Below are 56,413 nucleotides of genomic sequence, written 5' to 3'. Positions count from 1 at the left end.
GGGTTCTGCTACCGGTGGCGCAGGCGCGCAAACGGCCCTCCGTACCGCGGCTTCGCAGGGGGAACCGGGGGTTGCGTCGGCAGAGGGAACCAGCGGCCTGGGCCTGTCCATCGTGCAGTCCATCGTGGAGGCTCACGGCGGCACGGTGGAGGTCACGTCCAGGCCGGGACGGACAGAATTTGCCGTCCGGCTGCCCAAGCAAGGCGCCGCGCCGTCGTCGTGATGTCCGTTACCTAAATGTGACTTAATCAAAAGCCTCCTGTACCGTCGATTGGGTGCAGCCGCCACTAGAGCTGCATGTCCGGATTGACGCCCAGCTCTGCCGCTTCCCGGATTCCGCTAGTTCAGGCAGAGGCGGGGGAACCAGAGTCCCGGGCTTTCCGCATCAGCCCTTGGGGTGAAGCCGACACGTGAATTTCCGTGCGGCCGGATGACCTCATCCGAACCCGACAGCTAACTCCGCAGGTGTTGAGAGGCAATCAACCATGTCTGAATTCAAGGCACAGGCGCGCCCTGATCGCGCCTCCCAGCAGTCTGACCACAAGATTTCCCGTCACCGTGCAGAGCCGGCCCGGCCTGCGACGGCCTGGGGCCGCTTGACCGCAAGCCTTCCGTCCTTCGGGCGCCGGGCAGCGGTCCTAACCACTGCCGCAGCCGTGCTCGTTGGCGTCGGCGCCGCAGGCCAGGCAGCCGAGCAGGCTACGCCTTCCGCCGCTCAAACGACCGCCACCACCGCTGACGCCGGGCAGACCCTGAGCTTCGACAAGACGCTCATCTCCGCCCTGCCCGCGCCCTCCGCGGCGTCCATCGCTCCGCAGTCGGCAACTAAGGCGACCGCCAAAGCCACGCCGAAGGCTGCCGCCAAGACCGCGGCGCCCAAGGTTGCCGCTCCGAAGGCGGCCACCAAGGCTGCCACGCCCAAGGCTGCTCCCGTCGCCAAGGCTGCCCCGGCTCCCGCCGCCAAGGTTGCCCCCGCGAAGGTTGCCCCCGCGAAGGCCGCTGCGCCTGTGGCCCTGAACGATCCCGCCGGCGCGCAGGCCTACGCGGCCAGCAAGCTGGGGTCCTTCGGCTGGTCGGCAGACCAGATGCAGTGCCTGAAGCGGCTCTGGACCAAGGAATCGGAATGGCGCACGACGGCCACCAACGCGAGCAGCGGCGCCTACGGCATCGTCCAGTCACTGCCCGCCGAGAAGATGGCTACCGCCGGGGCGGACTACCGCACCAACTACCGCACCCAGATCAACTGGGGCCTGGACTACATCCAGGAGCGCTACGACTCCCCGTGCGGTGCGCTGAACTGGCACCTCGCCCACAACTGGTACTGAGCGTTCCCGCGGCCAATCGGGCTGACGACGAACATTTTTGCACCGCTTTAGGCTGACCGCCTAGGTGCCGAGGGCCCCTGATCCGCACGGATCCGGGGCCCTTCTGCGTCGCTGATCTTCCTGCCGCAGGCAAAGTGGTGCAGAAATGCAAGCCTCGGCGTCCACCACACCGGCGGCAACCATGCAGGGTGGCGCAGAAAAACGGCAATCACAGCTGATGCTGACGGCCGGCGGAGCGTCGAAGTCACTTCCACAGCCCCCGCACAGCTCGGCCCTAAAACCCTCATAACAGCGGCGGCCACTGTTGAGCCATGACCATCACTGACCGGGCCTCCGGAACCCCGCCGCACCCACCGCTGCGCACCCAGCCGCATGCGCTCCAGGGAGCCGGCGCGGCCGGACCTGCCCCGGCGCAGACCCGGCACACGCGGCGGTCGCCCATCGACACCGCCACCACGGAACCGGTCCTGGACGTGACCATCCCGGTCTACAACGAGGAACGCGACCTGGAGGAGTGCCTGCGCCGGCTCCACGCCTACCTGCGCGGCACGTTCCCGCACTCGTTCCGCATTACCGTTGCAGACAACGCGAGCACGGACGGCACGCTCAAGGCTGCCGAACGGGTGGCCCGGGAACTCCGCGAGGTCACCGTGGTGCACCTCGACGAGAAGGGCCGCGGCAACGCCCTGCGGAAAGTCTGGCTGGCTTCGCCGTCACCTGTCCTGGCCTACATGGACGTGGACCTTTCCACCGATCTGGCCGCCATGGGTCCGCTGCTGGCCCCGCTGCTCTCCGGCCACTCCGACCTGGCCATCGGCACGCGGCTGACCCGCAACTCCCGGGTGGTCCGCGGGCCGAAGCGCGAATTCATTTCCCGCGGCTACAACTTCATGCTGCAGTCCCTCATGGGCGCCCACTTCAGCGATGCGCAGTGTGGCTTCAAGGCCATCCGGGCCGATATTGCCCAGCAGATCCTGCCGCACACCGTGGACACCGCCTGGTTCTTCGACACCGAACTCCTGGTCCTCGCCGAACGGTGCGGCCTCCGCGTCCACGAGGTGCCGGTGGACTGGACCGACGGCCCCAACTCCAGCGTGGACATCGTCCAGACGGCTCTTGCGGACATGCGTGGCATGGCCCGGCTCAGCAAGGACATGGTCACCGGCCGTATCCCCGTCGCCGAACTCCGCGCGGCCCTGGCCCGCGGCCCTCTCCCCGCCGGATCCCGCAGCCAGGAGCAATGCCCTGGCGGAAGCCTGTTCGGCCAACTGGTGCGGTTCGGCACCATTGGCGTGGCGTCCACCCTGGCCTACCTGGTCCTCTTCTACCTCTGCCGCAACCTGATGGACCCGCAGCTGGCCAACCTGCTGGCCCTGCTCACCACGGCCGTGGCCAACACCGCCGCGAACAGGCGTTTCACGTTCGGCATCGCCGGCAACAGTGATGTTGCCCGCCACCACTTTGAAGGGCTGCTGGTTTTTGGGATCGGGCTCGCCCTCACCTCCGGCGCGCTCGCACTGGTCCACAGCGGCGCACTGCCGGGAAGCACGACGCCGGACCGCTGGCTTGAACTGGCGACCGTCACCGCCGCGAACCTCGCGGCCACCGCGGTGAAGTTCCTGTTGTTCCGGCTGTGGGTCTTCCGACGGCGGCCAGTCCCCACCAACGCTCCCGCAGATCCTGCCGCTTCCGAGCCATCCCTCCCGCAGGCATCCGCCCCGAACACAGAAATGGCACAGTCATGAGCACCACCGTCACTCCCCCAAACCAGGCGACAGACCCGACGACAGAGCACAAGTCGGTGGGCGCCGTGCAGCCCGCGCCGGCTATGTCGGAAGATCAGGCCACCAAAGACGCCAACCCGGAGCGAACCCGCCGGCCGGCAAGGCCTCCCGGCTGCTGGTGGGAAACCAGCCGCGCTGGGTCCGGCCCTCGGCCGCAGCGCTGCTGGCGTTCACCGCCGTGCTGTACCTGTGGAACCTCGAAGCCACGGGATACGCCAATTCCTTCTACGCCGCAGCCATCCAGGCGGGCACCAAGGACTGGACGGCGCTGCTGTTCGGCTCCCTCGACGCCGGAAACGCCATCACCGTGGACAAGCCACCGGCGGCCCTGTGGATTCCCGCCCTCGTGGGCCGGGTTTTCGGCTTCTCGCCGCTGAGCATGCTGGTGCCGCAGGCGCTCATGGGGGTGGCCGCCGTCGGACTCCTTTACCTGACGGTCAAGCGCATATCCGGACCCGCGGCGGGACTACTCGCCGGCGGCGTGCTGGCACTGACTCCGGTGGCCGCGCTGATGTTCCGGTTCAACAACCCCGACGCGATGCTCACCCTGTGCCTGGTGCTGGCCGCCTACCTGACTACCCGTGCCATTGAAAAGGCCGGCTGGAAGTGGCTGGCCGCCGCCGGTGCCGTGATCGGCCTGGCCTTTCTGACCAAGATGCTCCAGGGCTTCCTGATCGTTCCCGGCCTCGCACTGGCCTACGTCTGGGCTGCCCCCACGAGCCTCGGACGGCGGCTTCTGCATCTGCTCGCCGCTGCAGGCGGCATCCTGCTGGTGGCCGGCAGCTACATCGCCCTGTTCCAGCTCACTCCCGCTTCGACCAGGCCCTACATGGCCGGGTCCGAAACCAACAGCTTCCTGGAACTGACCTTCGGCTACAACGGCCTGGGCCGCATCACCGGCTCCGAAGGCGGCGGTGGCGGCATGCCCGGCGGTGGCGGCGGCATGGGCGGAAATGTCGGCTTCGGCGGCGCAGCGGGGATCACCCGGATGTTCGGGACCAGCTTCGGCGGTGAGGTGTCCTGGCTGCTCCCTTCGGCCCTCATCCTGCTGGGTGCCGGGCTGTGGTTCACCCGCCGTGAAGCGCGCACATCCCGCACCCGGGCAGCCCTGGTCCTCTGGGGTGGCTGGCTCCTGGTCACCACCGGCATCCTGAGCTTCATGAGCGGCACTGTCCACCCGTACTACGCAGTTGCGCTGGCCCCGGCAATCGCCGCGCTGGTGGGCATGGGTGGCGTGGAACTGTGGCGTGGCCGTTCCCACTTGCCCGCCCGGATCACGCTGGCCGCCACAGTCCTTGCGGGGTCGGTCTGGTCCGCGGTGCTTCTGGGTCGCGACACCTGGCTGCCCTGGATCAGGGTGGCCGTGGTGATCCTCGGTGTCCTGGCCGCCGTCGCGCTGCTGCTCCGGATAGATTCGCTCCAGGCGATTCCCGCCCGGTTCCGCAGGACGGCGACGGCGACTGTCGTGGCGGTTTCGCTGCTGGCCGGCGGGCTGGGCAGCACTGCGTGGACCTTCGCCACGGCAGCCCAGCCCCACTCCGGATCGATTCCGACGTCAGGCCCCACCGCCTCTGCGATGGGCGGACCGGGCGGGCAGGGGGGACGCGCCGGCTTTGCCGGACCGGGCACGTCCGGCTCGGGGTTGCCGGACGGTTCCGGCCTGGCCCCCGACGGGTCCGGGTTGGCGCCCAACGGCTCAACCGACGGCGGCAGTGCTCCTAACGTTGCCATGGGTCCCGACGGCGCCGGTACGGCGAACTCCGAACTCACCGCGCTGCTCAAGGCCAGCACCGCCAAATGGTCCGGAATTGTTTCCGGCGCAAGCCAGGCGGCCAGCCTGGAACTTGCCACGGGCACCAATGTGATTGCCCTGGGCGGATGGAACGGCGGCGACCCCTACCCCACCCTCGCGCAGTTTCAGGAGATGGTGGCCAACGGTAAAATCGGCTACTTCATCTCCGGCGGCGGCATGGGCGGAGGCCGCGGACGCGGCGGAAACTCTGAGGTAGCCACTTGGGTTGCCGCAAACTTCGAGGGCCAGACCGTAGGCAACTCCACCGTGTACAAGCTGACCAACTAGGCAATCATGGCCAACACCATTCCACGGTCCTCATCCCCCGCTAAAGCCCAGGACTTTGCCCGGCAGGGCACCTGGCTGGGCTAGGCAATCTCGCAAATCCGGCACTCGGGCACAGGGCGGATTCACCGGCCGAGGGGGCGGCGGTGGCATGGGCGGCCGCCTGGGCACCAGCACCCCGCCGGACGCCCTGGTGACAGCGCTTCAGACTGACTCGGCAAACTACACCTGGGCCGCCGCCGTCGTGGGTTCCAACAACGCGGCTGGCTACCAGCTTGCCGCCGAACTGCCGGTCATGGCCGTCGGGAGCTTCAACGGGACGGATCCCGCACCCACGCGGGAGGAGTTCCAGCAGCTCGTCGCAAAGGGCAAGATCCACTACTTCAATTGGCGGAAGCATGATGCAGGGTAAAACCGGCTCCGACGCCGCGGCGCGCATCTCGGAGTGGGTGGCGGCCACTTCCAGGCCGAGACCATCGGAGGCGCCACGGTCTACGACCTGTCCTGACAGGTGCAGACTAGAGCCGCAGGAAGACCGCCGGGCGTCCGTCCTGGCCGGTTTCCACCGTGGCGGTAACGGCGGTGTAGTCCGGAATGTGCAGCACGCCGTCGGGAAGGACGCCGGTGTTCGGGCCCACCGCGACGGTCCGGATACCGGCGGCGACTCCTGCGGCGATGCCGGCGGGAGCGTCCTCAAAAACCACTGCCTCCGTGGGGTCTGCCCCGAGCAGGGACGCGCCGACCAGGTAGCCCTCGGGGTGCGGCTTGCCGCGGGACACGTCCTCGGACGTGACAATGGCTGCCGGCATCTCCACCCCTGCCGCCGCCATCCGGACGGTGGCGAGATCGCGCGACGCCGACGTCACCAGTGCCACGGCGTCGGCGGGCAGGGACTCGAGCAGCTGCAGCGCACCCGGCACTGCGACGATGCCGTCGGTCTCGGTCAGTTCCATCTGTCCCAGTTCGGCGGCCAGGGCATGGACGTCGGCCCCCTCCGGAGCGAAGCGGCGGACAGTATCCAGCGCCTGCACTCCGTGGGAGGTGCGGAGGATTTCCGCGATATCAAGGCCGTAGCGTCCGGCGAACTCGGTCCACACGCGCTCCACGATGGCAGTGGAATCTACCAGGGTGCCGTCCATGTCGAACAGGACGGCGCGGGCTGTCAGCGTGATGGTGGCGGATTCGGCAGGAAGGCTCATGGCTTCCATCCTGCCTCATCCGGTTCGCCGCCGCGTCCTTCGGAACTCAGCCGTTCGGCCGGTTTGGGAGGTACTGCACCGCCCACTTGTTGCCGTCGGGGTCGGCGAAGTAGACGAAGTGGCCCCAGTCCTGGATGTCCACGTCGCTGACGTCCACGCCGTTCGTTTTGAGCTGGTCATGGGCCGCGTTGATGTCGCTGACCACCAGCTGAAGGCTGGGCGCCGTGCCCGGAGGAGCATCGTTGAGGCCCTCGCCAATGGCGATCGAGCAGCCCGAACCGGGCGGGGTCAGCTGGACGAAGCGGAGCCCGTCCATGGGCCGCTCGTCGTAGTCGGCGTTGAAACCGACCTTGTTGACGTAGAAGTCCTTGGCGCGGTCCACATCGGACACGGGTACGAAGACGAGTTCAAGTTTCCAGTCCATGGTGCACAGGCTAGCCGGGGCGCCCCGCGCTCCGGAAGACCTCCGCCGGTGGACTTTGGTCGAGGCCCGCCGGTTCGAGCGATCCGGTCTACCCGGCGATGCCGTAGAGCCGGTCGCCGGCGTCGCCCAGGCCCGGCACGATGTAGGCCTTTTCGTTCAGCTTCTCGTCGATGGAGGCGAGGACGATGGTGACGTTGGCGTCCTTGAGTTCCTCCTCCAGCTTGGCCAGGCCCTCCGGAGCGGCCAGCAGGCAGATGCAGGTGACGTCGGCGGCGCCGCGCTTGAACAGGAACTTGATGGCCTCACGCAGCGTTCCGCCGGTGGCGAGCATGGGGTCCAGCACGAAGATCTGGCGGCCGGAAAGGTCATCCGGCAGGCGCTCCGCGTAGGTGATGATGTCCAGGGTTTCCTCGTCGCGGGCCATGCCCAGGAAACCCACTTCGGCCGTGGGGACCAGCTTGGTCATGCCCCCGAGCATGCCCAGCCCGGCGCGCAGGATGGGAACCACCAGCGGGGTGGGCTTGGTGAACGCGGTGCCGGTGGTGGTGGCGACCGGGGTTTCGATGGTGACCGGCTGGGTGCGGACGTCGCGTGTGGCCTCGTAGGCCAGGAGGGTGACCAGCTCCTCGGTGAGCTCGCGGAAGACCGGTGAGGGGGTGTTCTTATCCCGCAGGACGGTGAGCTTGTGGGCGACCAGCGGATGGTCCACGACGAGTGTGCGCATGGGTCAAAACTATCACCCGGGGCTTGGCTCCCCACCCCGGTTTCCGGCGCCGTCCCCGGCATCGGGAGTCCCCTGCAGGCGGTCCGCCCGGTCGGCTTTGTCGTCCTTCAGATGGGCCGGGTGCTCGAACGTGGGCGCGGGGCCCGCATGCTCCCGCCGGCGGATGACATGGAACAGCCGGTGGGCCAGGATCACCACGGCAACCCAGGCCGCCCCGATCAACCAGGCGGCCATCACGTCCGTCAGCCAGTGGTGGCCGAGGAACACCCGGCTCAGTCCCATGGCGATGATGAACGCCGCCCCCGAGACGATCACCCACGTCCGTGCCGAAGTCTTCCGGAACTGCAGGCACACCAGGTACACCACGATGCTGATCACCACGGTGGTGTTCAACGTGTGCCCGCTGGGAAACGACGGCGAGAATTCGAACGGCGGAACGGCGTCGAGATGGTCGGGACGGGTGCGGCCCAGAAGCGTCTTGCCCACGCTGGTGGCGGTCACCGAGACTGCCGCCGCGCCGCCCACCAGAATGAGCGGCCGCCAGCTGCGGCTGACATAGATCAGCCAGGCCACGAGGATGCTCGCCAGGATGGGCATGCCGATGCCGCCGCCGATGTTCGTGAAGGCCGTAACGGCCGAATCGAGTTCGGGGCTCCGGTACTCCTTGGCCAGCTGGAGGGCGGGTTTGTCCAGCCCCGAGACGCCGTCTTGGTCCACAACGCTGTTATATACCTCAGCGCTGAGGAGCGTCAGGACGATCACCAGGAAGCCGCCGACGACCAGGGTGATCCAAAGGGCCGCGTAGGGCCCAAGCCACCTGCCGTACCTCTCAGTCAGGGACTTCATCGTCACTCCCGGCGTTTGCTTTGTCCGATGCTAAGTATCCTTCGAAACTATCATTGACCCATGGCCCCGGCGGATCCGCAACACCTGGAATGGATGGGCCTTGCCCTCGAAGAAGCCCGGCGGGCCCTGGCTACCGAGGATGTGCCGATCGGCGCCGTCGTGATCGGTCCGGACGGAACTGTTTTGGGCGCCGGACGCAACGAGCGCGAGGCCCTCGGGGACCCCACCGCGCACGCCGAGGTGGTGGCCATCCGCGAGGCCGCAGCACGGCTGCGGGAACGCGCGGCTCTCGACGGTGGCAGCGGCGACGGCTGGCGGCTGGAGGACTGCACGCTGGTGGTGACCCTGGAACCGTGCGCCATGTGTGCCGGAGCGATCGTTCTGGCCCGGATCCACCGCGTGGTGTTCGGGGCCTGGGATGAGAAGGCCGGGGCGGCGGGCTCCGTGTTCGACATTCTGCGCGAGCGCCGCCTGAACCATTGGGTGGAGGTCTATGCCGGCGTGCAGGAGGAGGAATGCGGCGTGCTGCTGCGGGAGTTCTTCGCGGCGCACCGCACCGGCAGTTAACTGGCCTGCTAGCCGGCGGAATCCAGCGCGTCGATCCGCACCTGGCGGGACGCCGGTGAATCCAGGCTGAAGGAGCGGAAGTCACCCAGGTCCTCCCGGATCCACGCCTCAACCTCGGCGATGCGCTGTTCCACGGCGGGCGTCCGGCCAGCAAAGAGCCAGGCGGCGATCCTTTCCCTGCCGGGATCGTACTGCCAGAGCCCAATGATCCTGCCGCGGTCAAAGATGGGATGGTCAGGCAGGTCCGCCTGCAGCGCCAGGGTGGCGTTCAGCAGCTTCCGGTCCCGGTCCTCGTCCGCAAACAGGTCCGGCGCGTTCCGGCGGTGCAGCACCAGAGAATCGGTGCCGGCCAGCAGCTGGATCTGTTCCCCTTCCGGCGGGTTGAAGTCCGCGAGGCGTTCGACGTCGGCCGGCAGCATCCAGAGCACGTCGCCGCCGGCGGTGGGCACCTCCACGGCCCCGACGGCGGCGAGCCCCGCCTTGCTGTCGGTGAGGGTGAAGCCGGTGAACCACTGGGATTGTTTGACGGTGGCGCCGCCCGTCCAGCCGAGGTAGCGGCGGATCAGTTCCTCGCGTGCTCCTTCGGGTCCGAGCCGGCTGGGCGGCAGGCCCCACGTTGTGTACGCATAGCGCTGCTGGTCCAGCCGCCCGTTGACCGGAACGCGGCGGATCCTGCCGTCTGCCTGCAGCAGCCCCAGCGCCGTGGTCAACGTGGTGGCGGCCCCCTTTTTCTTGCCTTCCTCGCCCAGGCTGCGCACCGACTCCCCCAGCTCCTCCTTGAGCTGTCTGGGGTCCAGCGGACCATCGGCTTCGCCGAGGACGTGCAGGATCTGTTCCTCCAGCAGCGTGATCTCGCCGCGGTCGACGCCGAGCCGTGCCAGCACCCGGAAGGCCTCTTCAGCGCTTTTACCCAGGCTCAGCGCCCAGTCGAAGTCCTCCCGGCCCAGCACGTAGGTGCAACCGCGGGCGGTGGGCAGTTCGTGGATCCTGAGCTCGCGGACGTCCGTATCCACCTGCTCACGCCGGATTCCGGCGCGGGCGAAGAGGGTCAGGTACGGGTTGGCGCCGCCCACGGACCTCGCCCAGCCCACCGCGGCGAGCACCTCCTGCGGCGTGCGGCCTTCGAGTGTGCCGTCCAGCCCCTGCCGGTGCCAGGCCCAGGCTTGGAGCAGCTCCGGGGTGAGGGCTTCAACGGCTGGCAGGGTGGCGGCAGACGGGACGTGGGTGGTCATGCCTCATTCTCCATCAGCAGGCGGTTGCGAGGAATGGCCGCCCTGCGACGCTTTCGGCGCCACGTAGCCGAGCACCTGCCGCGCAGTGGCGTCCCAGCCCGGCAGGAGTTCCCTGCCAGCGAGGGCCCGCCGGCGCCATTCGGCGCGCAACCCGGGGTCTGTGAGCCATCTGCGCAGAAGGGCCGCCAGCGGCCCTGGGTCACCGTCGCCGGATTGGCCGTCTCCAGCGTCTCCGCTGTCACCGACACCACCCATTTCGACGACGGCGCCGGGCAGTGCGGGTCCAGCACCGTCCGGAGGTCCTGGGGCAGTTTCCGCACCCAGCCCCAGCGCCTCCACCGCCCCCGTGCCGGCCCGGACGATGACCGGTACCCCGCGGGCCACCGACTCGGTGACCGCCATGCCGAAAGCCTCCACCTTGGAGACCAGCAGGCTCAGGTCGGCGGCCTCCCACTGCTGCTCCAGCGCCTCGCCGGTCAGTTCACCGGGCAGCTGCACCCGGCCGCCCAAGCCGTAGCGGTCTACTGCCGCCGCCACCTTGCGGGCGTAGTCGGGGTCCGCCGTGGCCGAACCGACGAGGGCCGCCGTCCACTCCAGATCCCGCAGCCGGGCCAGCGCCCCGAGGAGAACCAGCTGGTCCTTGTTCGGCAGCAGTGCCGCCACGGCCAACAGGCGCGGTGGCTCAGATCCGGCCGCCACCCGGGCACGCTCTGTGCCGGGCAGCGCCGCGCGGACGCCGGCCAGGCCGTGCCGCCGGCTGATCTCGGCGGCGGCGGAGCCGCTGGTGCAGATCACGCCGTCGGCCGCCCGTAGCGCCCGGGCTTCCAGGTCCGGGTGCTCGTCCAGGGGCATGTGCAGCAGGACCCACGGCGGGTGGCCGGCCGCGGCGGCAGCCTCCATCGCTTCGGGGGCGCCGGAGGCCACCAGGCCGTCAACGATCGTGATGGTGTTGGCGGGCACCCCCGCCGGGGACCCTGCTTGGGCTCCTGCGCTGGTTCCCGCCGTGAGCAAGCCGGCCAGCCGCCGTCGTTCTTCCTTGCTGGCCACCGGCCACTCGCCGCCGACCGGCTGGATGGTTACTTCGGTTCCCAGTTGCTCGAGGCCCTGCGCCAGCGCGGCGTTGTAGACGTTGCCGCCGGAGTTATGGCGGATGTTCGCGGGAACCAGGAGCCGGATGGCTGGCGGCGGGGCCGGTAGCGGGGGGAGCATGGCGGCGTCAGCGGCGGTCGGGCTCGAGGGCCTGGAACTCAAGGGCATAGCTTGCCCAGGCGTCCGGGTTCTCCCGGAGGGTGACGTCCAGGCCGGCGAGTTCCCGTCCGTCCTTGTCCTCCCGCAGGCGCTCCGCCACGGCGTCCGCGATGTACTGCGCCAGCGCCTCCGTGGTGCTCAGTTTGCCAGCGAAGTCCGGGTGCTCGTCGAGGTTCCGGTAATTGAGCCCGGCCAGCACCTCCTCGATCATGTCGCCAGCCGCGCCGATGTCCAAAACGATGGCGTCGTCGTTAAGGGCACGACGGCGGAACGTCACCTCCGCGACGAAGGTCGCCCCGTGCAGGCCCTGGGCAGGCCCGAAGGCCTCGCGGGGAAGGCTGTGGGCGATCATAAAGTGGCGGCGTACGGTCAGGCTGAACACTGGTTACCTCGCGGTTTCGGTGGGTTTGGCTTTATGGACGGGGTATTCGGCGCCGGTGGCTTCAGTGGGCGGGTACTCAATGACGTGGCACAGCGCTTCGAGCCGGCCCTCGGCCAGGTCCTGGACCACGCCGGGCAGCCCGCTGAAGTCGGAGGCGCCGGTAAGGAAGGCATCGAACACCGGGTCCTCCAGCAGGGACACAGCGAGCTCCAGCCTGTCGGCGTTGGTCCGGCGGTGCCGGCGGGCCCGCGCCACGGCGCCCACCTGGCTGGCGCGGATGGACAGCCTGCGGGCGTGGAAGTCCTCACCGAGTGGGAGCGTAATTTTCCGGTCGGCATACCAGGACATCTCGATGATGTCGCCCTCGTCCCCCACCAGCTTCAGGCTGCGTTCCAGTCCGCCTTCGGACGCGGAGCAGTGGAACACGATGTCGCAGTCCGGCAGGGCATCATCCGGAAGAGCGAAGTCGACGCCGACGGCGTCGGCGAGGTCCTTGCGCGAGGGGTCGAGGTCCACGAGCTGGAGCCGTGCGAGGGGAAACGTGCGCAACAGCGTGGCCACCATGCCGCCCACCAGTCCGGCGCCGATCACGGCGACGCGGTCGCCCAGCCTTGGCCCCGCCTCCCAAAGGGCGTTGACCGCCGTTTCCACGGTGCCGGTGAGGACGGCGCGGCGGGGAGGAACGGCGTCGGGAACGCGGGTGAGCGAGGAAACGGGGACCACGTAGCGGTCCTGGTGCGGGTGGAGACAGAACACGGTTTGCCCCACCCAATCCGCCGGGCCCTGCTCCACCACCCCCACGGACAGGTAGCCGAACTTCACCGGCGACGGGAAGGAGCCCTCCTGGTGCGGGGCGCGCATTTCCTCGGCAACGCAGGGCGGAACGGCGGCCTGGTGGACCACGAGTTCGGTGCCCTTGCTGATGCCGGAGTACAGCGAGCGCACCAGGGCCTCCTCCGGGCCGGGGGCGGCCAGCTCCTCGGTGCGCAGTTCACCCTGGCCGGGGCCCACGGTCCAATATGCGGTTGCTTCGGTCTGCTGCTGGGAAGTAGTCATCTTGCTTATGAATCTAGTGCCCGGCCCCAATTTCCGGGAAGATGCTGCCCGGCGTGGCCGCTCCTGCGGCCTGAACCGCGGCGCAAAAGCATGCCGTTTTGGGGATGCGGGCCTTGCTCCGGTACCCTAGTCAGGTTGGTGACGTGTCCGAGCGGCCGAAGGTGCAACACTCGAAATGTTGTTTGGTGTAAAAGCCAACGTGGGTTCAAATCCCACCGTCACCGCCAACTAGAAAGACCCCGGTTCCCTTGATAAACAAAGGGAACCGGGGCCTTTTGCTTTACCAAGAATTCGTCCGCAGTGACGCAGCGGCAACAAAATTCTTGCAATGCCGGACGACGCCGACGAGGCGATCAGCGCGCTCGGTGAGCTAGACGAGGCGGACGGACCTCACTCACTTCGCGCCCTCTGACGTTGTCTTAGGAAATGGAGGCCGCATCAAGGGGCGGAACCGGAACACTATCCACTCCACAAGTGAGCAGGAGATCCGCGGCCCTATCCGCCAGTGTGCACTCACCCGGATCGAAGGCGTCCGAGACAGACTTCCCCTCTGCACTCCTCTCGTAGAGGAAGGGGGCTTCCTGTCGGTAGACGGCGTAGTCTCCGCGGTCGAAGCCCGACTGCTCGACGATGACACTTTCGCCGGTTTCAGCCGTGACTCTGGTGTAAGTTGCTGAAGCAGCGTTCAGTCCGATGCCCACGAGGTACAGCAGCCACGGCAAGGCGGCTGCGGCAGCGGCCAAAACCACCAGCACAGCAGCCAGCCGGCGAAGCCAGGTTCGGGTTATTCGCCTGATGAGTGGCGGAGCCAATAAGGCCAGCCCGGTCGCCCCAGTCACGCCGCTGAGGAGATGCGCACCGAAAATGAGTTGCCAGTCCGACAAGACGAGAAAAAACAAACGGGTCACACCAGCTTCAAGACTCCAGATAGCGGCCGTATGAACGGCAAACCCCAGGACTCCGGCGAGAAACGCCGCTATGAGGCCCCATCCGAAGCGCCGACGGCTTATGGGAGCCCACCGCGACTGAGCCATATTCTCCGAGCCCATTAGTAAGGCAGACCGCTACGGATGGACCTGCGCGGGAGGGCGAACATGGAGACCACTCCGGCCGTGGCGGATGCCCCCCATGACTGCCATCAAACCAGGGAGCTCGCAAGCGACTCACCACCATTGGTATTTTCTGGGGAGCAGGCCCGCGAGTGATGACAGGCCGAAGATGGAGCACAGCATTCCCACGAAACCGGCGAATCCGTCACTGATCGGCCCGGTGACGAGGTAGAGGCCAAGGCCAAGACTGGCTACTCCAAAGCCGACGCGCCACTTGCGGTTCGCCTTGGTATCCGACTCGTGCCTGGAAACTCCATACTTCCGAGGTTCCCCTCCACCGTTTCCCGGCGGGTTCGGATCAGTCCGGGTGGGTCCTTCAACAACCCGTCCGAAATCGTCCACCCACCGGCCGGTTCCCACTTCCGGGCATTGGGCGTGCACGCTCTCATCGATGGCAGCGAAGTCCGCCGGGTAACCCCGGTACATCATCTTCGAGAGGCTTACGTCGAAGTCCAGGCGGCCATCTGCCCAGTAGGCGTCATACCGGACCAGGCGCACCGGGCGCTGCAGCCACCTTGAGGGTCCGATGAAAGCCGTCGCACGAACGGCGACGGGGTGATCTGCGGTTTCGGGCATGGACCGATAATTACACATTTGCGTGTGATCGCTTGTGTTTCCTGGCAGGGCCCGCGACCGCTTTAAAGTCACCGACGATCTGCAGAGTTTTCTAATGGATCGCTGGAGCAATTCCTTCTGCAGCCACCCTCAGGGCTTGTAGGGAAGCAATCGTATCCATCGTCAGGGTTGACGGCAGCCTCACGGCCGGAGTTCCAGGGCGGCGGTGCAGACGCGCTGTATGTCGCGCGGGGTGCGGCGGCCCGCTCATTCCCCGGTTCGCAGAGCGGGCCGCCTACCGAAGCCGTAGATCGAGGAGACCCGTTACGGCGACGGTAGCCGGATATTACCGCCGCGGGCTTGGAAAAAGGTGGCGCCGATTTGAAACCTAAGCAAGCTGTCCATTAGTTTTGACAGGAACGCTCCGTGTTCCCCCATACGCGGAGCGGTTGCCTGGAAGAACCCCGCCGCACTCTTGTGCGGCGGGGTTTTTCGCTGCAGGAGCCAACAACCGGGCCTGTTACTCGGGGCTGGACTTCTGTTCCCGGTCGAGGAGGTTCTTCCTGATCTCGTCCAGCTTCTCCTTGATGACCCGCTCCGCGTCCGAGATGGTCTTTCCCGCGCTGCTCAGCGGATCCAACTGCACGTACACCTCGTGCGCCACGGGCAGGTCGTACTCATCCTTCAGATGGGTGCCGCCGCCGACTCCGTCCAGGGTCAGGTACACCTGCGCGTCGGTCCGGGCGATTCCGGCGATCCTGCCGAAGACCACGGTGAAGTCGTTCGGCTGAAAGCTCACCGTATGGCCGAGGTGGCTGCGGTCAAGCTCCCCCGCCGTCACGGCCTTCTCATACTGGCTTCCGCTGTAGTTCATCGCTACTCCTCAATTTGGGCGTGGTGACTTACGCCAGCAGTCTATGGCGGACGGGCCGCACGCGCTTGAATGGAGTCCAGATCTATCCGCTGCAAGGAGGCACACATGAACGCCAAAGGCACCCGGAGCACGGACTACGCCTTCGTCACGGTCTGGCGCGTGGCCGGGACAACGGACGACGTCGCGGAGATCCTGGGTGATCCCGCCGGACTGGCCCGGTGGTGGCCGTCCGTGTACCTAAGCGTCAACCCCATCCATCCGGGCAGGGAAAACGGCGTGGGGCGGATGGCGAGGCTGCACACCAAGGGCTGGCTCCCCTACACCCTTCGGTGGACCCTGACCGTCACGGAACCGATCACCAGCAAGGGCTTCGCGATCCGCGCAACGGGCGACCTGGACGGGACCGGACGCTGGACGTTCGAGCAGGACGGCCCGGAGGTCCTGATCACGTATGACTGGCGGGTCAGCGCCACCAAGCCGCTGCTGAGGCGGCTCAGCAGGCTGCTGAAACCCGGTTTCTCGGCCAACCACCGCTGGGCAATGGCCCGCGGCCAGGAAAGCCTCGCGCTGGAACTGCGGCGCCGGCGGGTGGGAACGGGTACGCATTCCGTCCCCGCACCACCGCCGCCCACGTTCCCGCGGGTGGCGGGGCGTGGGCGGCGGATGGACCAGCGGGTTCGGGGCTAGGCGTTAGCCAGGACGGGCTCCGGCGGTGCCTGGTGCCGCTCGGCCTTCGGCTTGGCGAACCTCAGGTACAGCGACGGGACCACGAACAGGTTCAGGAGCGTGGACGTCACCAGCCCGCCGAGGATCACCAGGGCCATGGGATGTTCAATCTCATGCCCGGGGATGTTTCCCAGGACCACCAGCGGCACCAGGGCAAGCCCGGTGGCCAGGGTGGTCATGAGGATCGGCGAGAGGCGTTCCCCGGCGCCCCGCAGCACGAGTTCCGGACCGAACTTTTCACCCTCATACTTCTCCAGGTGCTGGCAGTGGTTGATGAGCAGGATGCCGTTCCTGGCCGCGATGCCCATGACCGTCAGGAAGCCCACAATGGACCCCAGTGACAGTACCCCTCCGCCCATGAAGGCCGCGAAGACGCCGCCCACCAGGGCAATCGGCAGGGTGAGGATCACCAGCGTCGCCAGCCGCCAGCTTCCGAAGGCCACCTGCAGGAGCAGGTAGATCACGGCCAGCGCCCCAATGGCGAGTGACAGCAGGGTGTTGGTCGCCGCCTGGCGCTCCTGGAACTCACCCAGGATCTGAGTACGGAAGCCCGGGGGCAGCTCCACTTTCGTGAGCCCTTCCTCCATGGCCGCAACTACTGTGCCCAGTGCACCTTCCTTCACGTTGGCCTGGATATCGATACGCCTGGAGTGTGCATCGCGCTGGATGACGTTCGGGGTCGGCTTGACCTGGACGCTCGCCACATCGGACAGCAGGATCTTCTGCCCGCTCGGTGTATCAATGGGGAGATTCCTGATGCTGCTGATATCGGAGCGGACCTCTGGCGGGCTCCAGACCTGGACGTCGTATGCCTTGCCGCCCCGGTAAACGTCGCCCACTTCCTCGCCGGCCACCATCGTTGCCGCGGCCCGCCGGACGTCGCCCGGCTTCAGCCCGTAGCTCTGGGCCTTGGCCAGATCGACCTCGATATTGATCTGCGGAATGTCCTTTTGCAGCGCCGTCTGGACGTCAATTGCTCCTTCCGTATTGTCAAAGATCGAATGGATCTCCGCCGCCTTTGAGCGCAGGAGCGCCAGATCGTCCCCGTAAAGCCGGACGACGACGGCGTTGCTGGCGCCGGTGAGAACCTCACGGATTCTCTCCTTCAGGTAGGTCTGGACGTCGCGCACGATCCCGGGATAGCCGTCCACCACTTCATGGATTGACTTCAACGTCGTGTCATAGTCAACCGCGGGGTCGATGCTGATCCAGTTCTCCCCGAAGTACACGCCCACGACCTCGTCTGCGTTGAAGGCCTGCCCGATGTGCGAGCCGCAGTTCCGGACGCCCTTGATGGTGAGCAGTTCCTCGCAGGCCTTCTGGCTGACGCGGTACTCCTCCGAAACCGACGTGCCCGGCTGGGTCAGCCAGTGCATCAGGAAGTCGCGCTCCTTGAAGTCAGGCAGCAGCGACTGCCCGAGCAGCGGTGCCGTGATGGCACCGATGGCCGCCATGGCGCCGAAGGTCGCGTACCCCGCCACGGGCCGCCTCACCATCCGGCTGAGGACCGCGCGGTAACCGCGTTTGAGCACCCTCACCAGGGGCGGTTCCTGTTCCTTCAGCGGGACTTTCCGCATGAAGATCAGGGCCAGCGCGGGTGTGACGGTCAGCGCCACGAGCATGGATGCCAGCACCGCCAGGGTGTAGGAGATGGCCAGCGGCCTGAAGAAGGCCCCGGTCAGTCCCTGCAGGAAGAAGATCGGCACCGCCGCAGCGATGATGATCAGCGTGGCGTAGATGATCGGCCCGCGTACCTCCAGCGAGGCCTCCAAGACCACCGAGGCCGTGGACCGTGTCCCGCCCTCCGCCCGGTGCTGCCGGAGTCTTCGGATGATGTTCTCGATGTCGATGATCGCATCATCCACCACCACCCCGACGGCAATCACCAGCCCTGCCAGGACCATGGTGTTCACCGATGCACCTGTGAGGTAGAGGACGGACGCCGCCGTCACCAGCGACAGGGGGATGGCGATCAGGCTGATCAGTGCCGTTCGCCACTGGAAGAGGAATGCACCCAGCACCAGCACAACAAGGATGCAGCCCAGCAACAGCGCGCGGCTGAGGTTGTTCAGGGATTCCTCGATGAACGTTGCCGGACGGAAGATCTCCGTATCAACGGTGATGCCGCTGAGTCCCGGCTCCATCTGCTGCAGGGCAGCCTCAACGCCCCTGGTGACTTCCAGGGTGTTGCCCCATGGAAGTTTTTCGACGATGAGCATCAGCCCGGGACCTTGGTTGATCACGGCGTCGCCAATGAGCGCCTGGTGGTCCTCCACCACATTGGCCACGTCACCAAGGCGGAGCGGCTTCCCGTTCTTCTCCTCGATGGTGATCTCCGCCAGATCCTTCGGAGTGGTGATCGGCAGCACGTGCTGGATGCCGAGCCGCTGGTTAGGCGTCTCAATGTGGCCACCGGTTCCAATGACGGAACCCGGCGAATACTGCAGCAGGCCGGCGTCAAGGGCGTTGGCAGTGACCTCCATGACCTGGTTCAGGCTGACATCGTTGGCCTTCAGCTTCTCCGGAATCGCTTGCACCTGCAGCATCTGCAGTCGCTCGCCCCAGATGGCCACGTTGGCCACACCCGGGACCCGCAGCAGGTGGGCGCGGATCTTCCAGTACGTGATCATGGACATTTCCATGAGCGAGCGCTGGTCCGAAGTCAGCCCGATCTTCATGACGCGGCTGGTGGACGAGAGCGGCTGCAGGATCATCGGCGGCGCCGCCCAGGTGGGCAGCGACGGAATGACGGTGGCGATCCGCTCCGAGACCAGCTGGCGGGCCTTGAGCAGGTCCGCTCCCGGGGCGAAAATCAGCACGATCGAGGACAGCTGCTCCACGGACTTGGAGCGGATCTCATCCAGACTCTCAACGCCGTTGAGGGCGTCTTCGAGCGGAACGGAAACCAACTGCTCCACCTCGGCAGCGGTAAGGCCAATGCAGATGGTCTGAATCTCCACCTTCGGCGGCGCGAATTCGGGAAAGACGTCCACCGAAGCCGTGCTGAGCTGGACGCCGCCGAACGCCATCATTGCCACCGCGATGGCAACCACCAAGGCGCGGAATTTCAGGCTGAACCCGACAATCCGGCGCATGTCAGTGACCCTTTGTGCCGAATTCGGCGCCGAACAGTTCCGCGGCACCAACGGTGACAACATCGGTTCCTGCAGGCGGACCGGACTGGAGCTGCACCTTGTTGTCGGCGATCTTCTCCACCGTCACCGCCGCCCGGATGTAGGTCCGCGGCTCGGGATTGGTGTAGACCCAGGTCTTTCCGTTGGCGTCGTAGACCAGTGAGCCGTAGGGCACCTGCAGCGGACTGCCTTCACCCTTGGTCACCTTGACCGTGGTCACTCCCAGCCTTTCCACTGCCTTGTCTGTCAGCGTCAGTTTGTTCAGATCCGGGCCGGCCTTCTCCATGGTGGACGCTGCCTGCCCGGCGGGCGCCGCGGTGGTTTTCACCGTGGCACATCCGGCGAGGCCAATGGACGCTGCGCAGACCAGCACCAGAACAGAACGCCAGCCCCCAAAATCACTATTGCTTTTCATGACACTTCCGACCTCTCTGCCAGAACCGGTCCGTTGTTGATCACCAATGAGCTCCCCCAGTCCGTGTTGGTGCGTGGACCAATGCGGAGGAACAGGATCGGCAGAATAAATAGGGTCAGCAGGGCAGTGGTAATAAGCCCGCCCCACACAACCAGCGCCAGCGGAAGGAGCATGCCTCCGCCGACCGGCCCGCCGAGCAGCACCAGCGGCACCAGCGCCAGTCCGGTGATCACGGTGGTCAGAACAGTTGGCAGAAGCCGCTCTCCGGCCGCCTGCCGCATGAGATGCGCCGGCGAATCCGACGGGGCACGGGACTGCAGTGATTGATAGGTTCCCATCAGCATGACCACGTCCCTGACTGCCAGGGCGAGCACCGCCGCCAGGGCCACCAGCACGTACATTGAGCCGAAACCGCCGGCCAGGCCGGCGGCGAGGATTCCGCCGGACAGTGCAACCGGAAGCAGCAGGAAGACGAGCCCTGCGAGCCGCCAGTTGCCGAGGACCGTCAGCAGCAGGACCAGGATGCCGGCTGCCGCCGCCAGGGCGAGCCACCAGATGAAAGCACCGGCGGCCTGCTTTTCGGCGTACTGCGGCGGGATTTCAGCGTGGTACTCCACGGGGAACTGCATTCCCTTGATGGCCGCCTGAACATCCTGCGTGACGTCGCCGAGGCTGCGGCCCTGGATGTTGGCCACGACGTCGATGCGCCTGGAGGTGTCGTCATGGTGGATCACGGTCTGGTTCGGGCGGAGCGTGACCTTGGCCACGTCACCCAGCCGGACCTGCCCGCCTTCAGGCTTGTCAACCATCATGTCGGTAACGCTTGTCAGGCTGTTCCGGGTGGATTCCGTACCCTTGACGATCACCTGGAACACCTTTTGCTGTTCGAACAGGTACCCCACCTCGATGCCCTGCAGGACGGTTGCAGCCGCCCGCCGAACATCTCCGGGCTTGATGCCCTGCTTCTGCGCCTTGGCGAGATCAACCTCGATTTCCGCAACAGGCTGGTCTACCGTGACATCCACCTGCGGCTCTACCACGCCGTCCGTACGCGACAGGATCCCGCGGATTTCGTCCGCTTTCTGGCGGAGGATATCCAGGTCCACGCCGAAAACGCGCACCCTGAACTGGCGGTTGTCGATTTCGCTGGCAGCAGCAACCTGCTGCTCCGGGTAGGTGGTCACCTTCGCCGTCAGGCCCGGGTAGCCCTCAACGATCTCCCGCACCTCGGAGCGCACGCTGCTGATGTTGGCGCCGTCCTCCATGGTCACCCAGAGTTCGCCGGCATTGACGTCAGAGGAGGAATCTGAGGTGATGGCACGTCCAACGTGGCCGCCCACGGAGGAGACTCCGCGGACTCCGCTCAGCTCTTCGCTGGCGTTGGTCATCACCCTGTTCATAACATCGGCCCCTGTGCTCGCCCCCGCCGCCCATTCGACGAGGAGGGTGCGGTCGGGAACAGCGGCCACAACAGGAAGTTCCTCCGTAGCGGCCGGAACGATGGCAAGTGCGGCGATGGCCATTGCAGCCGCCGCAAGTGCGAACACTGTGGCCACCGCTCCGGTAAAGGCCCGCGCCGAGCGCTCGTAGCCGAGCCGGGCCTTGCGGACCACCGAAAGGCTGCGCCGTGGCCGTCTGTTACCCCGCAGCAGCAGGCTCGCCAAGGCCGGCGTCACCGTCAGGGCCACGAGCATCGCCACAGCGGTGGCCAACAGGTAGGAGAGCACCAGGGGCTTCAGGAACGCACCCTCCACACCCGGGACAAACAGCGCCGGGGCGAGGGCAAGCAGAGCGGTAAGTCCGGCGAACAGGACAGGCACGCGGGACCGCTGCAGCCCGTGGGCAAGCAGAGCTTCGCGTGCCACCCGCTCATCGGCCGATTCCCGCCGGAAACTGTGCAGGTCGGAGATGACATCGCCGATGACAACGAGGAGGGCAAGGACCAGGCCCGCGAACGCCATGACGTTCAGGACCGCTCCCTGGAACTGCAGCACCAGCGCCGCAGCCACGGCCGCCACGGAAATGGCGACGAAGGCCAGCAGGGCGTACCGCCAGGACCGGAATGCGATGCCGATCAGCGCCGTAACCACCAGGAGACTGACCAGCAGGGCAAGGCCCAGGCTGCCAATAGCGGACTCAACGAATGACGCCGGGCGGAATACGGTGGAGTCGACGGCGATGCCTGAAAGGCCTGGACGCAGCCCGTCCAGCACCGCCTCAACGCCCTGCGTCACGTCCGCAACACTCGTGTCGGGGAACTTTTCGATGACCAGCAACAGCCCGGGCGACTTGCCGGTGATAGCGTCGCCGATCAGGGGCTGGTGGTCTTCGCTCAGGGTGGTCACGTCGGCCAGCGTCAGCGTCTTGTCGGATGCGCCTTCAACGCTGACCTTGCCGAGGTCTGCCGGTGTCCGGATTGGAAGCACGTGCTGGATGCCGATGCGCTGGTTGGCGGACTCGAGGAAGCCGCCTGTGCCCGGGGTTGATGCTTCCAGGAAGCTCAACGGGGACACCCACACCGCGTTGCCGGCGGTCTCGACCACCTGACTTAGGGTGACGTTTTTCGCGCGGAGCTGCTTCGGGTCCACCTGCACCTGCAGCTGCTGTTCGCGCTGGCCGTAGATGGAGACGTTTGCCACGCCCGGGACACCCATGAGCGCCGGCTTGACATCCCAGCGGGCCAAGACGGACATGTCGATTTGCGACACGTCCTGTGAGGACATCTGCACCATCATGACGCGGCTCGTCGAGGAGAGCGGCTGCATCAGTATCGGCGGAGATGACACGTTGGGCAGCGCGAAGGCCTGCGTCAGCCGCTCTGCAACGAGCTGCCGGGCGCGGAGGACATCGGTGCCAGGCTCAAAAACCATCTCAATCGAAGAGAGGCCCGGGACTGACTTCGAACGAATTTCGTCGAGCCAGGCAACCCCGTTCAGCAGGTCAGCCTCCATAGGCGAGGTAATGAGCTGTTCGACCTCCACGGCGGACAGGCCCAGTGCCTCGGTTTGGATCTCCACATGCGGCGGAGAGAATTCTGGAAGATTATCCACTGGCATTGACGGCAGGGTTGTTAATCCGAACCCCAGAATGCCGGCAGCAGTGGCTAAAACAATCAATCGAAACTTAAGACTCCAGCGGACAAGCCAACCGGTCATAACCTCAGCCCCCATCGTTATTGGCTTCGGCGGCGTTGCCGGAAACCAATGACTGATGCGCCTCTTCAGGAACGTCCGCAGCGGCGTTGCCGCGGACGAGTGCCGAGCTGTCTCCCCGCAACCCTGCGCGTCCCCGTTGCCGGGGGACACTTCTGGCCACGAGAGTGATAATGGACCGCGGCCACACTACGAGCGGTGATTCCTTGCCGGAATTCCTTGCGGGGAGTGGATTCCTACAAGGTAAAGACAAGCGAGACCAAGATCAGTTTGGCATACCGAAAACTGCAGATCAACGCAACTTCGGCCCCAGTATTAGGTAATTCTGCGCTACCGAGCTGGTTTATCGTTGCATCACCATCGGCGGGAGCCCTCGCGAACCGAATATACGAAGCCTGCTCCACAGATGTCACAATCCGGGCATCAAATCAGAGTCCCCGCCGCGCCTTCGTTGACTCCGGGAGGAACGCCCGCAATGTTAGAGCCATGAGGCCTCAGCGAATCACCAACGGACTGATATGCACGACGGCGGCTGCCACCCTGGCGTTGCTGCTCACCGCTTGCGGACCAAGCCAGCCCTCCACCCAGGGGACAACCGAACCGGCCACCGGCTCAACCCCCCCGAGCCCGCAGGCAGCCCCCGAAACTTCCACACCGCCGTCGCCCTCTGCTTCGTCTGCCCAATCCCAGCCGGCTTCGCCAACTTCGACTGCTTCTATAGCGGCACCGCAGCCCACCGCCGCCGGCGCCCAGCTGTGCAAGGCCTCAGGACTGAAAGCCGCCACGGATGACACGGGCGGAGGTGCCGCCGGCAGCGTCTACATGGAGCTGATTCTCACCAACAGCGGCGAGGCCTCCTGCCACCTCAAGGGGTTCGCCGGCGTGTCCCTGACCACCGGACCGAACGCGCAGCCGATCGGGGCCCCGGCCCAGCGCGACACCTCCGTCGCCGTCCAGGACGTCCTGCTGGCCCCCGGGAAGTCAGGGACCGCGGTGCTCCGCTACACGCAGGCGGGGAATTACCCGGACTGCACCAAGGCGGCTGCCGCCGGATTCCGGATCTATCCGCCGGAGGACACGGCATCGCTATTCGTGGCCCGGCCCTCAGATGCCTGCAGCAACGCCTCCATTGAGCTCCTGAGCATCGGGGCATTCCAGGCCCGCTAAAGCAATGTTTGCCCCAAGCAACCGGCCCTGTTCCAAGCCTGTTCCGACTCCAACTCCGTAAGTACACTTACGGTTACGTCGGGGTCCCCGCTGTTAGCGACGGGCCTGCTGCGGGAACGCCCCGCGACAAAGACGCAGGCCGAAGGCAGGTTGAGGCACGTGACGTCACTCTGGTTGGACCGCACCGACACTTTCACCGGCGACCCGTTCACCCCCGGCGAGTCCTATGACACCGTGGTGGTGGGCGCCGGCCTGACCGGCCTGACCACAGCCCTGTTGCTGGCCCGCTCGGGACAGAACGTGCTTGTCCTGGAAGCGCGCGGCCTGGGCGCCGTGACCACCGGCAACACCACGGCCAAGGTCACCCTGCTGCAGGGCACCGTGCTGTCATCCCTCCGGCAGCAGTACCCCCAGAAGGTGGTGGACGCCTACGTATCGGGCAACCGCGAGGGGCAGGCATGGCTGCTGCGGTACCTGGAGCAGCGCGGCGTGCCGTTCCAGGTGCGCGACGCCTACACGTACGCCGCTACCCAGCAGGGCACGGAGGCAGTGCGGGCGGAGCTCACGGCGGCCCTCGCTGCCGATCTGGAGGTGGACTACGTGCGGGATGCGGGCTTGCCGTTCCCTATCCGGGGAGCCGTGCTACTTCGCGGGCAGGCCCAGATCAACCCCATGGATGTGCTCACCTCGCTGGCAGAGGACGTCCGGAGCCACGGCGGCAGGATCGTCACAGGGGTTCGGGTGCGGAACGTCACCGGCGCTGGGCCGTCAACCGTCCACGCTGACCGCGGGTCGGTCCAGACCGACTCCGTGGTGCTGGCCACGGGTAGCCCCATCCTGAACCGCGGCCTGTATTTCGCCAAGCTCAAGCCGAACCGCTCCTACGCCGCGGCTTTGGAACTCGCCGGAAACGCGACACCGCCGGAGGGCATGTACATTTCCGTGGAACAGCCCGTGCGCTCCATCCGGGACTACCCGGCGGACGGCCGGAATCTGCTGCTGGTAGGCGGCAACGGGCACCCGGTGGGAAAGGCGCGCTCGGAGAAGGAACATCTGGAGAACGTCCTGTCATGGGCGCAGGAGCATTTCCCCGATGCCACTGTCACCCACACGTGGTCAGCCCAGGATTACCAGGCCACCAACCTCATGCCGTTCTTCGGCAAGCTCCCCCGCGGCCGCGGGCGCATCTTCTTCGCCACCGGCTACAACAAGTGGGGCATGACCAACGCGGTGGCTGCATCCCTGGGCATCGCCGCGGACATCCTCGGCGGCCAGTTGCCGTGGGCCAACACCATCCACCGCAGGATGACATCACCTCCGGGCGCGGCCTCGGCCGTGACCCTCAACGCGGGGGTGGCCGCCACACTGGCCAAGGACTGGGGCAGACTGCAAAAGCTTCCACCCTCGGGCGGCACCGTGCCCGCAGAGGGCACGGGCACCGTGGCAATGCGCGAACGGAAGCCAGTGGCCACCTCCACCGTCAACGGAACGACGTGCAGCCTGTCCGCGGTCTGCACGCACCTGGGCGGAATCCTGCACTGGAACGACAACGAAAAGTCCTGGGACTGCCCGCTGCACGGCTCCCGCTTCAGCAGCGACGGCCAGGTCCTGGAGGGGCCGGCCACCCGCGACCTTCCTCCGGCTGGGTAAGGCATACCTGATGCTTCTGTTGGTGTCGGTGCCGTGAGGCATGATGGAGGCATGCAGTCGCAGGAGCCCGCCGGCACGTCCACCGGCACGTCCGCCGGGGACTCCATGGGTCAGTTCAGCCGGCCCACCAGGGAGTGGTTCCTCGGTGCGTTTTCCGAGCCCACCCCCGCCCAGCAGGGCGCCTGGAACGCGATCTCATCCGGTTCACACGCCCTTGTTGTTGCGCCCACCGGCTCAGGCAAAACCCTGGCCGCATTCCTCTGGGCCCTGGACAGGCTCCTGGTGTCCGGGTCGGCTGCACCCGCCGCTGCTGTGCCCGACGCCGAGGTGCTGCCGGGCCTCGAAGAACCGCCAGCCGGCGCCAAGACCAAGCAGTCCCGGGCAAGGAAGCCCAAGCGGAAAACCCGCGTGCTGTATATCTCCCCGCTCAAGGCGCTTGGCGTCGACGTCGAACGCAACCTCCGGTCTCCGCTCATCGGCATCACGCAGACGGCCAAGCGGCTGGACCTGCCGGCTCCCCTGATCACCGTCGGAGTCCGGTCCGGCGACACCCCTGCCTCGGACCGCCGTGCCCTGCTCAGCAACCCGCCGGACATCCTGATCACCACCCCCGAGTCCCTCTTCCTGATGCTCACGTCCAGGGCCCGGGAAACACTCAGCGAGGTGGATACCGTCATCGTGGACGAGGTCCACGCCGTGGCCGGCACCAAGCGCGGGGCGCATCTTGCCGTGTCGCTGGAGCGGCTGGACGCCCTGCTGCCCGCGCCGGCGCAGCGGATCGGACTCTCCGCCACGGTCGAGCCGCGGGAACTGGTGGCGCAGTTCCTGGCCGGTTCCGCCCCGGTGGAGATCGTGGCCCCGCCCTCGCGGAAGAACTGGGACCTCACGGTGTCCGTCCCCGTGGAGGACATGTCCGATCTGCAGGGCGCCGCCGGAGCCTTCGACTCCGGGCCGGCCTCCGGCCTGCAGCCGCAGGCCTCGATCTGGCCGCATGTGGAGGAAAAGATCGTGGACCTGGTGCTGGCTAACCAGTCCACCATCGTCTTTGCCAACTCGCGCCGGCTGGCGGAACGCCTGACCGCACGGCTCAACGAGATCCACGCGGAACGCCAGCTCCTGACAGTCGGCGGAGGCTGGGATGACCCCGCCCCACCGGCGTCCGGAGGCGTCCCGGCGTCGACCGCCACGCCTGCCCACATGATGGCGCAGGCAGGAAGCACCGCGGGGGCAGAGCCGCTGCTGGCCCGTGCCCACCACGGCTCAGTGTCGAAGGACCAGCGTGCCCTGATCGAGGACGACCTCAAATCCGGCCGGCTGCGCTGCGTCGTGGCCACGTCCTCACTGGAGCTCGGCATCGACATGGGCGCCGTGGACCTCGTGGTGCAGGTCGAGTCACCGCCCTCGGTGGCCAGCGGGCTGCAGCGGGTGGGCCGCGCCGGGCACCAGGTGGGCGAAATCTCCCAGGGCTACCTGTTCCCCAAGCACCGCGCCGACCTGGTGCACACCGCCATCACCGTTGAGCGCATGCTGGACGGCAAGATCGAGCGGCTGAGCGTGCCGGCCAATCCCCTCGACATCCTGGCCCAGCAGACCGTCGCGGCCACCGCCTTGGGCAGCATCGACGTGGAGGAGTGGTTCTCCACCGTCCGCCGCTCAGCCCCGTTCGCCACCCTCCCCCGGTCCGCGTTCGAGGCCACGCTGGACCTGCTGGCCGGGCGCTACCCATCGGATGAATTCGCCGAGCTCCGGCCCCGGATCATCTGGGACCGCAACGCCGGGACCATCGAGGGCCGGCCGGGCGCCCAGCGGCTGGCCGTCACGTCCGGCGGAACCATCCCGGACCGCGGGCTGTTCGGCGTCTACATCATCGGCACGGAGACGGAAGGATCGGCCTCCCCCGCTGGGGCGGGCGACGGCAAGGCTTCGGGCACGGCCCCGGCCAAGGGAGGCCGGCGGGTCGGCGAGCTTGACGAGGAAATGGTCTACGAATCCCGCGTGGGAGACATCTTTGCGCTGGGCGCCACCAGCTGGAAGATCGAGGACATCACGCACGACCGCGTGCTCGTCTCGCCGGCCTTCGGCCAGCCCGGCAAGCTGCCCTTTTGGAAGGGCGACTCGCTGGGACGCCCGGTGGACCTGGGCCGCGCCCTTGGCGCATTCGTCCGCGAACTGTCAGCATCCGACGTCGGCCCCGCCACCGAACGCTGCAAGGCCAGCGGCCTTGACGACTTCGCCGCGAACAACCTCCTGCAGTACCTGTCCGAACAGAAGCTGGCCACCGAGGTGGTCCCGAGCGACACGACCCTCGTGGTGGAACGCTTCCACGACGAACTCGGCGACTGGCGGGTCATTCTGCACAGCCCGTTCGGCATGCCGGTCCATGCGCCGTGGGCCCTGGCCGTGGGCCAGCGGCTGCACCAGCGGTACGGCCTGGACGGGTCCGCCATGGCCGCCGACGACGGCATCGTTCTCCGCGTGCCCATGATGGAGGATGAACCTCCCGGCGCCGAACTGTTCCTGTTTGACCCCGAGGAGCTGGAGCAGATTGTCACCGCAGAGGTGGGCGGAAGCGCCTTGTTCGCCTCCCGCTTCCGCGAGTGTGCCGCGCGTGCCCTGCTGCTGCCGCGGCAGACGCCCGGCAAGCGGCAGCCGCTGTGGCAGCAGCGCCAGCGGTCCGCCCAGCTGCTCGACGTCGCCCGGAAATACCCTTCGTTCCCGATCGTGCTGGAAACCGTCCGCGAATGCCTGCAGGATGTGTACGACCTGCCCGCACTGAAGGACATCGCCGCCTCGGTTGAACGGCGCGAGCTCAGGATCGTCCAGACCACCACCCAGCAGCCGTCCCCGTTCGCCAAGTCCCTGCTGTTCGGCTATGTGGCGCAGTTCCTCTACGAAGGCGATTCCCCGCTCGCCGAACGCCGGGCGGCCGCGCTGGCGCTCGACTCCACGCTGCTCAACGAACTCCTGGGGCGCGTGGAACTGCGCGAACTCCTGGACGCCAGGGTCATCGACGCCACCGAACGCGAGCTGCAGCGCATTGCCCCCGACCGGAAAGTCCGTGGCGTCGAGGGCGTGGCCGATCTTCTCCGGCTGCTCGGTCCCCTGGACCCCGGGGAAGTCGCGGCCCGGCTCACCACGCCGGATGCGCCTGCCGAAACTGAGCCGCTGGTTGAGCCTGCCGAAACCAGGCCGGCCGACACGGAAACCCCGCCGCCCGAAGCCACAGTTGCCGAAGCCGCCGCCCACCTCGCGGCCCTCCAGCGTGCCAACCGGGCCATAAAGGTGACCATCGCCGGCGTCGAACGCTTCGCCGCGGTGGAAGACGCCGCCAGGCTTCGTGACGCCATCGGCGTGCCGCTGCCAATGGGCGTTCCCCTTGCCTTCATCGAGCCGGTGGCGGACCCGCTGGGCGATCTCGTCTCGCGCTATGCGCGCACCCACGGTCCGTTCACCGCCACCGAAGCCGCGGCCAGGCTGGGACTTGGTGCCGCCGTCGTCGGAACTGCTTTGAAACGGCTGGCGGCCGACGGCCGCGTGGTGGAAGGCGAGTTCCGGCCCCATGCGGAGATGGCTGCCGGCGAACGCCCGGCAGCCACCTTGTCTGATTCCGATTCCGGTTCCGGCCTTGACCCCGTGGCGGAAGCGGCGGCGGCGTCCGCCGTTGCCTCAGCGGCTGTGGCCCTGGCCGGCAGCGAATGGTGTGACGCCGAGGTCCTCCGCAAGCTCCGCCGCCGTTCACTCGCGGCGCTCCGGGCCGAGGTGGAGCCAGTGGACATCACCGCCTACGGCCGGTTCCTGCCGGCCTGGCAACACGTCCGCACTCCGGGCACGGGACGGGGGCAGCCGGCCCTGCGCGGGCTCGACGGCGTGATCACCGCGGTGGACCAGCTCTCCGGCGTGCCCATACCCGCCTCCGCCTGGGAACCGCTGGTGCTCGCCAGCCGGGTGTCCAACTACCAGCCCGCCATGCTGGACGAACTCATGGCCGCCGGGGAGGTCCTCTGGTCAGGTGCCGGCTCCCTTCCGGGCAACGACGGCTGGATCAGCCTGCACCTGGCAGATTCGGTGGAACTGACGCTGAACCCTGCCCCCGAGTTCGAACCGGGCGACGCCCAGCGGCGGCTGCTGGACCACCTGCAGACCAACGGAGGCGGCTACTTTTTCCGGCAACTGACTGACATTGCCGGCGGCATGGACGCGGTACTGGGCGATCAGGACGTCGTGTCCGCGATCTGGGATCTCGCCTGGGCCGGCCGGGTCACCGGGGACACGTTCGCCCCGGTCCGGTCCCTGATCGCCGGCGGGCACACCGCCCACCGGCAAGTCGCGCGCGCACCTCGGGCCAGGGCACCGCGCCTCAGCCGGCTCGGACGGTCGCACGCGACCGGGCTGCTCGGCTCCCCGGGACTGTCCGCCGGACGCTACGGCTCGGCCGGCGGCGCGATCCCCACCCCGCCGCTCGCGGCCGGGCGCTGGTCCGCGCTTCCCACACCCGAGCTCGACCCCACCATCCACGCCCGCGCCACGGCGGAGCTGCTTCTGGACCGGTACGGCGTGGTCACCCGCGGATCCGTCATGGCCGAGAACATCCTCGGCGGATTCGGGCTCATGTACAAGGTCCTCGCCCGGCTGGAGGAGGCCGGACGGTGCAGGCGGGGCTATTTCATCGAGCATCTCGGGGCTGCCCAGTTCGCCGTCCCCGCAACCGTCGACCGGCTGCGTTCGTACACCGAAGACGCCCAGCTGGCCAAGCCGGAACCCGTGGCACTGGCCCTGGCGGCAACAGATCCGGCCAACCCCTACGGCGCGGCCCTGTCGTGGCCTGCCGGCAATGTCGAAGCCGGCAGCGGGCACCGGCCGGGGCGGAAGGCGGGTGCACTCGTGGTACTGGTCGACGGCGCGCTGGTGCTGTACGTCGAACGGGGAGGCAAGACGCTGCTGGTCTTCACGGAAGACGAATCCGTCCTCGCCGCCGCGGCCGGCGCCCTCGTGGACGTGGTGAAACGCGGCGCCGTGGACAAGCTCGTCATGGAAAAGGTCAACGGCCACGGCATCCTCGACACCCCTGCGGCATCAGCGCTGACGGCCGCCGGGGCCTATTCCACACCGAAGGGGCTGAGGATCCGTGCCTGAAGGTGACTCCATCTGGCGCGCCGCCAGCCAGTTGCACGCTGCCCTCGCCGGCCAGAAACTTCTCGCGTCCGACTTCCGCGTGCCCCGCTTCGCCACCCTGAACCTGGCGGGCTGGACCATGGAGGAGGTGGTCCCCCGCGGCAAGCACCTGCTGATGCGGCTGGTGGGACCGGCCCAAGAGCGGCTGACCATCCACTCGCACCTGAAAATGGAGGGGAGCTGGCAGGTCTACCCGCCCGGTGGCAGGTGGCGGAAGCCGGGATTCACGGCCCGGTGCGTGCTTCGCACGGCCGTTGCTGACGCCGTCGGATTTTCCCTGGGCCTGCTTGAGGTGATCAAGACCAGCGAAGAGGACAAGGCTGTGGGGTTCCTGGGCCCGGACCTGCTGGGCCCGGACTGGGACCCGGCCGAGGCCGAGCGCCGCGTGGCGGCCAGGCCCAACGTGCCGGTGGGCGTGGCGCTGCTGGACCAGAGCAACCTCGCGGGCATTGGGAACATCTACCGCTGCGAGGTGTGCTTCCTGGCCGGCATCCACCCGGCGTCACCGGCGGCCGCGGTGAAGGACTGGCCCGCGATGTTTGCCGACGCCAAGCAGCTGCTCGAGGCGAACCTCGGCCCGGGCCGCCGGACCACCGTGCTCAACGCCCGCGGAACTCCGGTGGGCCGTGCCGCCGGCCGTCCGGGCTACTGGGTGTACCGCCGTGAGCACCAGCCGTGCCTGCGCTGCCGGACCCCCATCCGGCACAGCGTGCTGGGGAAGAGCGTGCCGGGCAGAAGCGGTGCAGGAACCGGGGTGGCGGGCAGCCTCGGCAGCGCGCCCAGCGCGGTCACGGGAGAACGTGACATCTACTTCTGCCCGACCTGCCAGCCCCTATTGGGCACCTCCGGTTTGGGCACCTCCGGTTTGGACGCCTCCGGTTTCGGCAGCACCGGTTTGGGCACCACCGACGCCTGACGGCCACAGGAAACGGCTCAGGAAAGCGGGCGCAGGTAAGCAGAGGTCAGGACGCGGCCAACGGCACCTCTGATTGGTCCTCACGGTTGTCGGACTTTGAATCGATAGGTGAAGCGGCAGTCTTGCCAGCGGCTCCACCGGCGGCCGGAATCCCTGCCGGGTCCCGGGCCGGAACCATGAAATACGGCAGCAGGAACTGGACCAGCGGGCCGATCGCCAGGGCATAAACCACTGTCCCCACGCCGACCGAGCCGCCGAGCCGCCGAGAAGCCAGCCTACGCCGAGCACCACCACCTCGATCAGGGTCCGCGACAGGCGCACGGACCAGCCTGTACGTTTAGCCAGGCCCGTCATGAGCCCGTCCCGGGCACCGGGGCCGAAGCGGGCGCCGATGTAGCACGCGGAGGCGATGCCGTTGAGCACCACCGCACCGCCCAACAGCGCGATCTGGCCGCCCAGGTGGGAGAATGCGGGGATCAGGGCGAGCCCGACGTCGGCAAAGACCCCCACCAGGACGGCATTGCAGAGCGTGCCGAAGCCCGGCCGCTGCCGCAGCGGGATCCACAGCAGGAGCACCAGGAAGCTGACGATGATGACCACCACGCCGATGCTCAGGCCCGTCTTGCCGGCAACGCCCTGATGGAACACGTCCCAGGGGTCCAGCCCAAGCCCGGCCCGGATAAACAGGGCCAGCGAAATGCCGTACATGGCGAGGCCGGTGAAGAGCTGTACAAGTCTGCGGATCATCATTGAACCATCCTGAGGCACAACTGGCCTTGTTTTCCATGGCCAGTTTGAAATACTGGCCTCATGTCCGGATCACTCACACCCACCGCCCTCGCCCGTCTCCTGGGCCAGTGGCACCGAGGCAACGCACCCGCGTACCGGGAACTGGCCGACGTCGTGCGTCTTTTGGTCCTGGACGGCCGCATCCCGCTGGGCACCGCGCTGCCCAGCGAACGGACACTGTCCGGCACACTCTCCGTCAGCCGCACCACGGTGACGGCGGCGTACGCGAGCCTGCGCGAACAGGGGTTCCTAAGCAGCGGCCAGGGCACGCGAGGCCGCACGTGCCTGCCGCGGACGGCCTACACGGCAGGGCAGCAGCGGGACTCCCGCGCAGGCCTGTCGGGGGCGCCGGGCCTGGCTGTTCCCGACGGCGTCATCGACCTCGCGTACGCATCGCTCCCGGCCAGCGGCGAAGCGGTCCACCAGGCCTTCGCCGCCGCCCTCACGGAACTGCCTGCCCTGCTGCCCGGCTTCGGCTACGATGCCCTGGGCGTGCCGGCGCTTCGGGAGGCGATTGCCGGCCACTATGCCGACGCCGGCGTGCCCACCACGGCAGGGCAGATTCTGGTGACGTCCGGCGCGCAGCATGCGCTTAACATCGTGCTGCGGGCGCTGGTCGGCAAGCAGGACAAGGTCCTCGTGGAGCACCCGACCTACCCGAACGCGCTCGACGCCATCCGTGCCACGGGCTGCCGCATCGTGCCGGTGCCCCTTCCGCCTACGCCGGAGCGGGGCTGGGACCTGGACTCGGTCGAGTCTGCCCTGATGCAGCAGCGCCCCCGCGTGGCCTACACCGTCCCGGATTTCCACAACCCCACCGGCCGGCTGATGCCTGACTCAGAGCGCCGCCGGCTGGTCCGCGCCGCCGCTGCGTCAGGCACCGTTCTTGTGGTGGATGAGACGCTCCGAGCGCTGAATCTCGACGGCGGTACAACGGCTCCGCTGGCGTCCTTCAGTTCGTCCGTGGTGTCCATAGGATCGCTGAGCAAGTCCCATTGGGCGGGCATGCGCACGGGCTGGATCCGCGCGTCAGAGAGCCTGATTCAGCGGTTCGCGGCCGTCCGGACCACGATGGATCTGGGCGGCCCGGTCGTGGAGCAGCTTGCGGCGGTCCATCTGGTGCGCAACCTGGCCGATCCCCTGCCGGCCCGCCTGTCCGCGCTCCGGGAGAACCGCTCCGCGCTGCTGGAGCTCCTCAAGGTCCACCTGCCGCGGTGGGAGGCGGAGAGGCCCGACGGCGGTCTGGCCGTCTGGTGCCGGCTGCCGTCGCCCAGCAGCACAGCTCTGACCGTCATTGCCCCGGAACTCGGCATCCGCCTCGCTGCCGGTCCGCGCTTCGGCGTGGGCGGGGTGTTCGAGAACTTCCTTCGCATTCCGTTCACGCTGCCGCAGGAGCAGCTGGAGACGGCAGTCCTCGCGCTGCGTGCTGCCCAGGACAGGCTGGACGCCGCCCCGCAGCTGAGGCGTTCACTCAGGGACTCCCCCGCCGCCGCCATCGCCTGAGTTCCGGCTCGGCGTGCGTCGCGGACAGGCTAGGCGTAGACCTTTTCGAGGAACACGCCCCAGGCGCTGGCAGTCGCCCCGGAATCCCCGCTGCCGCTGAAGTCGTGGACCGTCATGCCCACGGGCGCGCCGAACGCGTTGCGGCCAAAGAAGCGGTACAGGGTGTCTCCGGTCCGCAGGCCCAGGAAGTTCTCGTTGGAGAAGTCCACCTGTCCCGAAAGCCGCCCGACGCCGTCGACCTCCACCTCAAAAGTGTCCCCCTGCGCCGCAGTGTCCATGCCGAACGCCTTCTTGAGCTGCACAAAGCCGTCCGGCGTCTGCGAAGCGGCAGGTCCCTGGATATCCGTGAAAACCACGGGCTGGCCATCGAAGTGCTTCAGGTACTGGCCCAGCGAGTGGAGGTAGAACTCCGTGTGCTTGCTGGCGCCGTCGTACTGCTGGTCCCAGTTGTCCGCGAAGATGCCGCTGTGGACATAGTGGAGCCGGGCCCGCCCGCCGTCGAGCGGCTCCAGTACGTGCTCCAGCTGGTTGAACCAGCCATCCGGGCTGTCCATTCGCGAGACCAGGTGGTGCGGATACTCCTCCACGGTCTTCACGTCCGGCCACTGGTCCGTAGGAAACATCCAGCCCGGAGTCCCTTTGGTTACGGCCTCCCAGACGCGTTCCGGGGTGCCTGGCAGCTCGGTGTCAAAAACAATCTCGAATTTCCGGTCGTCAGTCATTGTTCTGCTCCTTGGCTGGGATGGTCTTGGTTGTGCCGTTTGTTTCCGGCTTAAGTGCCGGATGAAGCGCGACGACGAGCCGGTGCTTCCGTCCGCCGGCACCGCTGTGGTGGTACTGGTCCACGAGCCGGGTGACCGCCACGCCCAGGTCTTCGGTGAACGCGGCCCGGTCTGCGGCGGTCCGGAAGGTGATCTCGCCGTCTATGGCGAACGTTGCGAGTTTCTGCCGCGCGGCAGCGGCACCGGCGATGAGCTTCCCCACTTCCTAGACCATGCGGCCGGCGAGCGCCAGCAGCCAGAAGGCCGAGAAACGGTCCGCGAAACGGTGCGGATCCGGCGCCACCGACTGCAGCGCCACCGGGGAGATGAGGTAGGAGGCGGCTGTGGCCCGCAGCACGCGTTCGGTGACGTTGCCCTTGCGGCGCTCCTCCACCAGTTCGACGAGGCCGTGCCGCTCCAGCGCCTTGAGGTGGTAGTTCACCTTCTGCCGCGGCAGCCCCACCTTCGCGGCGAGCTGCGTGGCCGAGCCCGGCTCCGCCACCTCCCGGAGGATGCGGGTCCGGATGGGATCCAGCGAAGCCTCCGCCGCCGCCGGGTCCTCGATCCCTTCGATGTCCAACATGCTTCAAGAATTTTTTTCTCGTCCGTTGCCGTTTCGACGGTTCCCTGCGCCTTCGACGTGGCGGGCCGTCGAGTGGGCGGGGAACCGTCGAAATGGAGATAGGGAGGAGCGGCGGGCAGTAAGCGGGCGCAAAGTAGAATGAACCGGTGATGCAATCCCCTCTTCCCGTGCGCGACGGCGTGAATGCGACCCGGCTGCGCCTCCCGGACGGGGGCCCCTGGGACACCGCAATGGACTACATGATGCACCGCTGGGGCCACATCGACCCCCAGGGCATCGAGGACCGGTTCGACGCCGGCGAGATCGTGGGGGAGGGCGGCATCCCCCTGCACCGCGGCACCAGGCTGGAGGACCACACCTTCATCTGGTACTACCGAACGCTCCCGCCGGAAACCCGGCTGCCGGTGGAGCTGAACATCCTGCACCAGGACGAGCACATCCTGGTGGTGGACAAGCCGCACTTCCTGCCCACCACCCCTGGCGGGACGTACATCCAGGAATCGGCGCTGGTCCGGCTCCGGAACCAGCTGGACCTGCCTGACCTGATTCCGATGCACCGTCTGGACCGCATGACCGCGGGGATCCTGCTGCTCTCCACCAACCCCGAGACACGGGGTAAGTACCAGGTTCTCTTCGAGAAGCGCCAGGTCCAGAAGGAATACGAGTGCGTGTCCGCTGCCCGACCGGCTGCGGGACACCCCGCCGTCGACTTCCCGGTGGTGGTCCGCAACCGGATGACCAAATCCCGCAGCTACCTTCTGGCGGAGGTCATCGACGGTGAGCCGAATGCGGAGACGCGGATCGACCTGCTGCGGACGTTCGACGGTGCCGACGCCGGTGGCCATGCAGCTGCCGGAGCAGGACGCCTTGGCCTCTACCGGCTCGAGCCGCACTCCGGGAAAACACACCAGCTCCGCGTTCACATGGCTTCTCTGGGGCTGGGCATCCTGCACGATTCGTTCTACCCCGAACTGCTGGACAAGGCCCCCGACGACTACACCAAGCCGCTCCAGCTGCTGGCACGCGGCATCCGGTTCGTGGACCCTGTCACGAAGGAACCCGTCGAGTACCGCAGCCGCCTCCAACTAAGCGAAGTCCGTTAGCCACGTAGAAAATCCGCTAGGCAGCACCTTCAAGGACATCCCGGAAGACCGCCACGGTTTCCGGGCCAAAGAGCACGAACTCCACCAGCTCGACGCCTTCGGCAGAGCGCGCGGCATACGATCGGACGGCGTCAAACGCTACCTGCGCCACCTGGCGGGCGTCCCAGCCGTAGACCCCCGCGCCTACCGCGGGAAAGGCCAGCGACCGGACACCCAGGCCCTCGGCAACCCGCAGGCTCTCGGTAAAACAGGACGCGAGCAGCGCCGGATTGGTCTGCCCGGCGTGGCGATTGGGCCCGACGGTGTGGATGACCCAGCGCGCCGGCAGCCCGAATCCGGGGGTGGCCACGGCAGCGCCCACCGGCAGCCCGTCTTCGAGCGTCGTTGCCCGCAGCTCGCGGCAGGCCGCCAGCAGTTCCGGCCCGGCCGCCCGGTGGATCGCCCCGTCCACGCCGCCGCCGCCCAGCAGCGAAGAGTTGGCGGCATTTACCACCGCGTCCACCGGGCGTCCGGTGATGTCACCCTCAACTATCTCTATCCGCATGCAGCCAGTGTGGCATTGTGAACCGGCCAGGGCGTAGCGGGTCCGCCACGCGTAGGAGTTCCGCCGGGCGCCGGAGTTCCGCCGGGCGCCGGAGTTCCGCCGGGCGCCGGAGTTCTGCAGTGGCTGTCCACCCGGCGCGTTCCCGTTCCGTGTGCGGTACGTTGTGCAAATGGACTTCGGCGATCCGGACACGTGGAGCACGGCGATCTACTTCTGGATCATTCCGGCTGTCCTCGGTGATGCCATTTTTCCGCCGATCCCATCCGAGATGGTCCTGATCACGGGCGGAGCCCTGTCCGCCGAGGGCCGGGCAAACCTGTTCCTGGTGGGCCTCCTGTCCGCCTCCGCGTCGTGGCTGGGCGACGTGGTGGTGTTCCAGCTGTTCAAGCGCCGGCTGAGCCACATCCTGGACCGCTGGACATGGGGCCAGAAAATCCACCGCGGCATCCACGCCGCAATCGCCAAGGCCGGCCGGTCCTCCACCTACGGCACCATCATCGGGGCCCGGTTCATCCCGGGTGGCCGGCTCGCGACGTCCGCGGCCGCCGGCATCGCCGACGTTTCCACCCCGGGCTTCAGCCTGTGCGCCGGGCTGGGAGGGATGCTGTGGGCGACGTGGCTCGTGGGCCTCGGCTACTTCACGGGCTCCGCCACGGGGCTGCCCTTCTGGGCGAGTTCGCTGATCGGCGTGGCCGTGGGCCTGGTGATCGGCGCCGTCGTGGGCTTGATCGTGACGCGCCGGCGCGGCGACCGCTCGCCTGTGGACGAACCCGGCGGTGCCCCCGGTCCGGCGCCTAAAGGTCCGGGCGCCTAAGCCTTAAACGGGCGCCCAGCGGCCGCGGCTGCGGCGGAGCACCAAAAGCGAGCCTGTCAGCGCAACGCGTTCGACGGCGTCGCGCATCACGGCTGCCGACGCCCGTGCCGCGCTGTTCTCACCGTTGTATTCGGTGGGGTCCACGAGGAACCGCAGGTTCAGTTGCGGCACGCCGCCGGCCAGTTCCAGCTGGTGCGACTCCACATGGTGCCGCAACCTGAGCGACTCGACAGCGGTGTCCATCACGGTCTCGGGACGGTTGCCCGGCTTCAGCCCGGTGATCTTGAGTCTGGTCTGGAAGGACGGCATCCTCCCACCCTAGCGCCGGGCGCAAAGGACTCAGCGCGAACGGACACTTAGCGCCCCAAAGCCCGGCCCCCGCAGGGCATTAACTGCCCGTTCGCGCTCCGGAACTGCGGGCCCCGGATTGGATGGTTGCGTTTTTACGGGAGCGAGCCTATCTTGGCAGGAAGGAGTGCCGCTATGCACGAACTCTCTATCACGCAGGGCCTTGTTGATGCCGTTCTGGACCGCACAGGTGAACGGACGGTCACGGCGGTCAACCTGAAGATCGGTCCCCTTTCCGGCGTACTGGTTGATGCCGTGCGTTTTTGTTTTGACGTGGCAGCGGCCGGCACTCCGCTGGCCGGCGCGCGGCTGCAGATCGACGAACCGCGGGGCCGCGGACGGTGCCGCAGCTGCCAGGACGAATTCACCCTGAGCGATCTCATCCTGCTGTGCCCTTGCGGAAGCGCGGACGTCGAAGTCCTCAGCGGCCGCGAACTCATGCTGATGTCCGTGGAGGTGGCATAGGAAATGTGTACAACGTGCGGTTGCGGCGACGAGGGCGGCACCCGCATTTCAAACCTCGCTGGAGAACTGCAAACACCCGGGCAGGGGCACCTCCACAGCCACACTGATGAGCACGGGCGCACGTACACGCATGAGCACTCCCACGGGCACGCAGAAAACCATGACCATGCAGACAGCAACGGGCACGCCGACGGGCACCACCATGCGGCACCGGCCACAGAAACCATCGTGCTCGAGCAGAACCTGCTGGCCAAGAACGACCTGCTGGCCGCCACGAACCGCGGCTGGCTTGCCGGCCGGGGGGTGCGCGCCTTCAACGTCATGAGTTCACCGGGTGCCGGCAAGACCACTCTCCTGGTCCGCACGCTGACGGAGCTCGGCGGGCGCCTGGACGCAGGTGTCATCGAAGGGGACCAGGAGACGTCCCTCGACGCGGACCGCATCCGGGCCACGGGGCGCCCCGTCATCCAGATCAACACCGGAGCCGGCTGCCATCTCGACGCCGACATGCTGCGGCACGGCCTCGATGCGCTGTCCCCGGAGCCGGGCTCCACGGTCTTCATTGAAAATGTGGGCAACCTCGTCTGCCCCGCGCTTTTTGACCTCGGCGAAACGGCCAAGGTGGTGATCGTCTCGGTAACGGAAGGTGATGACAAACCCCAGAAATACCCGCACATGTTTATGGCAGCCGACCTCGTGATCGTCAACAAGTCGGACCTGCTCCCCTACGTCGACTTCGACGTCGACGAGTGCCTGCGCCGCATCCGGCAGATCAATCCGCGGGCCGAATTCCTCACGCTGTCCGCCACCACCGGCGAAGGCCTCGCCGCCTGGTACGGCTGGCTCGACGGCGCCACCTCCCAAGCGGCGGCGCCAACCTCCGGGACAGCCCGGTCAGTTCCTTTGACCGGCGCCCTGACAAAAGCACACTGAGCCCCAGCAGGGGCACTGAAAGAGGCAACGATGCCTACGGAAACTTCCCTCAAGGCCGAAGAAGCCCTCATCCACGTGCTGTGGATCAACGCAGGGCTCAGTTGTGACGGCGACTCGGTCGCCCTGACCGCGGCCACCCAGCCGAGCGTCGAGGAAATCGCCCTCGGGGCGCTGCCCGGCCTGCCCAAGATCGCCATGCACTGGCCACTGATCGACTTTGAATGCGGCCCGCAGGAAGGGGCCGACGATTTCCTGGAATGGTTCCGCAAGGCGGACCGGGGCGAACTTGAACCGTTCGTGCTGGTGGTCGAGGGATCCATTCCCAACGAGAAACTCCATGACCCCGGCGGCTACTGGTGCGGGTTCGGCAACGACCTCGAGACCGGCCAGCCCATCACCACCAGCGAGTGGCTGGACCGCCTGGCACCAAAGGCCACCGCGATCATCGCCGCCGGAACATGCGCAACCTACGGCGGCATCCACGCCATGGCCGGCAACCCGACCGGCGCCATGGGCGTGCCGGACTACCTTGGCTACGACTGGAAGTCCAAGGCCGGCATTCCCATCGTGTGCGTGCCCGGATGCCCGATCCAGCCTGACAACCTATCTGAAACCATGACGTACCTGCTCTACCAGGCCACCGGCCAGGCACCGATGATTCCGCTGGATGAGGCACTGCGTCCCACGTGGCTGTTCGGCAAGACGGTCCACGAGGGCTGCGACCGGGCCGGCTACTACGAGCAGGGCGACTTCGCCACCGAGTACGGCTCCCCCAAGTGCATCGTCAAGCTCGGCTGCTGGGGTCCCGTGGTGAAGTGCAACGTGCCCAAGCGCGGCTGGATGAACGGCATCGGCGGCTGCCCCAACGTCGGCGGCATCTGCATCGGCTGCACCATGCCGGGCTTCCCGGACAAGTTCATGCCCTTCATGGATGAGCCTCCCGGCGGCAAGTTCTCCACCAGCACCATCCGTCCCTACGGCTCCGCGATCCGGACCCTGCGGGGCATCACGACGCACACCCTGGACCAGGAGCCCAAGTGGCGCCGGCCCGGAACCGAGCTCCTCACCGGGGCCCGGCGCACCTGGTAACCCATCCAATTCCAGACAGGCGAAGACAATGACGTCCACAATTCCCATGGGCTCCGGAAGCGGAACGGGTAACACCAACCTGGTGGAGATGAACTGGGACCCCATCACCAGGATCGTCGGCAGCCTCGGCATCTACACCAAGATCGACTTCGAGAACAAGCAGGTCGTGGAATGCAAGAGCACCTCCTCGATCTTCCGTGGCTACTCCATCTTCATGAAAGGCAAGGACCCGAGGGACGCCCACTTCATCACCAGCCGTATCTGCGGGATCTGCGGCGACAATCACGCCACGTGCTCCTGCTATACGCAAAACATGGCCTACGGCGTCAAGCCCCCGAACCTGGGCGAATGGATAGTCAACATGGGCGAAGCCGCCGAGTACATGTTCGACCACAACATCTTCCAGGAAAACCTGGTGGGCGTGGACTACTGCGAAAAGATGGTCTCCGAGACCAACCCCGGCGTCCTGGCCAAGGCGGAGAACACCAGGGCGCCGCACGAGGCCGACCACGGCTACCGGACCATCGCCGACATCATGCGCTCGCTGAATCCCTTCACCGGCGAGTTCTACCGTGAAGCGCTGCAGGTCAGCCGGCTCACCCGTGAGATGTTCTGCCTTATGGAGGGCCGCCACGTGCACCCCTCCACGCTCTATCCGGGCGGCGTGGGTACAGTGGCCACCATCCAGCTGATGACCGACTATCTCACCCGGCTCATGCGCTACGTCGAGTTCATGAAGAAGGTCGTCCCGATGCACGACGACCTGTTCGATTTCTTCTACGAGGCACTGCCGGGCTACGAACAGGTGGGGCTGCGGCGGACGCTGCTGGGCTGCTGGGGATCGCTGCAGGACCCGGACTACTGCAACTTCGAGTACAAGGACATGACCGAGTGGGGCCGGAAGATGTTCGTCACCCCGGGCGTGGTGGTGGACGGAAAACTGGTCACCACGGACCTGGTGCGGATCAACCTGGGCATCCGGATCATGCTGGGCTCCTCCTACTACGAGGACTGGGAAGACCAGGAAATGTTCGTGAGCCATGATCCGCTGGGCAATCCCGTGGACCGCAGGCATCCCTGGAACCAGCACACTAACCCGCGGCCGCAAAAGCGCGACCTCTCCGAAAAGTACAGCTGGGTCATGTCGCCGCGCTGGTTTGACGGCCAGGACAACCTGGCACTGGACACCGGTGGCGGCCCGCTGGCGCGCCTCTGGGCAACGGCACTGGCCGGGCTGGTGGACATCGGCTACATCAAGGCCACCGGCCGCAGCGTCCAGATCAACCTGCCCAAGACCGCGCTGAAGGGGCCTGTGTCCTTCGAGTGGAACATTCCGCAGTGGAGCAACACGCTCGAACGCAACCGCGCCCGCACCTACTTCCAGGCCTATGCTGCAGCCGCCGCGCTGCATTTCGCGGAAAAGGCCCTGGAGGAAATCCGGGCCGGCCGCACCAAGACGTGGGAAACCTTCGAGGTCCCCGACGAAGGCATCGGCTGCGGCTTCACCGAGGCGGTCCGCGGTGTCCTGTCCCACCACATGGTGATCCGCGACGGCAAGATCGCCAACTACCACCCCTACCCGCCCACCCCCTGGAATGCCAGCCCCACCGACTCCAACGGCGTGACCGGCCCCTATGAGGACGCGGTCCAGGGGCAGCCGATCTTCGAGGAGAACGACCGGGAGCATTTCAAGGGCATCGACATCATGCGCACCGTCCGCAGCTTCGATCCCTGCCTGCCCTGCGGTGTCCACATGTACCTGGGCAACGGGCAGACGCTGGACATGCTCCACTCCCCCACCCAGACCCTGACCGGCGAGTAGGCCATGCTCGCCGGGGACAGGCCGCCGCTGCAGAACGGCGACCAAATCGGCACACTCCTTGACGCCCTCGGCGCCGGCGGGGCGGTGGCCCGCGGCCGTGCGGAGGACCTGGTCCGGCAGGTGACAGACCTCTACGGCGCCGGACTGCAGCGGATCATGGAGATCCTGCAGGCCCGGGGAAAACTCGACGACGCCACTCTGGAGGCGCTGACTGCGGACAGCCTGGTGGCCGGCCTCCTGGTGATCCACGGGCTGCACCCCCATTCCCTGGAGGCACGGGTGGCCGCGGCGCTGGACAGTGTACGGCCCTACCTGGGCTCCCACGGCGGCGACGTGGAACTGGAGGGCATCAGCCCCGACGGCGTGGTGCGGCTCAAGCTGCTCGGCACCTGCCAGGGCTGCCCGTCGTCGTCCGTCACCCTCAAGTACGCCGTCGAGGAGGCCATCCAGAACGCGGCCCCCGAGGTGACGGCCATCGACGTCGTCGAAGCGGAAAAACAGCCGGGCGCCCCGGCGCTGATTCCGGTGGACTCGTTGCTGGTCCGGTTGAACAATCCGGCGGGCGGCACGCCCGCCGAATCCTGGCACGACATGTCCGGCGGCACGTGGGAACCGGTTCCAGAGGTCGCCGGCCTCGAACCCGGCGAGGTGGCAGGCTTCCTGGTCGGCGGCTACCCGGTGTTGGCCTGCCGGACAGGTCAGGACATCTACGCCTACCGCGACTACTGCCCGCGCTGCACCGGTTCGATGGCCGGCGCCGTGCTGCAGCGCGCCCTCGCGGCACCGGTTGGCGGAGGCCTGCTCACCTGCCCCACCTGCCGCGGCCACTTTGACGTGCGGCGGGCAGGCACCTGCCTCGAGGACAAGGACCTGCACTTGGAGCCGCTTCCGCTGCTGGTCCGGAACGGAGTGATGTCCGTGGCAGTCCCGACCGTGTCCGTGCAGTCCGCGCCGTTGCCTGTTGCGCCCCTGCCGGCAGCCCCGGCAGCCTTGGCAGCCGTGACGCCGGTGCAGGCAATCCCGCTGGTGACACCGGCCGGGCTGGAACCCGTCCCGGCCGCGCCTGTACCGGAACCGGCGGAACCGGCCCCGGTGTCTGCGGCGGTGTCCTTGCCTGCGGCGGTGTCCGTGCCTGCCGCGGTGTCCATGCCGCCAGCACCTGCGGCTGGAGTGTCTGTGCCCATCCCGACGCCGGCGCCCGGCATGGCCCCGGAACTGCAGGCAGCCGGCGGACAGGACCGCTGAAATGAACGTGGAGAACGGAGCAGGTACAGGGCGCGGCCCGGGAACCGGCCAGGCCGACGGCGCCTTGCCGGTGGCCTTACTGCGGCGGATTTCCGCGAACCGGCCCGCTCCCGCCGCCGGGGAATGCTGCGAAATGTGCGGCGAACCGATTTCCGACGCACACCAGCACGTGGTGGACCTGGAGAGCCACGCGATGATGTGCACCTGCCGCCCCTGCTACCTCCTCTTCACCGATGCGACCGCCCATATGCGCTACCGCTCGGTGCCGGACAGGTACCTCTCCTTCCCCGGCTTCGATCTCGGCCTTGGGCAGTGGGACGAACTGGAAATTCCGGTGGGTCTGGCGTTCTTCTTCCGCAGTTCCAAACTCGGCCGCACGGTGGCGTTCTACCCTGGCCCGGCCGGGGCCACGGAATCGGAACTGCCCCTCGCCGCCTGGGACAACGTGCTGGCCCGCAACCCGGCCCTCGGCCTCGCGGCGCCGGACACCGAGGCGCTGCTAATCCGCGGCCCGGGTCCGGGCAGGGCCGCCGCGGACTGCCACCTGGTTCCGGTGGACGCCTGCTACGAGCTGGTGGGCCGGCTGCGCCGCCTCTGGCGGGGGTTCGACGGCGGCCAGGAGGCGCGCGATGAGCTCGCGGCATTCTTCGATCGGATCGCCCGCCGCAGCGTTCAGGCGCCGGCAGATTCCGCCGGGACGGGAGGCTTCCGGTGACCGAGCTTTCCTTCGCCGTGCTGGAGATCCGGCCCGAACCCTACGCCGCCGCCCCGCAACTGACGGCCAGGCTGCGGCTGACGGAGGGCACGGGGGCCGTGGTGCACGCAGTGGCGCTGCGCTGCCAGGTCCGGATCCTGCCGCAGCGCCGCGGCTACGCGCCCGAGGAGGAGGCTGGCCTGCTGGACCTCTTCGGCGGCCGCGGACGCTGGCCCACCACACTGAAGTCATTCCTGTGGATGCAGTGCAGCACCATGGTGCAGGGGTTCACGGGCAGCACCGAGGCGGATCTCCCGCTGCCCTGCACGTTTGATTTCGACGTGGCCGCCGCCAAATACCTGCATGCCCTGCGCGACGGCGAGATACCGCTGGAGCTGCTGTTTTCCGGCACCGTGTTCACTAAAGGGCAGACGGGGTTCACCGTGGAACAGGTGCCGTGGGACCTTGAAGCGTCCTACAAGCTACCCGTCGCCGCCTGGCGCAGCCTGATGGACCAGTATTTCCCCAACGCCGGATGGATCCGCCTGGACCGCGACGTTCTGGCCGCACTCGCCCGGTACAAGTCCGCCGCGGGCCTCACGTCCTGGGAAGCCGCAGTGGAGAAGCTGCTGGCCCAGGCCACCGCCGATGTGTCGGGAGAGCGGCCATGAACACCAGCTTGGCCCTTGCCCGTGCCGTCGCCGATGCCGTCCTCTACGAGGGATACCTGCTTTACCCCTACCGCGCCTCCGCCCAAAAGAACCAGGCCCGCTGGCAGTTCGGGATCCTGGGTCCGCCGGGCGCCGCAGAGGCCGGCAGCGGGGAGGAACCGTCCATGTCCGCCGACTGCCTTCTTGCCCCGGGAGCCCAGGCCGGGCTTGAAATCCACTTCCGCTTCCTGCACCTGCAGACGCGCACAGCCGAAAAAGCGGACGACGGCGGCGGGTTCACTCCCGTGGACAGCCTCGCCGTGGGCGCCGCGAACTGGCTGAGCTGGGACGAGGCCGTTGAACAGGAAGTGGCGTTCGGGCCGTTCTCCGTGGCCCAGCTCCGGGCCGGACAGGTCCTGCCCGTGGAGGTCCCGGAGGGACTCGACGTCGAGGAACTCAAGGACGACGCCGGGGGGCCGGGCGGCCGGCTGGTGCGCCGCCGTCGTGCTCTCCGCGGCGAACTGCGGCTGACCGCCGCCGAAGAGTCCGGTGGGCTGCTGCGGCTCAGCGTCACCGCGGCCAACACGGCCAATCCACTGCCGTCCCACCCCCTGCCGGCCGGGAACCGGCAGGACGCCACCGCGGTCTCCTTCATCGGGGCGCACGTGTTGCTCGGCGTGCGGGACGGGGATTTCGTCTCACTGCTGGACCCGCCGCAGTGGGCACAGCAGGCAGCCGGGCGGTGTTCCCAGCACCGTGGCTGGCCTGTGCTTGCCGGCCCCGAAGGCCAGACTGACGTGCTGCTGATCTCGCCCATCATTCTCTACGACCATCCCGCCGTGGCCCCGGAAAGTTCGGTGGCGCTGTACGACTCCACCGAGATCGACGAGATCCTCACGCTGCGGGTGCTGACGCTGACCGACGCGGAAAAGGCCGAGGCGCGGGCGACGGACCCGCGGGCCGCCGCCGTCATCGACCGCTGCGAGGCGATGTCACCGGAGGACCTCCAGCAGCTGCACGGCGCCCTGCGGAACCCGCGCGCGTTCGCCGCGGATCCCGATGACTACGCCCCGGCCGAATCGTGGAGCACGGCCAGCCAGGACGTTCCATGGTGGAATCCGGAGGCGGAGGCCAGTGTCCGGCCAGACCAGGACGCCGTCGTGATCAACGGCGTCGCCGTGGCGCGCGGCAGCCGCGTGCGCGTGCACCCGAAGCGGCGCGCCGACGCCCAGGACCTGTTCTTCGGTGGACAGACCGGGCGGGTCACCAGCGTGCACTTCGACGTCGATGGCAGCACCCACGTAGGGCTCGTCCTTGAACAAGATCCGGCGGCCGATCTCCATGAGGGCTACGGCCGGTCCTTCTACTACGCGCCCGACGAACTGGAGCCGCTGGACGGAAAGGAAAACCCGTAATGAAGGCAATAGGAATGGCCACTGTTTCTGTGCTGGCAGCGATGGCCCTCTGGGGCATCTACGTCGGGATCCGCGCAGTTCCGGATATCCGGCGGTACATGAAAGTGCGGCGGATGTGACTGCCGACAGCAGGGCCCGGACCGCCGCACAGGGGACCGCCCCGACTGGGGACGGCGAGCGCACAGGCGGCGTCCTCGTGGCTGGCGTGGGTAACCTGTTCCTGCACGACGACGGCTTCGGCCCTGAAGTGGCACGGCACCTCGCCGACCATCCGCAGCCGCTGGCCCCCGGCGTCCGCGTGGTGGACTACGGCATCCGCGGCATGCATCTGGCCTACGATCTCTTGGCCGGCGTCGACACCCTGGTCCTCGTGGACACGGTGCCTGCGGACGGGAACTCGGCCCCCGGAAGCATCCGTGTGCTGCGGGTCAGCGCTGCGGACCTGAACGGCAGGGCCATGCTCGATCCCCACGGCATGGACCCGGCGACTGTGCTGGGCCGGCTTCGTTCCATGGGCGGTACCCTGCCTGCCACATATGTGGTGGGTTGTGTCCCCGCAAACCTGTCCGAAGGCATCGGCCTCTCGGCAGCGGTGGCCGCGGCGGTGCCCAAGGCGGCCGCCGCCGTCGGGTCCCTGCTCGGCCGGCACTCTTCCACTGCAAGCTAAGGCGGTCTGTACATGTGCCTCGGAATACCCGGCAGGGTCGTTGAACTCCTCGAGGGGTACGGCGGCCAGCTCGCACTCGTCGATGTGGCTGGAGTGCAGCGGAAGATCAACATTGGGCTGCTGGATGAGGGGCCCCTGGAACCCGGCACGTGGGTCCTGATCCACATGGGCTTCGCGCTGGAACGCGTGGACGCCGCGGGCGCGGAACAAGCCATGGAAGGACTGGAGCTGATGGGCCGCCCGGCGGACACCGGACCCGGATCCCAGCCGGCACAACCACCACAAGGAGAGCAGCATGTCACCCACGAACCAGCCTGATCCCGCCGGCGAGGAAACGGGCGCCGCCCAGGAAACCGAAAAGGGCACGGCATCGGGCACCGCACCAGGGACAGCGCGGGCTTTCGGCAGCGAACCGCCGCTGAAGGAACCAGCCCAGCCCGGAGCGGACGAAACCCCTGAAGACGCGGCACCCGCTCCGGCCGGCGTCGGCGTCAGCACCACCCGCAGGGGCGAGGACGTCATCAAGGAGGAGGGCACCGAACCGGGACGCGAGCACACGGGAACCGATGATTCGCCTGCCGGCCGGCCAACCGGCGAGTCGTCCGCCCGCGATGCGACGGCCGTCAAGACCCCCGAGCATCCCGACGGCGCCGCGCCGCAGTCACCGTAACCGGCCGCCGAGGCTGCCCGCAGGGTTGGTGGCCGGGCGCTACTGCTCGGCGCTAGTGTTCGAGCGCTATGGCTGCGCCGCGGTGCTCGACGCCGCTGTTGGCAATCCGGAGGTGCCGCGCCGTAAAGTGCTTGAGCTGCTGCAGCTGGTGGGTGGAGAGGCGGTCACACACCCAGTCCCAGTGCAGTGAGACGACGTCGCCTACGGCCAGCCCGGCCACGAAACCGGTTCCGTTCACGGCAAACTTGGCCGATTCCACCACGGGCTCGCCAACGTCCAGGGCTGTGCCGTCCCATACCAGCGGCCGCGACCGCACGACGGCGTCGTCCCCGGAGATCGCGAGCACCTGCCCCCAGCGGATCCGGCACCTGTCCAGCACGTTCAGCGCGGTGGCGTGCCGGCGTTCGTCGCGGAGCAGGCCCAGCCACGGGTAGATTTCGAACACGTGGAAACTGTGGTGCGGGACCCCGCCCGCCAGGACGCCTTCCACCAGATGCGGGAACTGCCGTCCGGTGCGGGCCCGGAACCTGTCCTCCATGGAATTGCCGAGGTTGGTGATGCCGACGGTATCCAGGAGGCTGTTGCCCACCCAGTAGGCCTCCACCACGCGGGCGTCCAGCGGGTCCGCGATGCCGTGAGATCCGGCGATCAGTTCGAGGTAGGGCCAGGCTCCGGCAAATCCCTTGGCCAGTTCGCGGAGCCCCTGGTCCGTGACGCCGGACTGCCCGTAGTGCAGCAGGGCGTCGCTGTCCGGCGGGCCGCAGCTGCCCCGTGAATTGGGCGGATAGGCATAGCGGACGAACAACTGGGCACCATCGATAACCATCTTGTGGCCACCTTCTGCGAGCGTCTTCTGAAGGTAGCACTGGGCCTTGGCGCCGACAAGGGACCGGCCGCGGGCCGGCAGGTCCGGGCAGCGAGACCGGCCCTTCGCCGAACGCAGGATAAAGCGTTGACAGCCCTGCCCTTGAAGCGGATGCTGTGAAGACCCACGCGTAGGGAGTCAACGATGACAGCTGCAGACCTAAACCGCCGCGCCGCCCTACAGGTGTTTATTGCGGGCGGCTCCGCCGCCTTGCTCGCCGGATGCGGAACATCCGGCGCTGCCCCGCCGTCGTCCCCCGCGGGCAGCACCAAAAGCATCAGCTTCACGGACCAGCGCGGCCGGACGCTGTCCTTTGACCGGCCGGTGGCCCGGGTGGTGACCATCCCGATGCCGTCGGCGTCCCTGCTGGTCGCCGTCGACCGCAGTGCCGACCATCTCGCGGCCGTGCACAACGCCTCCTGGGTGGCCATGCGCGACGGAATCATGGGTTCCATGTTTCCCGCCGCCCTGGACCTCCCGCACGACATCGCCACCCAGGACTTCACCGCCAACGTTGAAAGCATCCGGGCCCTCAACCCGGACGTGGTGGTCCAATGGTCGGACGCGCAGCTCATCGAGCCCCTGGAGAAGGCCGGACTTAAGGTTCTGGGGCTGAAAAACTCCGGCACGCAGGAGGATGTGGACGCCTGGGCCGCCATGTTCGCCGCCATGCTCGGCAAGCCCGAACGTGCCACAGAGCTCAAAACCCGCAGCGACCGGGAACTTGCCGAGGTCAAGTCCCTGGCGGCCGGGCGCGCGTCCAAGGGCCCGAGCATCCTGTACTTCAACCGCTTCACCGGCGGGCTCAAGGTCGCCGGCGCCAACAGCTACAACGACTTCTATATCAAGCTCGTGGGCGGCTCCAACCCGCCAACAGGCAAGGACCCGCTGTCCGGTTCCGGCATGGTGGGCGTGGACATCGAGCAGGTCCTGCGCTGGGACCCCGAGGTCATCCTGCTGGGCAACTTCGACGCCGCCATGCCGCAGGACATCTACTCGGAACCGGTGTGGCAAAACGTGGCTGCGGTCCGAGCGAAGCGCGTATACAAAGTCCCGTTGGGCGGCTACCGCTGGGATCCGCCCGGGCAGGAGTCGCCGCTGATGTGGCACTGGCTGGGCGACATCGCCTTCCCGCAGGAGAAGTCGGCGGTGCGGAGCAAGGCTTCCGAATACTTCAGGTCCCTGTACAACCACGAACTCACCGACAGTGAACTGGACAAGATTCTCTGGACCGCGGAGAACGGGCAGTCCGCCAACTACCGGCAGTTCAATGCTTGATGAGGCAGGTTCCCCGCGCTTGCGAAAGCGGTGGCCCGGCAACTTGGGTCCGGAGAAGCTGGGTGCGGTTAGGCCCCCGCTGCGGCCGGCGCAGCCGGCACAGCCGGCATTGCCGCGGGCGGGCCCGGCTTCCACCGCGGGGGGCGCAGCGGAACGCGGTGCGGCGGAACGACGGCGGGAACCCGCCGTCGTCCTTCCCATCGCCCTCACTGCCTGCTTCCTTGCCGCGGTGGCGGTGCTGGCGCTGGCAGTGGGGCGGTACAGCGTGCCGCTGGACCACGTGGTCCAGATCCTGACCGCACAGCTCGTGCCGGCCCCGGTTGAAGCCAGCGGCACCGAACAGAACGTGGTCCTGCTGGTCCGGCTGCCCCGGGTCCTGCTCGCTTTGCTGGTGGGTGGCGGCCTGGCGATAGGCGGCGCAGCGCTGCAGGCCATTTTCCGCAATCCCCTGGTAAGCCCCGAGATCATCGGTGTGTCCGCCGGCGCATCCTTCGGCGGAGCCCTGACGCTGCTGCTCGGACTGGGTCCGCTCCTCCTGGTGGGCGGCTCCTTCGTGTGCGGGCTGCTGGCACTCGGGACCCTGTTCCTGATCACCTCGGGCCGCGCGGGGACGCCGATGCTCATGATCGTGCTCGGCGGCGTTGTCACGGGATCATTTTTCTCCGCCCTGGTGGCCCTGGTGACCTACGTTGCGGACCCGAACACCACGCTGCCCGCCATCGTCTTCTGGCTGCTGGGCAGCGTATCCACGGCAACCTTCGCCAAAGTAGCGGTGGCCCTGATCCCTGTCCTTGGCGGGGCCGCCGTCCTCGTGGCCCTGCGCTGGCGGATCAACGTACTGTCGCTCGGCGACGAGGACGCGGCCGCCCTGGGTGTGCGCCCGCGCCCGCTCCGCTGGGTGGTGCTCGTGGCGGTGGCCCTGATCGTGGCCGGCGCGGTGGCGGTCAGCGGCGCCGTCAGCTGGGTGGGCCTGGTGATCCCGCACCTTGCCCGGATGTGGGTGGGGCCGGACCACCGTGTCCTCCTGCCCGTCTCCTTCCTGCTCGGCGGCGCCTACATCGTCTTAGTGGACACCATTGCCCGCACCGCCACCGCCGGGGAGATCCCGCTCGGCGTCCTCACCGCCCTGATCGGCGCGCCCGTGTTCTTCCTGCTCCTGCGCCGGAACCGGGAGAAGGTCTGGGACAGTGCTTGAGCTCGACAGCGTGGGCTTCGGCTACTCGTCCCGGGACTGGGTGTTCCGGGGCGTCACCTTCCGGGTGCCGCCGGGGACCGCCACCGCCGTGTTGGGTCCCAACGGCAGCGGCAAGACCACGCTGGTGCGCTGTGCCGCCGGGTTGCTGGAGCCGCAGGAGGGAACGGTCCGGCGCAGTGAGAGCGCCGGCTACGTCCCGCAGGCCCACGGCAGTGCCTTTGCCTACCGGGCGCTCGACATGGTCCTCATGGGGCGGGCACGGCACGTTGGCGTGTTCCGGACACCCGGGCCATCCGACCACGACGCAGCGCTGGAGGCGATGGAGCGGGTGGGCGCGGCCGGGCTGCGGGACCGGCGTTTCCCCACCCTCAGCGGCGGCGAGCAGCAGCTAATTCTTATCGCCAGGGCCATCGCCGCCGGCTCACCCATCCTGGTGCTGGATGAGCCCGCCACCGGCCTGGACCTCAAGAACCAGGCGCGCGTCCTGACGCTGCTGCGCGAACTGATGGCCGACGGCATGGCCCTGCTCCTGAGCACCCACCATCCCGATCATGCCCTGCACCTGGCCGACCGGGTGGTCCTGCTGGGCCACTCGGGTGTGCGGACCGGCCACGCTGCGGAACTCCTGACCGACGCCGAACTCTCTGCCCTCTACGGCGTGCGCGTGAGCACGGTCCCGTACTCCGACAGCTCCCCCGACGCTGATACCGCCGGTTCCCCCGGTTCCCCCGGCGGCACGCTCCGCCGGACCATTGTGGTGCACTACGGCAACTGACGCTTCCTCACTTTTCGCAGCAATTCCACCGACGCTCCCTCACATCCCGTCGCTTCAAGCCAAACCCTCCCGCAGATCCTGCCGCCTCAAGCCAAACCCTCCCGCAGCGGGTGAGGAAGCGTCCGGAAAGAACCGACGAAAGGTGAGGAAGCGTCCGGGCAGTGCGGGCTACCCGGTGTTGCGGAGGCCTGCTGCCACGCCGTTGACGGTGATGAGCATGGCCCGCTGCAGGCGCTCGTCGATCTCGCCCGCGGTAATGCTGGCACCTTCTGCCCGCACGCGGCGGAGCAGTTCCACCTGGAGGTAGCTGATCGGGTCGAGGTACTGGTCACGGATTTCCAGGGACCGCTTGAGCGTGGGCTGGGCATCCAGGAGCAGGTTCTCGCCAGTGAGGTTCTGGATCTCTGCGACGGTGAGCTCGTATTCGTCGCGGATGGCGCGGAAGAGGTGGTGCAGTTCCGCCGGGACCAGGGTGTCCACGTAGTATCCGGCGATCTCCAGGTCCGTCTTCGCGAGGGTCATCTCCACGTTGGACAGCACCGAGCGGAAGAAGTGCCAGCCGTGCATCATCTCCACGAGCTGGGCGGAGTTCCCGGCTTCCCGTGCGGCCTTCAGCCCGGAGCCGACGCCGAACCAGCCCGGCACGATCTGCCGGGACTGGGTCCAGCCGAATACCCACGGGATGGCACGCAGGCCGCCCAGCCCGGCACCGGAATCCGGTCGCTTGGACGGGCGGGAACCTATGTTCAGTGAACCGAGCTGCTCCACCGGCGTCGAGGCCAGGAAGTACGCCGGCAGGTCCGGGTGGTCGATGAGGCTGCGGTAGCGGGCGAACGCGGCGTCGGAGATGGTTTCCATGACATGTCCGAACCGCTCCCGCTGGTCGTCCGAGGTGCGCGGCGTGCGGTGCAGCGCAGACCCCTGCAGCACGGCAGCGAGGGACAGCTCCAGGTTTTCCCGCGCAAGTTCCGGCAGGGAGTACTTGTCCGAGATGACCTCGCCCTGTTCGGTGAACTTGATTTCGCCCTCGAGGACACCATTCGGCTGCGCCATGATGGCGTCGTAAGTAGGTCCGCCGCCGCGGCCCACGGAACCACCGCGGCCGTGGAACAGGCGCACGCGGACGCCGTGCTTGGAGGCGATGTCGCGCAGCTTCCTCTGGGTCTTGTGGATTTCCCACTGGCTGGTCATCACGCCGGATTCCTTGTTGGAGTCCGAGTAGCCGAGCATGACCTCCTGGACGTCCCCGCGCAGCCGGACCAGCTCGCGGTAGGACGGGTCGGACAGCAGCTGGTCAACGATCTCCGCCGAGGCACGCAGTTCCTCGACGGTTTCCAGCAGCGGCGCGAAGCCGATCTTGGCGTACGGGGCGTCGCCGAAGATGCTGACCAGGCCGGCCTCGCGCGCCAGGACGGCAGCGGCCAGGACGTCGTCAGCGCCTCGGGTCATGGAGATGATGTAGGTCTCGATGACGTCCGGGCCGTACGTGCGCAGGGCGCGGCGGATCTCACGGAAGACGTCGTACGTGCCGTCAGCGGCGCCGTCGAGCTTGATCGGGTGGCCGGAGAGCGGACGGCGGGAGGCCAGTTCGGCGCTCAGGACCTCGAGGCGCTCGCCCCGGGTCAGTTCTGCATAGCGGATGCCGGGACCGCCGAGGCGGTCCATGAGCTGCCCGACGGCGTCATGGTGGTAGTCGGCGTGCTCGCGGATGTCGAGCGTGGCCAGGTGGAGGCCGAAGGAGGCGATGGCCCGGCGGACACGTGCCAGCGCGCCGTCCGCGGCGAGGGACGCCGAATGGTTGCGCAGGGACAGTTCAAGCAGCTCGAGTTCGCCGATGAGCTCCTCGGTGGAGGTGTAGTCGCGCCCCGGCTGGTGCCTGGACCCCGAGGCCACCCGCTTGCCTGTGTTGATGAGCTTGGCCTTGATGCAGGTCAGCTTCAGCCGGTAGGGCTCCTGGGCGTTGAGTTCCAGGATGCGGCGGTCCAGGCCGGGAAGCTTCGCGAGGTCAGCGTCGATCGAATCGAGGAGCGCCTGGTCTGCGCCGGCGAGCGCAGTGGAGTTGGACAGGACAGAGATGAGTTCGTCGATCATGGCAATGCTGATCCGGACCGCATGCTGGTTCTGCAGCTGCAAAATCTCGTGCGTGACGGCGGCGGTGACGTTGGGGTTGCCGTCACGGTCACCGCCGATCCAGGAGCCGAACCGGATCGGGGCGTTCTGGGCGGGCAGGGTGACGCCGTGTTCGCCGAGGAGTTCCGAGAAATCCGTCAGCATCTCCGGCAGCGCGTCCGTCAGGATGCTGTCGAGGTAGTAGATGGCGTTGCGGGCCTCGTCCACGGGGGTGGGCCGCACCTGGCGCAGTTCGTCCGTCTGCCACATCTGGTCGATCATTTCGGACAGCTGGCGGTCCTGCCGGCGCCGGGCGCTGGTGCCCTCCTCGGTGGGCTGGGCCAGCACGTCCGAGAGCTTGCGGATCTTGTCCAGCACGGAGCGGCGGGAGGCCTCGGTGGGGTGCGCGGTGAAGATCGGGCGCACATCGAGCTCGTTGACGACTTCCTGCAGCACCGCCGGGCCGGCCTGCCCCGCGATGTCCTCGACGGCCTTGGCCAGCCAGCCGTCCTTCTCCTGCCGGGTGCGAAGCCCGCGGACCCGGTGGACCTGTTCGGCGGCGTTGGCGAGGTGGAAGTAGAAGGCGAAGGCGCGGACCAGGTCGGTCGCCTGCTCGAGCGGCAGGGAGGCGAGCAGCTCGCGGACCTGGGCAACGACGTCGTGCGCGCTCCACGGGCCGGTGGCCTCCGCGCCGCCCCTGGCGGCTTCCTTGGATTCCTTGGTGAGCAGTCGCACCTGCTCCACCAGGTCGAGGAGTTCAGGGCCGTGCTGGCGGACCAGGGATTCGCCCAGCAGGGTGGAGACGCGGCGTACGTCCGCACGGAGTTCGGCGGCGAGATCTGTTTCTGAATTCATTGCAGTGTCAGCCATGGAAACTATCTTTCGAGTGTTCGACTTTGGCTCGTACACTGCGCTGGATACTGTGAGCCCGGTTACTGTTCCTATGGGATGTTACCCGCAGCCGGCCGGAGCCCGGGAATATGTCTCAGATGTTGTCGGGCCCTTGAACCGGAGCGGCCGGTGGCTGTAAAGGGGCCGCGGGCAACTGGATCCGGCCCGAATACGGACCGTTCGCCTCCGGTCCGGGACCCGCGCTGGGCGCTTCATGCCGCTTTCGTTTCTGTTCCTCCCGCGCCGCCAGGGCCTCCGAATGCGTCGGGGTGCCGGTGGCCGGATCGAACCCTGCCAGGGCGCTGCCCAGCGTTCCCGCGGCACCTTTCGGATCGACGCCCCGCTTCTGCACAGCCATCCCCGCGAGGGTCAGCGCCCACACGATGGCAACACAAACCAGCACCGTCAGAACAGCGTCCAAGGCCATACGCTAAGGCTACGCCTGCCGCCCGCCGGCCGGGGAGCGCAGTTCCCAGCCGGGGAGCGTGGACGGGGAGCCCCGCGTCCCAGGCCCCGTCGCACCGCCGGGCACGCCGCCGGAATGAAGCCCCGCCGCCCAGGGTTGACCCCTAAGCTGGCCGGGTTGGCATACACCGTTGGAGGACACATGAGCACTGCAGCAGACGCCCAGCTGGAGCGCTGGCTCCGCTTCCGCAAAGGCCGCAACACCGCACTCGCGGCCGAGCATGGCTGGCTCACACTCACCTCCTTCCAGTGGCTGGAAAGCCAGCCGGCCGCCATCGACCTCGTCCCCGGACTGTGGTCAGCGGACGGCACGACGGCGACGCTCACCGCCGCGGCGTCCGCCGGGCTGACGCTCGTGGAGACCGGGGAGCCGGTGGCGGGGACGATCACTGCGCGGCTCGCCAATGAGGAGTCACTCATGTGGGTGCAGTTCGGGGGCGCGGACGGCCGGCAGGTTGTGGTGGAACTGGCGATGCGCGCAGACAGGTATGCGGTCCGCACCCGGGATTCCGCGTCGCCGGTGTTCACCGAGTTCGACGGCGTGCCCACCTTCGATTACCGGCCCGACCTTGCGGTGGAGGCCAAATTCGAGGCCTACCCGGAACCTGTGGACGTGCCCATTTCCACGGCCAATCCGCTGGTGGACGGGGTGCACCGCAGCGTTGGCGAACTGGTGTTCCGGCTGCCCGGCAAGGACCACGAGTACCGGCTCCATGCCGAGGAGGAGAAGCTCGGCGCCCTGACAGTCACGTTCCATGACGAGACGAATGGCGACACGACTGACGAATGGCGCAAGGTGTCCACCGCGCGCCCGCGCCCGGACGGCTCCGTGGTCCTGGACTTCAACCGCGCCATCAACTACCCCAGTGCCTTCACGCCCTACGGCACGTGCCCCATGCCGGTGCGGAACAACAGCCTGGACGCGCGGATCGAAGCCGGGGAGAAGCAGCCGGCTTCCTGAGCCGGCGCCCCTAGCCCCGGACCAAGCGCGAACGGATCCTTCTAT

At 67.6% G+C, this 56,413-nt stretch carries 50 protein-coding genes, 1 tRNA gene, 2 pseudogenes and 1 riboswitch (1 of these 54 cut by a window edge); of the genes and pseudogenes, 31 read left to right on the top strand and 22 right to left on the bottom strand.

Going from position 1 to position 56,413, the window contains the following annotated elements; all coding sequences use genetic code 11:
* From J7I85_RS18770 to J7I85_RS18750, 5 genes are all read left to right on the top strand, one after another.
* Positions 1–223, top strand: the end of a protein-coding gene (locus tag J7I85_RS18770) for a HAMP domain-containing sensor histidine kinase (RefSeq protein ID WP_214855044.1). 1,391 nt of this gene lie to the left of the window's left edge; 223 of the gene's 1,614 nt are visible here — the last part of the coding sequence; its start codon lies beyond the left edge, outside the window; it ends in the stop codon at positions 221–223.
* A gap of 104 nt (positions 224–327) precedes the next feature.
* A riboswitch (cyclic di-AMP (ydaO/yuaA leader) is annotated at positions 328–482 on the top strand.
* A gap of 3 nt (positions 483–485) precedes the next feature.
* A complete protein-coding gene (locus J7I85_RS18765; RefSeq protein WP_214855040.1) occupies positions 486–1,325 on the top strand; it encodes a hypothetical protein in 840 nt (279 codons plus the stop codon).
* 311 nt (positions 1,326–1,636) lie between these two features.
* On the top strand, positions 1,637–3,070 hold the full coding sequence (locus J7I85_RS18760; RefSeq protein WP_214855037.1) for a bifunctional glycosyltransferase family 2/GtrA family protein: 1,434 nt from the start codon (positions 1,637–1,639) through the stop codon (positions 3,068–3,070).
* A 157-nt stretch (positions 3,071–3,227) separates the two neighbouring features.
* Positions 3,228–5,189: a glycosyltransferase family 39 protein gene (locus tag J7I85_RS18755; protein ID WP_308159550.1), complete on the top strand. Its 1,962-nt coding sequence runs from the start codon at positions 3,228–3,230 to the stop codon at positions 5,187–5,189.
* A gap of 148 nt (positions 5,190–5,337) precedes the next feature.
* Positions 5,338–5,598: a hypothetical protein gene (locus J7I85_RS18750; RefSeq protein ID WP_214855034.1), complete on the top strand. Its 261-nt coding sequence runs from the start codon at positions 5,338–5,340 to the stop codon at positions 5,596–5,598.
* Between the two features lie 106 nt (positions 5,599–5,704).
* Here the strand turns inward: J7I85_RS18750 and J7I85_RS18745 are convergent, their stop codons facing one another.
* The 4 genes from J7I85_RS18745 to J7I85_RS18730 all read right to left on the bottom strand — a co-directional run bounded on the left by J7I85_RS18745 (position 5,705) and on the right by J7I85_RS18730 (position 8,379).
* Complete coding sequence (locus J7I85_RS18745) at positions 5,705–6,385, bottom strand: HAD-IA family hydrolase (protein WP_214855031.1); 681 nt, start codon at positions 6,383–6,385, stop codon at positions 5,705–5,707.
* A gap of 46 nt (positions 6,386–6,431) precedes the next feature.
* Positions 6,432–6,809, bottom strand: a complete 378-nt coding sequence (locus tag J7I85_RS18740) for a VOC family protein (RefSeq protein WP_102972694.1) — start codon at positions 6,807–6,809, stop codon at positions 6,432–6,434.
* A gap of 88 nt (positions 6,810–6,897) precedes the next feature.
* Positions 6,898–7,533: a uracil phosphoribosyltransferase gene (gene upp / locus J7I85_RS18735; RefSeq protein ID WP_214855028.1), complete on the bottom strand. Its 636-nt coding sequence runs from the start codon at positions 7,531–7,533 to the stop codon at positions 6,898–6,900.
* 12 nt (positions 7,534–7,545) lie between these two features.
* On the bottom strand, positions 7,546–8,379 hold the full coding sequence (locus tag J7I85_RS18730; protein ID WP_214855025.1) for a phosphatase PAP2 family protein: 834 nt from the start codon (positions 8,377–8,379) through the stop codon (positions 7,546–7,548).
* 60 nt (positions 8,380–8,439) lie between these two features.
* Here J7I85_RS18730 and J7I85_RS18725 point away from each other — a divergent pair, with 60 nt between their 5' ends.
* Positions 8,440–8,946 carry a nucleoside deaminase gene (locus J7I85_RS18725; RefSeq protein ID WP_214855022.1) on the top strand — a complete coding sequence of 169 codons (507 nt, stop codon included), beginning with the start codon at positions 8,440–8,442 and terminating at the stop codon, positions 8,944–8,946.
* A gap of 8 nt (positions 8,947–8,954) precedes the next feature.
* On the opposite strand, the gene J7I85_RS18720 is transcribed toward J7I85_RS18725, so the two are convergent.
* The 4 genes from J7I85_RS18720 to J7I85_RS18705 are packed head-to-tail and all read right to left on the bottom strand — an operon-like array spanning position 8,955 to position 12,864.
* Positions 8,955–10,178, bottom strand: coding sequence for a DNA glycosylase AlkZ-like family protein (locus tag J7I85_RS18720; RefSeq protein ID WP_214855018.1), 1,224 nt, complete (start codon positions 10,176–10,178; stop codon positions 8,955–8,957).
* Between the two features lie 3 nt (positions 10,179–10,181).
* Complete coding sequence (locus tag J7I85_RS18715) at positions 10,182–11,429, bottom strand: glycosyltransferase family 4 protein (RefSeq protein ID WP_308159548.1); 1,248 nt, start codon at positions 11,427–11,429, stop codon at positions 10,182–10,184.
* Positions 11,395–11,808 (bottom strand): 6-carboxytetrahydropterin synthase, encoded by a 414-nt coding sequence (locus J7I85_RS18710; protein ID WP_214855015.1) that lies wholly within the window; start codon positions 11,806–11,808, stop codon positions 11,395–11,397. Before J7I85_RS18710 ends, J7I85_RS18715 begins: the two co-directional genes overlap by 35 nt.
* A gap of 3 nt (positions 11,809–11,811) precedes the next feature.
* Positions 11,812–12,864: a zinc-binding alcohol dehydrogenase gene (locus tag J7I85_RS18705; RefSeq protein WP_214855012.1), complete on the bottom strand. Its 1,053-nt coding sequence runs from the start codon at positions 12,862–12,864 to the stop codon at positions 11,812–11,814.
* A 137-nt stretch (positions 12,865–13,001) separates the two neighbouring features.
* Here J7I85_RS18705 and J7I85_RS18700 point away from each other — a divergent pair.
* Positions 13,002–13,091 (top strand) — tRNA-Ser (locus tag J7I85_RS18700).
* A 192-nt stretch (positions 13,092–13,283) separates the two neighbouring features.
* On the opposite strand, the gene J7I85_RS18695 is transcribed toward J7I85_RS18700, so the two are convergent.
* The 3 genes from J7I85_RS18695 to J7I85_RS18685 form a co-directional block, all read right to left on the bottom strand.
* Positions 13,284–13,913 carry a hypothetical protein gene (locus J7I85_RS18695; RefSeq protein WP_214855010.1) on the bottom strand — a complete coding sequence of 210 codons (630 nt, stop codon included), beginning with the start codon at positions 13,911–13,913 and terminating at the stop codon, positions 13,284–13,286.
* A gap of 114 nt (positions 13,914–14,027) precedes the next feature.
* Positions 14,028–14,549 (bottom strand): hypothetical protein, encoded by a 522-nt coding sequence (locus tag J7I85_RS18690; protein WP_214855007.1) that lies wholly within the window; start codon positions 14,547–14,549, stop codon positions 14,028–14,030.
* A gap of 499 nt (positions 14,550–15,048) precedes the next feature.
* A complete protein-coding gene (locus J7I85_RS18685) occupies positions 15,049–15,402 on the bottom strand; it encodes a hypothetical protein (protein ID WP_214855004.1) in 354 nt (117 codons plus the stop codon).
* A 105-nt stretch (positions 15,403–15,507) separates the two neighbouring features.
* On the opposite strand from J7I85_RS18685, the gene J7I85_RS18680 reads away from it, so the two are divergent.
* Positions 15,508–16,089 carry an SRPBCC family protein gene (locus tag J7I85_RS18680; RefSeq protein ID WP_214855001.1) on the top strand — a complete coding sequence of 194 codons (582 nt, stop codon included), beginning with the start codon at positions 15,508–15,510 and terminating at the stop codon, positions 16,087–16,089.
* Here the strand turns inward: J7I85_RS18680 and J7I85_RS18675 are convergent.
* The 3 genes from J7I85_RS18675 to J7I85_RS18665 are packed head-to-tail and all read right to left on the bottom strand — an operon-like array spanning position 16,086 to position 22,832.
* Positions 16,086–19,223, bottom strand: a complete 3,138-nt coding sequence (locus J7I85_RS18675) for an efflux RND transporter permease subunit (protein WP_214854993.1) — start codon at positions 19,221–19,223, stop codon at positions 16,086–16,088. The genes J7I85_RS18680 and J7I85_RS18675 overlap by 4 nt on opposite strands.
* A 1-nt stretch (position 19,224) precedes the next feature.
* Positions 19,225–19,677: a hypothetical protein gene (locus J7I85_RS18670; protein WP_214854986.1), complete on the bottom strand. Its 453-nt coding sequence runs from the start codon at positions 19,675–19,677 to the stop codon at positions 19,225–19,227.
* Positions 19,674–22,832, bottom strand: coding sequence for an efflux RND transporter permease subunit (locus J7I85_RS18665; protein ID WP_214854984.1), 3,159 nt, complete (start codon positions 22,830–22,832; stop codon positions 19,674–19,676). The genes J7I85_RS18670 and J7I85_RS18665 overlap by 4 nt, the downstream gene beginning before the upstream one ends.
* 483 nt (positions 22,833–23,315) lie before the next feature.
* Here J7I85_RS18665 and J7I85_RS18660 point away from each other — a divergent pair, with 483 nt between their 5' ends.
* The 4 genes from J7I85_RS18660 (at position 23,316) to J7I85_RS18645 (ending at position 31,734) form a co-directional block, all read left to right on the top strand.
* Positions 23,316–23,996 carry a DUF4232 domain-containing protein gene (locus J7I85_RS18660; RefSeq protein ID WP_214854970.1) on the top strand — a complete coding sequence of 227 codons (681 nt, stop codon included), beginning with the start codon at positions 23,316–23,318 and terminating at the stop codon, positions 23,994–23,996.
* 159 nt (positions 23,997–24,155) lie between these two features.
* A complete protein-coding gene (locus tag J7I85_RS18655; protein ID WP_214854966.1) occupies positions 24,156–25,646 on the top strand; it encodes an FAD-dependent oxidoreductase in 1,491 nt (496 codons plus the stop codon).
* A 51-nt stretch (positions 25,647–25,697) separates the two neighbouring features.
* Positions 25,698–30,779, top strand: a complete 5,082-nt coding sequence (locus J7I85_RS18650) for a DEAD/DEAH box helicase (RefSeq protein ID WP_214854963.1) — start codon at positions 25,698–25,700, stop codon at positions 30,777–30,779.
* Entirely contained in the window at positions 30,772–31,734 is a 963-nt protein-coding gene (locus tag J7I85_RS18645) for a DNA-formamidopyrimidine glycosylase family protein (protein WP_308159547.1), read from the top strand. Before J7I85_RS18650 ends, J7I85_RS18645 begins: the two co-directional genes overlap by 8 nt.
* A gap of 46 nt (positions 31,735–31,780) precedes the next feature.
* Here J7I85_RS18645 and J7I85_RS18640 read toward each other — a convergent pair.
* Positions 31,781–32,484, bottom strand: a pseudogene (locus tag J7I85_RS18640) (YitT family protein).
* 60 nt (positions 32,485–32,544) lie between these two features.
* Between J7I85_RS18640 and J7I85_RS18635 the strand changes: the two are divergent.
* Complete coding sequence (locus J7I85_RS18635; protein WP_214854957.1) at positions 32,545–34,026, top strand: PLP-dependent aminotransferase family protein; 1,482 nt, start codon at positions 32,545–32,547, stop codon at positions 34,024–34,026.
* Positions 34,027–34,055: 29 nt separating this feature from the next.
* Here J7I85_RS18635 and J7I85_RS18630 read toward each other — a convergent pair whose 3' ends face one another.
* Complete coding sequence (locus J7I85_RS18630; protein WP_214854953.1) at positions 34,056–34,748, bottom strand: SRPBCC domain-containing protein; 693 nt, start codon at positions 34,746–34,748, stop codon at positions 34,056–34,058.
* A pseudogene (locus J7I85_RS18625) lies at positions 34,741–35,370 on the bottom strand (ArsR/SmtB family transcription factor). The gene J7I85_RS18630 and the pseudogene J7I85_RS18625 overlap by 8 nt, the downstream one beginning before the upstream one ends.
* A gap of 149 nt (positions 35,371–35,519) precedes the next feature.
* On the opposite strand from J7I85_RS18625, the gene J7I85_RS18620 reads away from it, so the two are divergent.
* A complete protein-coding gene (locus J7I85_RS18620) occupies positions 35,520–36,473 on the top strand; it encodes an RluA family pseudouridine synthase (protein ID WP_214855430.1) in 954 nt (317 codons plus the stop codon).
* A 16-nt stretch (positions 36,474–36,489) separates the two neighbouring features.
* Here J7I85_RS18620 and J7I85_RS18615 read toward each other — a convergent pair whose 3' ends face one another.
* Positions 36,490–37,017, bottom strand: a complete 528-nt coding sequence (locus J7I85_RS18615; protein WP_214854950.1) for an O-acetyl-ADP-ribose deacetylase — start codon at positions 37,015–37,017, stop codon at positions 36,490–36,492.
* Between the two features lie 169 nt (positions 37,018–37,186).
* Between J7I85_RS18615 and J7I85_RS18610 the strand changes: the two genes are divergently transcribed.
* On the top strand, positions 37,187–37,831 hold the full coding sequence (locus tag J7I85_RS18610) for a DedA family protein (protein WP_214854948.1): 645 nt from the start codon (positions 37,187–37,189) through the stop codon (positions 37,829–37,831).
* A gap of 3 nt (positions 37,832–37,834) precedes the next feature.
* On the opposite strand, the gene J7I85_RS18605 is transcribed toward J7I85_RS18610, so the two are convergent.
* Complete coding sequence (locus tag J7I85_RS18605) at positions 37,835–38,140, bottom strand: hypothetical protein (RefSeq protein WP_214854943.1); 306 nt, start codon at positions 38,138–38,140, stop codon at positions 37,835–37,837.
* Between the two features lie 174 nt (positions 38,141–38,314).
* On the opposite strand from J7I85_RS18605, the gene J7I85_RS18600 reads away from it, so the two are divergent.
* Genes J7I85_RS18600 through J7I85_RS18550 form a run of 12 tightly spaced genes read left to right on the top strand, consistent with a single transcriptional unit; the run spans position 38,315 to position 47,829 of the window.
* Complete coding sequence (locus J7I85_RS18600) at positions 38,315–38,644, top strand: hydrogenase maturation nickel metallochaperone HypA (protein WP_214854941.1); 330 nt, start codon at positions 38,315–38,317, stop codon at positions 38,642–38,644.
* A 3-nt stretch (positions 38,645–38,647) separates the two neighbouring features.
* The gene (gene hypB / locus J7I85_RS18595; protein WP_214854932.1) at positions 38,648–39,577 is read left to right on the top strand and encodes a hydrogenase nickel incorporation protein HypB; all 930 of its coding nucleotides are present in this window, start codon (positions 38,648–38,650) and stop codon (positions 39,575–39,577) included.
* Between the two features lie 30 nt (positions 39,578–39,607).
* On the top strand, positions 39,608–40,666 hold the full coding sequence (locus J7I85_RS18590; protein WP_214854920.1) for a hydrogenase expression protein HypE: 1,059 nt from the start codon (positions 39,608–39,610) through the stop codon (positions 40,664–40,666).
* 28 nt (positions 40,667–40,694) lie between these two features.
* Positions 40,695–42,488: a nickel-dependent hydrogenase large subunit gene (locus tag J7I85_RS18585; protein ID WP_214854917.1), complete on the top strand. Its 1,794-nt coding sequence runs from the start codon at positions 40,695–40,697 to the stop codon at positions 42,486–42,488.
* A gap of 3 nt (positions 42,489–42,491) precedes the next feature.
* Entirely contained in the window at positions 42,492–43,733 is a 1,242-nt protein-coding gene (locus tag J7I85_RS18580; protein ID WP_251024545.1) for a NifU family protein, read from the top strand.
* Between the two features lies 1 nt (position 43,734).
* Positions 43,735–44,448, top strand: a complete 714-nt coding sequence (locus J7I85_RS18575; RefSeq protein WP_214854911.1) for a DUF5947 family protein — start codon at positions 43,735–43,737, stop codon at positions 44,446–44,448.
* Positions 44,445–45,098 (top strand): DUF6084 family protein, encoded by a 654-nt coding sequence (locus J7I85_RS18570; protein WP_214854910.1) that lies wholly within the window; start codon positions 44,445–44,447, stop codon positions 45,096–45,098. Before J7I85_RS18575 ends, J7I85_RS18570 begins: the two co-directional genes overlap by 4 nt.
* Complete coding sequence (locus J7I85_RS18565; protein ID WP_214854908.1) at positions 45,095–46,492, top strand: phage tail assembly protein; 1,398 nt, start codon at positions 45,095–45,097, stop codon at positions 46,490–46,492. Before J7I85_RS18570 ends, J7I85_RS18565 begins: the two co-directional genes overlap by 4 nt.
* Positions 46,492–46,611, top strand: a complete 120-nt coding sequence (locus J7I85_RS26015; RefSeq protein ID WP_373427236.1) for a hypothetical protein — start codon at positions 46,492–46,494, stop codon at positions 46,609–46,611. Before J7I85_RS18565 ends, J7I85_RS26015 begins: the two co-directional genes overlap by 1 nt.
* Positions 46,608–47,159 carry a hydrogenase maturation protease gene (locus tag J7I85_RS18560; RefSeq protein ID WP_214854905.1) on the top strand — a complete coding sequence of 184 codons (552 nt, stop codon included), beginning with the start codon at positions 46,608–46,610 and terminating at the stop codon, positions 47,157–47,159. The genes J7I85_RS26015 and J7I85_RS18560 overlap by 4 nt, the downstream gene beginning before the upstream one ends.
* Before the next feature lie 12 nt (positions 47,160–47,171).
* A complete protein-coding gene (locus tag J7I85_RS18555) occupies positions 47,172–47,477 on the top strand; it encodes a HypC/HybG/HupF family hydrogenase formation chaperone (protein WP_214854903.1) in 306 nt (101 codons plus the stop codon).
* A complete protein-coding gene (locus tag J7I85_RS18550; protein WP_214854891.1) occupies positions 47,455–47,829 on the top strand; it encodes a hypothetical protein in 375 nt (124 codons plus the stop codon). The genes J7I85_RS18555 and J7I85_RS18550 overlap by 23 nt, the downstream gene beginning before the upstream one ends.
* Before the next feature lie 52 nt (positions 47,830–47,881).
* Here the strand turns inward: J7I85_RS18550 and J7I85_RS18545 are convergent, their stop codons facing one another.
* Entirely contained in the window at positions 47,882–48,655 is a 774-nt protein-coding gene (locus tag J7I85_RS18545; RefSeq protein WP_111902472.1) for a DUF6390 family protein, read from the bottom strand.
* Between the two features lie 183 nt (positions 48,656–48,838).
* Here J7I85_RS18545 and J7I85_RS18540 point away from each other — a divergent pair, with 183 nt between their 5' ends.
* The 3 genes from J7I85_RS18540 to J7I85_RS18530 are packed head-to-tail and all read left to right on the top strand — an operon-like array spanning position 48,839 to position 51,942.
* Complete coding sequence (locus J7I85_RS18540; RefSeq protein WP_214854887.1) at positions 48,839–49,972, top strand: ABC transporter substrate-binding protein; 1,134 nt, start codon at positions 48,839–48,841, stop codon at positions 49,970–49,972.
* Positions 49,973–49,991: 19 nt separating this feature from the next.
* Positions 49,992–51,167, top strand: a complete 1,176-nt coding sequence (locus J7I85_RS18535; protein ID WP_251024544.1) for an iron ABC transporter permease — start codon at positions 49,992–49,994, stop codon at positions 51,165–51,167.
* Entirely contained in the window at positions 51,160–51,942 is a 783-nt protein-coding gene (locus J7I85_RS18530) for an ABC transporter ATP-binding protein (protein ID WP_214854866.1), read from the top strand. The genes J7I85_RS18535 and J7I85_RS18530 overlap by 8 nt, the downstream gene beginning before the upstream one ends.
* A 168-nt stretch (positions 51,943–52,110) precedes the next feature.
* Here J7I85_RS18530 and ppc read toward each other — a convergent pair whose 3' ends face one another.
* Both ppc and J7I85_RS18520 read right to left on the bottom strand, forming a co-directional pair.
* Entirely contained in the window at positions 52,111–54,921 is a 2,811-nt protein-coding gene (gene ppc / locus J7I85_RS18525) for a phosphoenolpyruvate carboxylase (protein ID WP_214854863.1), read from the bottom strand.
* Between the two features lie 115 nt (positions 54,922–55,036).
* Positions 55,037–55,369 (bottom strand): hypothetical protein, encoded by a 333-nt coding sequence (locus tag J7I85_RS18520; protein WP_214854852.1) that lies wholly within the window; start codon positions 55,367–55,369, stop codon positions 55,037–55,039.
* A 180-nt stretch (positions 55,370–55,549) separates the two neighbouring features.
* Between J7I85_RS18520 and J7I85_RS18515 the strand changes: the two genes are divergently transcribed.
* Positions 55,550–56,368: a DUF1684 domain-containing protein gene (locus tag J7I85_RS18515; RefSeq protein ID WP_214854850.1), complete on the top strand. Its 819-nt coding sequence runs from the start codon at positions 55,550–55,552 to the stop codon at positions 56,366–56,368.
* The last annotated feature ends 45 nt before the right edge of the window (positions 56,369–56,413 follow it).

The sequence above is a fragment of the Arthrobacter sp. ISL-65 genome (assembly GCF_018613795.1).
GTDB lineage: Bacteria > Actinomycetota > Actinomycetes > Actinomycetales > Micrococcaceae > Arthrobacter.
The sequence above is the reverse complement of the archived record's forward strand: the minus strand, read 5'-3'. Positions and strand labels throughout refer to the sequence as shown.

Coding starts and splice junctions, on each gene's coding strand:
- J7I85_RS18630 (WP_214854953.1), bottom strand. CDS start 34,748: ATGACTGACGACCGGAAATTCGAGATTGTTTTTGACACCGAGCTGCCA.
- J7I85_RS18740 (WP_102972694.1), bottom strand. CDS start 6,809: ATGGACTGGAAACTTGAACTCGTCTTCGTACCCGTGTCCGATGTGGAC.
- J7I85_RS18615 (WP_214854950.1), bottom strand. CDS start 37,017: ATGCGGATAGAGATAGTTGAGGGTGACATCACCGGACGCCCGGTGGAC.
- J7I85_RS18635 (WP_214854957.1), top strand. CDS start 32,545: ATGTCCGGATCACTCACACCCACCGCCCTCGCCCGTCTCCTGGGCCAG.
- upp (WP_214855028.1), bottom strand. CDS start 7,533: ATGCGCACACTCGTCGTGGACCATCCGCTGGTCGCCCACAAGCTCACC.
- J7I85_RS18675 (WP_214854993.1), bottom strand. CDS start 19,223: ATGCGCCGGATTGTCGGGTTCAGCCTGAAATTCCGCGCCTTGGTGGTT.
- J7I85_RS18750 (WP_214855034.1), top strand. CDS start 5,338: ATGGGCGGCCGCCTGGGCACCAGCACCCCGCCGGACGCCCTGGTGACA.
- J7I85_RS18550 (WP_214854891.1), top strand. CDS start 47,455: ATGTCACCCACGAACCAGCCTGATCCCGCCGGCGAGGAAACGGGCGCC.
- J7I85_RS18545 (WP_111902472.1), bottom strand. CDS start 48,655: ATGGTTATCGATGGTGCCCAGTTGTTCGTCCGCTATGCCTATCCGCCC.
- J7I85_RS18520 (WP_214854852.1), bottom strand. CDS start 55,369: ATGGCCTTGGACGCTGTTCTGACGGTGCTGGTTTGTGTTGCCATCGTG.
- J7I85_RS18590 (WP_214854920.1), top strand. CDS start 39,608: ATGCCTACGGAAACTTCCCTCAAGGCCGAAGAAGCCCTCATCCACGTG.
- J7I85_RS18565 (WP_214854908.1), top strand. CDS start 45,095: ATGAACACCAGCTTGGCCCTTGCCCGTGCCGTCGCCGATGCCGTCCTC.
- J7I85_RS18555 (WP_214854903.1), top strand. CDS start 47,172: ATGTGCCTCGGAATACCCGGCAGGGTCGTTGAACTCCTCGAGGGGTAC.
- J7I85_RS18730 (WP_214855025.1), bottom strand. CDS start 8,379: ATGAAGTCCCTGACTGAGAGGTACGGCAGGTGGCTTGGGCCCTACGCG.
- J7I85_RS18765 (WP_214855040.1), top strand. CDS start 486: ATGTCTGAATTCAAGGCACAGGCGCGCCCTGATCGCGCCTCCCAGCAG.
- J7I85_RS18580 (WP_251024545.1), top strand. CDS start 42,492: ATGCTCGCCGGGGACAGGCCGCCGCTGCAGAACGGCGACCAAATCGGC.
- J7I85_RS26015 (WP_373427236.1), top strand. CDS start 46,492: ATGAAGGCAATAGGAATGGCCACTGTTTCTGTGCTGGCAGCGATGGCC.
- J7I85_RS18650 (WP_214854963.1), top strand. CDS start 25,698: ATGCAGTCGCAGGAGCCCGCCGGCACGTCCACCGGCACGTCCGCCGGG.
- J7I85_RS18685 (WP_214855004.1), bottom strand. CDS start 15,402: ATGAACTACAGCGGAAGCCAGTATGAGAAGGCCGTGACGGCGGGGGAG.
- J7I85_RS18610 (WP_214854948.1), top strand. CDS start 37,187: ATGGACTTCGGCGATCCGGACACGTGGAGCACGGCGATCTACTTCTGG.
- J7I85_RS18720 (WP_214855018.1), bottom strand. CDS start 10,178: ATGACCACCCACGTCCCGTCTGCCGCCACCCTGCCAGCCGTTGAAGCC.
- J7I85_RS18690 (WP_214855007.1), bottom strand. CDS start 14,549: ATGCCCGAAACCGCAGATCACCCCGTCGCCGTTCGTGCGACGGCTTTC.
- J7I85_RS18760 (WP_214855037.1), top strand. CDS start 1,637: ATGACCATCACTGACCGGGCCTCCGGAACCCCGCCGCACCCACCGCTG.
- J7I85_RS18670 (WP_214854986.1), bottom strand. CDS start 19,677: ATGAAAAGCAATAGTGATTTTGGGGGCTGGCGTTCTGTTCTGGTGCTG.
- J7I85_RS18515 (WP_214854850.1), top strand. CDS start 55,550: ATGAGCACTGCAGCAGACGCCCAGCTGGAGCGCTGGCTCCGCTTCCGC.
- J7I85_RS18665 (WP_214854984.1), bottom strand. CDS start 22,832: ATGACCGGTTGGCTTGTCCGCTGGAGTCTTAAGTTTCGATTGATTGTT.
- J7I85_RS18725 (WP_214855022.1), top strand. CDS start 8,440: ATGGCCCCGGCGGATCCGCAACACCTGGAATGGATGGGCCTTGCCCTC.
- J7I85_RS18660 (WP_214854970.1), top strand. CDS start 23,316: ATGAGGCCTCAGCGAATCACCAACGGACTGATATGCACGACGGCGGCT.
- hypB (WP_214854932.1), top strand. CDS start 38,648: ATGTGTACAACGTGCGGTTGCGGCGACGAGGGCGGCACCCGCATTTCA.
- J7I85_RS18585 (WP_214854917.1), top strand. CDS start 40,695: ATGACGTCCACAATTCCCATGGGCTCCGGAAGCGGAACGGGTAACACC.
- ppc (WP_214854863.1), bottom strand. CDS start 54,921: ATGGCTGACACTGCAATGAATTCAGAAACAGATCTCGCCGCCGAACTC.
- J7I85_RS18540 (WP_214854887.1), top strand. CDS start 48,839: ATGACAGCTGCAGACCTAAACCGCCGCGCCGCCCTACAGGTGTTTATT.
- J7I85_RS18605 (WP_214854943.1), bottom strand. CDS start 38,140: ATGCCGTCCTTCCAGACCAGACTCAAGATCACCGGGCTGAAGCCGGGC.
- J7I85_RS18620 (WP_214855430.1), top strand. CDS start 35,520: ATGCAATCCCCTCTTCCCGTGCGCGACGGCGTGAATGCGACCCGGCTG.
- J7I85_RS18705 (WP_214855012.1), bottom strand. CDS start 12,864: ATGACTACTTCCCAGCAGCAGACCGAAGCAACCGCATATTGGACCGTG.
- J7I85_RS18575 (WP_214854911.1), top strand. CDS start 43,735: ATGAACGTGGAGAACGGAGCAGGTACAGGGCGCGGCCCGGGAACCGGC.
- J7I85_RS18600 (WP_214854941.1), top strand. CDS start 38,315: ATGCACGAACTCTCTATCACGCAGGGCCTTGTTGATGCCGTTCTGGAC.
- J7I85_RS18745 (WP_214855031.1), bottom strand. CDS start 6,385: ATGAGCCTTCCTGCCGAATCCGCCACCATCACGCTGACAGCCCGCGCC.
- J7I85_RS18695 (WP_214855010.1), bottom strand. CDS start 13,913: ATGGGCTCGGAGAATATGGCTCAGTCGCGGTGGGCTCCCATAAGCCGT.
- J7I85_RS18680 (WP_214855001.1), top strand. CDS start 15,508: ATGAACGCCAAAGGCACCCGGAGCACGGACTACGCCTTCGTCACGGTC.